The sequence below is a fragment of the Kitasatospora sp. NPDC034533 genome (assembly GCF_055575155.1).
The window spans coordinates 1-56,406 of sequence record NZ_JBVITE010000026.1; the positions used below are offsets into that span (position 1 = coordinate 1).

The 56,406-nt window shown below is 73.1% G+C and carries 47 protein-coding genes, 3 tRNA genes and 1 other RNA gene (1 of these 51 only partly in view); 24 read left to right on the forward strand and 27 right to left on the reverse strand.

What is annotated here, in order from left to right:
• Positions 1 to 261: 261 nt before the first annotated feature.
• Positions 262 to 585: a WhiB family transcriptional regulator gene (locus tag ACZ55U_RS19345; protein ID WP_030240986.1), complete on the reverse strand. Its 324-nt coding sequence runs from the start codon at positions 583 to 585 to the stop codon at positions 262 to 264.
• A gap of 423 nt (positions 586 to 1,008) precedes the next feature.
• Between ACZ55U_RS19345 and ACZ55U_RS19350 the strand changes: the two genes are divergently transcribed.
• Positions 1,009 to 3,411 carry a transglycosylase domain-containing protein gene (locus ACZ55U_RS19350; protein WP_465527351.1) on the forward strand — a complete coding sequence of 801 codons (2,403 nt, stop codon included), beginning with the start codon at positions 1,009 to 1,011 and terminating at the stop codon, positions 3,409 to 3,411.
• Positions 3,412 to 3,513: 102 nt separating this feature from the next.
• Here the strand turns inward: ACZ55U_RS19350 and ACZ55U_RS19355 are convergent, their stop codons facing one another.
• Positions 3,514 to 3,966 (reverse strand): GatB/YqeY domain-containing protein, encoded by a 453-nt coding sequence (locus tag ACZ55U_RS19355; protein WP_465527352.1) that lies wholly within the window; start codon positions 3,964 to 3,966, stop codon positions 3,514 to 3,516.
• A 655-nt stretch (positions 3,967 to 4,621) separates the two neighbouring features.
• Between ACZ55U_RS19355 and ACZ55U_RS19360 the strand changes: the two genes are divergently transcribed.
• From ACZ55U_RS19360 to ACZ55U_RS19375, 4 genes are all read left to right on the forward strand, one after another.
• A complete protein-coding gene (locus ACZ55U_RS19360; protein WP_465527353.1) occupies positions 4,622 to 5,995 on the forward strand; it encodes a helix-turn-helix domain-containing protein in 1,374 nt (457 codons plus the stop codon).
• 73 nt (positions 5,996 to 6,068) lie between these two features.
• Positions 6,069 to 6,770 (forward strand): CGNR zinc finger domain-containing protein, encoded by a 702-nt coding sequence (locus tag ACZ55U_RS19365; RefSeq protein WP_465527354.1) that lies wholly within the window; start codon positions 6,069 to 6,071, stop codon positions 6,768 to 6,770.
• Positions 6,770 to 7,714: a metallophosphoesterase gene (locus ACZ55U_RS19370; protein WP_465527355.1), complete on the forward strand. Its 945-nt coding sequence runs from the start codon at positions 6,770 to 6,772 to the stop codon at positions 7,712 to 7,714. The genes ACZ55U_RS19365 and ACZ55U_RS19370 overlap by 1 nt, the downstream gene beginning before the upstream one ends.
• 100 nt (positions 7,715 to 7,814) lie before the next feature.
• A tRNA-Pro gene (locus tag ACZ55U_RS19375) sits at positions 7,815 to 7,888 on the forward strand.
• A gap of 232 nt (positions 7,889 to 8,120) precedes the next feature.
• Here ACZ55U_RS19375 and ACZ55U_RS19380 read toward each other — a convergent pair.
• A complete protein-coding gene (locus ACZ55U_RS19380) occupies positions 8,121 to 10,856 on the reverse strand; it encodes an AAA family ATPase (protein WP_465527356.1) in 2,736 nt (911 codons plus the stop codon).
• A 246-nt stretch (positions 10,857 to 11,102) separates the two neighbouring features.
• Here ACZ55U_RS19380 and ACZ55U_RS19385 point away from each other — a divergent pair, with 246 nt between their 5' ends.
• The 3 genes from ACZ55U_RS19385 (at position 11,103) to ACZ55U_RS19395 (ending at position 14,338) form a co-directional block, all read left to right on the forward strand.
• Positions 11,103 to 11,480, forward strand: coding sequence for a nuclear transport factor 2 family protein (locus tag ACZ55U_RS19385; RefSeq protein ID WP_465527357.1), 378 nt, complete (start codon positions 11,103 to 11,105; stop codon positions 11,478 to 11,480).
• A 315-nt stretch (positions 11,481 to 11,795) separates the two neighbouring features.
• Positions 11,796 to 13,664, forward strand: a complete 1,869-nt coding sequence (locus tag ACZ55U_RS19390) for a S9 family peptidase (protein ID WP_465527358.1) — start codon at positions 11,796 to 11,798, stop codon at positions 13,662 to 13,664.
• Positions 13,661 to 14,338, forward strand: coding sequence for a hypothetical protein (locus ACZ55U_RS19395; protein ID WP_465527359.1), 678 nt, complete (start codon positions 13,661 to 13,663; stop codon positions 14,336 to 14,338). Before ACZ55U_RS19390 ends, ACZ55U_RS19395 begins: the two co-directional genes overlap by 4 nt.
• Positions 14,339 to 14,360: 22 nt before the next feature.
• On the opposite strand, the gene ACZ55U_RS19400 is transcribed toward ACZ55U_RS19395, so the two are convergent.
• The 10 genes from ACZ55U_RS19400 to ffs form a co-directional block, all read right to left on the reverse strand.
• Positions 14,361 to 15,146, reverse strand: coding sequence for an SURF1 family protein (locus ACZ55U_RS19400; protein WP_465527360.1), 786 nt, complete (start codon positions 15,144 to 15,146; stop codon positions 14,361 to 14,363).
• A 120-nt stretch (positions 15,147 to 15,266) separates the two neighbouring features.
• A complete protein-coding gene (locus ACZ55U_RS19405; RefSeq protein WP_465527361.1) occupies positions 15,267 to 16,535 on the reverse strand; it encodes a hypothetical protein in 1,269 nt (422 codons plus the stop codon).
• Positions 16,528 to 17,073 carry a SigE family RNA polymerase sigma factor gene (locus tag ACZ55U_RS19410; protein WP_350517356.1) on the reverse strand — a complete coding sequence of 182 codons (546 nt, stop codon included), beginning with the start codon at positions 17,071 to 17,073 and terminating at the stop codon, positions 16,528 to 16,530. Before ACZ55U_RS19410 ends, ACZ55U_RS19405 begins: the two co-directional genes overlap by 8 nt.
• Positions 17,074 to 17,341: 268 nt before the next feature.
• Complete coding sequence (locus tag ACZ55U_RS19415) at positions 17,342 to 18,400, reverse strand: aspartate-semialdehyde dehydrogenase (RefSeq protein ID WP_465527362.1); 1,059 nt, start codon at positions 18,398 to 18,400, stop codon at positions 17,342 to 17,344.
• 57 nt (positions 18,401 to 18,457) lie between these two features.
• Positions 18,458 to 19,738, reverse strand: coding sequence for an aspartate kinase (locus tag ACZ55U_RS19420; protein WP_465527363.1), 1,281 nt, complete (start codon positions 19,736 to 19,738; stop codon positions 18,458 to 18,460).
• 412 nt (positions 19,739 to 20,150) lie between these two features.
• The gene (locus ACZ55U_RS19425) at positions 20,151 to 20,864 is read right to left on the reverse strand and encodes a DUF5063 domain-containing protein (protein ID WP_355259442.1); all 714 of its coding nucleotides are present in this window, start codon (positions 20,862 to 20,864) and stop codon (positions 20,151 to 20,153) included.
• Positions 20,857 to 21,456 carry a recombination mediator RecR gene (gene recR, locus ACZ55U_RS19430; protein WP_350575393.1) on the reverse strand — a complete coding sequence of 200 codons (600 nt, stop codon included), beginning with the start codon at positions 21,454 to 21,456 and terminating at the stop codon, positions 20,857 to 20,859. Before recR ends, ACZ55U_RS19425 begins: the two co-directional genes overlap by 8 nt.
• 250 nt (positions 21,457 to 21,706) lie before the next feature.
• Positions 21,707 to 22,045 (reverse strand): YbaB/EbfC family nucleoid-associated protein, encoded by a 339-nt coding sequence (locus tag ACZ55U_RS19435; protein WP_465527364.1) that lies wholly within the window; start codon positions 22,043 to 22,045, stop codon positions 21,707 to 21,709.
• A 158-nt stretch (positions 22,046 to 22,203) separates the two neighbouring features.
• The gene (locus ACZ55U_RS19440) at positions 22,204 to 24,363 is read right to left on the reverse strand and encodes a DNA polymerase III subunit gamma and tau (protein WP_465527365.1); all 2,160 of its coding nucleotides are present in this window, start codon (positions 24,361 to 24,363) and stop codon (positions 22,204 to 22,206) included.
• A gap of 66 nt (positions 24,364 to 24,429) precedes the next feature.
• Positions 24,430 to 24,526: signal recognition particle sRNA small type (ffs, locus tag ACZ55U_RS19445), an RNA gene on the reverse strand.
• A gap of 108 nt (positions 24,527 to 24,634) precedes the next feature.
• Between ffs and ACZ55U_RS19450 the strand changes: the two genes are divergently transcribed.
• The 3 genes from ACZ55U_RS19450 to ACZ55U_RS19460 all read left to right on the forward strand — a co-directional run bounded on the left by ACZ55U_RS19450 (position 24,635) and on the right by ACZ55U_RS19460 (position 25,979).
• A tRNA-Ser gene (locus ACZ55U_RS19450) sits at positions 24,635 to 24,719 on the forward strand.
• A gap of 202 nt (positions 24,720 to 24,921) precedes the next feature.
• The gene (locus tag ACZ55U_RS19455; protein WP_465527366.1) at positions 24,922 to 25,698 is read left to right on the forward strand and encodes a DUF72 domain-containing protein; all 777 of its coding nucleotides are present in this window, start codon (positions 24,922 to 24,924) and stop codon (positions 25,696 to 25,698) included.
• A complete protein-coding gene (locus ACZ55U_RS19460; protein WP_465527367.1) occupies positions 25,695 to 25,979 on the forward strand; it encodes an acylphosphatase in 285 nt (94 codons plus the stop codon). Before ACZ55U_RS19455 ends, ACZ55U_RS19460 begins: the two co-directional genes overlap by 4 nt.
• 118 nt (positions 25,980 to 26,097) lie before the next feature.
• Here ACZ55U_RS19460 and ACZ55U_RS19465 read toward each other — a convergent pair whose 3' ends face one another.
• Positions 26,098 to 27,042 (reverse strand): hypothetical protein, encoded by a 945-nt coding sequence (locus tag ACZ55U_RS19465; RefSeq protein ID WP_465527368.1) that lies wholly within the window; start codon positions 27,040 to 27,042, stop codon positions 26,098 to 26,100.
• Positions 27,039 to 27,557 (reverse strand): SigE family RNA polymerase sigma factor, encoded by a 519-nt coding sequence (locus ACZ55U_RS19470; protein WP_465527369.1) that lies wholly within the window; start codon positions 27,555 to 27,557, stop codon positions 27,039 to 27,041. Before ACZ55U_RS19470 ends, ACZ55U_RS19465 begins: the two co-directional genes overlap by 4 nt.
• Positions 27,558 to 27,791: 234 nt before the next feature.
• Between ACZ55U_RS19470 and hrpA the strand changes: the two genes are divergently transcribed.
• Positions 27,792 to 31,772: an ATP-dependent RNA helicase HrpA gene (hrpA, locus tag ACZ55U_RS19475; RefSeq protein ID WP_465527370.1), complete on the forward strand. Its 3,981-nt coding sequence runs from the start codon at positions 27,792 to 27,794 to the stop codon at positions 31,770 to 31,772.
• 155 nt (positions 31,773 to 31,927) lie between these two features.
• Positions 31,928 to 32,001 (forward strand) — tRNA-Asp (locus ACZ55U_RS19480).
• A gap of 357 nt (positions 32,002 to 32,358) precedes the next feature.
• Here the strand turns inward: ACZ55U_RS19480 and bldC are convergent.
• Together bldC and ACZ55U_RS19490 are read right to left on the reverse strand one after the other, a co-directional pair.
• On the reverse strand, positions 32,359 to 32,565 hold the full coding sequence (bldC, locus tag ACZ55U_RS19485; protein WP_014137253.1) for a developmental transcriptional regulator BldC: 207 nt from the start codon (positions 32,563 to 32,565) through the stop codon (positions 32,359 to 32,361).
• Between the two features lie 488 nt (positions 32,566 to 33,053).
• Positions 33,054 to 33,965, reverse strand: coding sequence for a DUF8083 family protein (locus tag ACZ55U_RS19490; protein WP_465527371.1), 912 nt, complete (start codon positions 33,963 to 33,965; stop codon positions 33,054 to 33,056).
• A gap of 205 nt (positions 33,966 to 34,170) precedes the next feature.
• Between ACZ55U_RS19490 and ACZ55U_RS19495 the strand changes: the two genes are divergently transcribed.
• Positions 34,171 to 35,328, forward strand: a complete 1,158-nt coding sequence (locus ACZ55U_RS19495; RefSeq protein WP_465527372.1) for a Glu/Leu/Phe/Val dehydrogenase dimerization domain-containing protein — start codon at positions 34,171 to 34,173, stop codon at positions 35,326 to 35,328.
• 384 nt (positions 35,329 to 35,712) lie between these two features.
• Positions 35,713 to 35,970 carry a DUF3073 domain-containing protein gene (locus ACZ55U_RS19500; RefSeq protein ID WP_465527373.1) on the forward strand — a complete coding sequence of 86 codons (258 nt, stop codon included), beginning with the start codon at positions 35,713 to 35,715 and terminating at the stop codon, positions 35,968 to 35,970.
• A gap of 185 nt (positions 35,971 to 36,155) precedes the next feature.
• Here ACZ55U_RS19500 and purM read toward each other — a convergent pair whose 3' ends face one another.
• The 3 genes from purM to ACZ55U_RS19515 form a co-directional block, all read right to left on the reverse strand.
• Positions 36,156 to 37,241: a phosphoribosylformylglycinamidine cyclo-ligase gene (gene purM, locus ACZ55U_RS19505; protein ID WP_465527374.1), complete on the reverse strand. Its 1,086-nt coding sequence runs from the start codon at positions 37,239 to 37,241 to the stop codon at positions 36,156 to 36,158.
• Positions 37,242 to 37,319: 78 nt separating this feature from the next.
• Entirely contained in the window at positions 37,320 to 38,903 is a 1,584-nt protein-coding gene (gene purF / locus ACZ55U_RS19510) for an amidophosphoribosyltransferase (RefSeq protein WP_465527375.1), read from the reverse strand.
• A 349-nt stretch (positions 38,904 to 39,252) separates the two neighbouring features.
• Positions 39,253 to 40,098 (reverse strand): diacylglycerol kinase family protein, encoded by an 846-nt coding sequence (locus tag ACZ55U_RS19515; RefSeq protein ID WP_465527376.1) that lies wholly within the window; start codon positions 40,096 to 40,098, stop codon positions 39,253 to 39,255.
• 126 nt (positions 40,099 to 40,224) lie between these two features.
• On the opposite strand from ACZ55U_RS19515, the gene ACZ55U_RS19520 reads away from it, so the two are divergent.
• Together ACZ55U_RS19520 and ACZ55U_RS19525 are read left to right on the forward strand one after the other, a co-directional pair.
• A complete protein-coding gene (locus tag ACZ55U_RS19520; protein ID WP_465527377.1) occupies positions 40,225 to 41,508 on the forward strand; it encodes an adenylosuccinate synthase in 1,284 nt (427 codons plus the stop codon).
• A 130-nt stretch (positions 41,509 to 41,638) separates the two neighbouring features.
• Positions 41,639 to 42,241, forward strand: a complete 603-nt coding sequence (locus ACZ55U_RS19525; RefSeq protein WP_465527378.1) for a GNAT family N-acetyltransferase — start codon at positions 41,639 to 41,641, stop codon at positions 42,239 to 42,241.
• Between the two features lie 24 nt (positions 42,242 to 42,265).
• Here the strand turns inward: ACZ55U_RS19525 and ACZ55U_RS19530 are convergent, their stop codons facing one another.
• Positions 42,266 to 42,421: a hypothetical protein gene (locus tag ACZ55U_RS19530; RefSeq protein WP_465527379.1), complete on the reverse strand. Its 156-nt coding sequence runs from the start codon at positions 42,419 to 42,421 to the stop codon at positions 42,266 to 42,268.
• Between the two features lie 288 nt (positions 42,422 to 42,709).
• On the opposite strand from ACZ55U_RS19530, the gene ACZ55U_RS19535 reads away from it, so the two are divergent.
• The 3 genes from ACZ55U_RS19535 (at position 42,710) to metG (ending at position 45,601) form a co-directional block, all read left to right on the forward strand.
• Positions 42,710 to 43,558, forward strand: coding sequence for a helix-turn-helix domain-containing protein (locus ACZ55U_RS19535; RefSeq protein WP_465527380.1), 849 nt, complete (start codon positions 42,710 to 42,712; stop codon positions 43,556 to 43,558).
• A complete protein-coding gene (locus ACZ55U_RS19540) occupies positions 43,555 to 43,755 on the forward strand; it encodes a DUF397 domain-containing protein (protein WP_380694067.1) in 201 nt (66 codons plus the stop codon). The genes ACZ55U_RS19535 and ACZ55U_RS19540 overlap by 4 nt, the downstream gene beginning before the upstream one ends.
• Before the next feature lie 112 nt (positions 43,756 to 43,867).
• Positions 43,868 to 45,601: a methionine--tRNA ligase gene (gene metG, locus ACZ55U_RS19545; RefSeq protein ID WP_465527381.1), complete on the forward strand. Its 1,734-nt coding sequence runs from the start codon at positions 43,868 to 43,870 to the stop codon at positions 45,599 to 45,601.
• A 53-nt stretch (positions 45,602 to 45,654) separates the two neighbouring features.
• On the opposite strand, the gene ACZ55U_RS19550 is transcribed toward metG, so the two are convergent.
• A complete protein-coding gene (locus tag ACZ55U_RS19550; protein WP_465527382.1) occupies positions 45,655 to 47,766 on the reverse strand; it encodes a serine hydrolase domain-containing protein in 2,112 nt (703 codons plus the stop codon).
• 250 nt (positions 47,767 to 48,016) lie between these two features.
• On the opposite strand from ACZ55U_RS19550, the gene ACZ55U_RS19555 reads away from it, so the two are divergent.
• Positions 48,017 to 49,351, forward strand: a complete 1,335-nt coding sequence (locus ACZ55U_RS19555) for a sensor histidine kinase (RefSeq protein WP_465527383.1) — start codon at positions 48,017 to 48,019, stop codon at positions 49,349 to 49,351.
• Entirely contained in the window at positions 49,315 to 49,965 is a 651-nt protein-coding gene (locus ACZ55U_RS19560) for a LuxR C-terminal-related transcriptional regulator (protein WP_465527384.1), read from the forward strand. The genes ACZ55U_RS19555 and ACZ55U_RS19560 overlap by 37 nt, the downstream gene beginning before the upstream one ends.
• Before the next feature lie 69 nt (positions 49,966 to 50,034).
• On the opposite strand, the gene cutA is transcribed toward ACZ55U_RS19560, so the two are convergent.
• A complete protein-coding gene (gene cutA, locus ACZ55U_RS19565) occupies positions 50,035 to 50,439 on the reverse strand; it encodes a divalent-cation tolerance protein CutA (protein ID WP_465527385.1) in 405 nt (134 codons plus the stop codon).
• A gap of 99 nt (positions 50,440 to 50,538) precedes the next feature.
• Between cutA and ACZ55U_RS19570 the strand changes: the two genes are divergently transcribed.
• On the forward strand, positions 50,539 to 51,378 hold the full coding sequence (locus tag ACZ55U_RS19570; RefSeq protein ID WP_465527386.1) for an alpha/beta fold hydrolase: 840 nt from the start codon (positions 50,539 to 50,541) through the stop codon (positions 51,376 to 51,378).
• Between the two features lie 133 nt (positions 51,379 to 51,511).
• Here ACZ55U_RS19570 and ACZ55U_RS19575 read toward each other — a convergent pair whose 3' ends face one another.
• Both ACZ55U_RS19575 and ACZ55U_RS19580 read right to left on the reverse strand, forming a co-directional pair.
• On the reverse strand, positions 51,512 to 52,423 hold the full coding sequence (locus ACZ55U_RS19575; RefSeq protein WP_465527387.1) for a methyltransferase domain-containing protein: 912 nt from the start codon (positions 52,421 to 52,423) through the stop codon (positions 51,512 to 51,514).
• A gap of 38 nt (positions 52,424 to 52,461) precedes the next feature.
• Positions 52,462 to 53,523: an NAD(P)/FAD-dependent oxidoreductase gene (locus ACZ55U_RS19580; RefSeq protein WP_465527388.1), complete on the reverse strand. Its 1,062-nt coding sequence runs from the start codon at positions 53,521 to 53,523 to the stop codon at positions 52,462 to 52,464.
• A 203-nt stretch (positions 53,524 to 53,726) separates the two neighbouring features.
• On the opposite strand from ACZ55U_RS19580, the gene ACZ55U_RS19585 reads away from it, so the two are divergent.
• Positions 53,727 to 54,782, forward strand: a complete 1,056-nt coding sequence (locus ACZ55U_RS19585) for an aldo/keto reductase (protein ID WP_465527389.1) — start codon at positions 53,727 to 53,729, stop codon at positions 54,780 to 54,782.
• 184 nt (positions 54,783 to 54,966) lie between these two features.
• On the opposite strand, the gene ACZ55U_RS19590 is transcribed toward ACZ55U_RS19585, so the two are convergent.
• The gene (locus ACZ55U_RS19590) at positions 54,967 to 55,536 is read right to left on the reverse strand and encodes a GNAT family N-acetyltransferase (protein ID WP_465527390.1); all 570 of its coding nucleotides are present in this window, start codon (positions 55,534 to 55,536) and stop codon (positions 54,967 to 54,969) included.
• A 61-nt stretch (positions 55,537 to 55,597) separates the two neighbouring features.
• Positions 55,598 to 56,406: the 3' portion of an NAD(P)-dependent oxidoreductase gene (locus tag ACZ55U_RS19595; protein ID WP_465527391.1), read on the reverse strand. It continues 82 nt past the right edge of the window; the window shows 809 of its 891 coding nt (coding positions 83–891); its start codon lies off the right edge, out of view; it ends in the stop codon at positions 55,598 to 55,600.

Below are 56,406 nucleotides of genomic sequence, written 5' to 3' on the forward strand. Positions count from 1 at the left end.
GTTCCAGCACCGCCCATTGGGCGTCCGTCAGATCTCCCCGAGCCATGGAACGTGATCATCTCACGACCTTGATCCACTTCTGAAACAGGCCCTAGTCCGCGTGGTCGCGGCGCGGTCCGCATGGTGTGGCCACGCGAGGTGGTCCACGCGGCGCGGTCCGCATGACGCCAGTCCACGACGGTGTGGCCCGCACGGCGTGATCACGCGGTGCGGCCTTCGCCCGCGGGGCCGACCGGCCCGGACCGCATGGTGCGGCCGGGCTCAGCCCGCCTGCGCGTAGTCCGTCAGTATCACGCCGGTCGCGAGGGACTCCTCGTACTCGGTGCGTGCCGTCTCCAGCAGCCTCCGCCAGGAGATGACCGTCGGGCGACGGCGCAGCAGCGCGCGGCGCTCGCGTTCCGTCATCCCGCCCCACACCCCGAACTCCACCCGGTTGTCCAGCGCGTCCGCGAGGCACTCCGTCCGGACCGGACAGCCGCTGCACACCGCCTTCGCGCGGTTCTGTGCCGCCCCCTGGACGAACAGTTCGTCCGGATCACTCGTGCGACAGGCGGCCTGCGCACTCCAGTCGTCTACCCAGCCCATGCCGGCGCCGTCCTCTCCCGTATCGAGGCTCCCCCACGGCGGCAACGGCATATTCACCGTTGCCAGTTGAGGACGTTACGGAAGAACGACAGCTTGCAACAGCCCCTTCGGGCTCAATCTCGAATGACCCGATCGGACTATGGGTGGCGATCAGCTCACTCGTTGGAGTGATCGCAGGTCGCACCCCTTGCCAGGAGCGGAGCCCCCACTCTCGCCACAGGCGCCGTCACGGAGCGCGACCGGCCACACGGGCACAGCAGGCCACAGCTGCCTCAAAACCCAGTCATCGCAGGGCAATTCGGGCAAGTCTCCTCGCCCACAAGAGTGAATGATGTTGACGCACCGAAGCTGTCGCAAGCTTGTGACAAGCCTAGGCGAACACCTGCCCCGGTGCGTGGGATTCCGCGGCGTAGGGTTCTCCTCATGGCACCGAAGAGCCCCCAGGCATCCCAGCCCCCAGGCAACGCCGGAGCTCCGCGCGGCAGGACCGGCGGATCAGCGTCCGAGCACGCGAGCAACGGCATGAAGTTCCTGGGCGTCAGCGTGCTCTCCGGCGTCCTGCTGGCCGGTCTCGCCCTGCCCGCCGTCGGCGCCATCGGGCTGACCGCCAAGGACACCGCGGACAGCTTCGACAACATCTCCGACGACTTCAAGACGCCGCCGCTCACCCAGGCCACCCAGATCTTCGACGCCAAGGGCGGCCTGATCGCCAAGGTCTACGAGCGCGACCGCACGGTCCTGACCGCCGACCAGATGTCGCCGTTCATGCGGCACGCCCAGGTGGACATCGAGGACGCCCGCTTCTACGAGCACGGCGCCGTCGACCTCAAGGGCATCCTGCGCGCGATCAGCAAGAACGCGGAGAGCGGCACCACCTCGCAGGGCGCCTCCACGCTGACCCAGCAGTACGTCAAGAACGTCAACGTGGAGAAGGCCGGCGACGACCAGGCGGCCGTCCTGGAGGCCCAGCGCAAGACCCTGGGCCGCAAGATTCAGGAGCTGAAGGTCGCCATCAAGCTGGAGGAGGACCTGTCCAAGGACCAGATCCTCACCAACTACCTCAACATCACCTTCTACGGCCACCAGGCCTACGGGGTCGAGGCCGCCTCCCAGCGCTACTTCAGCAAGAGCAACAAGGACCTGACCATCGCCGAGGCCGCCACCCTGGCCGGCATGGTGCAGAACCCGTCGTCCTTCGACCCGGTGCGCTACCCCGACAACACGGTCAAGCGCCGCAACGTCGTGATCGACAAGATGCTGGAGAACAAGCACATCACCGCCGACCAGGCGAAGGAGGCGAAGGCCGCCCCGCTGGGCCTGAAGTACAAGGACCCGCAGAACGGCTGCATCACCGCCCAGGCCGGCATGGGCTTCTTCTGCGACTACGTCCGCCACGTGGTCAAGCAGGACCCGGTGTTCGGCAAGAGCGCCGAGGAGCGCAAGAAGCTCTGGGACACCGGCGGCCTGAACATCTACACCACGCTGGACCCGGACAAGCAGGCCGCGGCCCAGAACGCGGTGACCAAGCTGGTCTACGTCACCGACCCGGTGTCGGCCGCCGCGACCATGATGGAGCCGGGCACCGGCAAGATCCTCGCGATGGCCCAGACCCGCCCGTACGGCCTGGACGGCAACAAGAACCAGACCGTCGTCAACCTCAACGTCGACGCGGCGATGGGCGGCGGCAACGGCTTCCAGCCCGGCTCGACCTTCAAGCCGATCGTGGCCGCCGCCGCGCTGGAGAACGGCATCCCGGCCACCCAGCAGTACAAGTCGGAGAACCGCATCGAGTGGCCGACGATGAAGACCTGCGAGGGCACCTGGAAGAACACGGAGAAGGGCAAGGCCCGGACCGTGCCCAACGAGAGCGCCTCCGAGGTCGGCCCGTACGACCTCAAGACGGCCATGGCGATGTCGGTCAACACCTACTTCGTCGAGATGGAGGCCGAGATGGGCCTCTGCCCGGTGAAGCAGATGGCCAACAAGCTGGGCATCACCGCCAAGGCGAGCGGCAAGCCCCTTGAGGAGGTCCCCTCGATGGGCCTCGGCGTGCAGGAGATGTCCCCGCTGACCATGGCGAACGTCTACGCGACCTTCGCCGCGCGCGGCAAGTACTGCTCCCCGATCGCGATCAACAAGATCACCACGGTGGACGGCAAGGAGGTCCCGGTCCCGCAGTCCGCGTGCAGCCAGGCCTTCTCCGAGAGCACCGCCGACGCCCTGAACACCGTGCTGAGCGGCGTGACCGAGAAGGGCACCGGCAAGGACCTCGGCCTGGACGACGGCCGCCCGATCGCCGGCAAGACCGGTACCTCGGACGAGAAGCGCGCCGCCTGGTTCAGCGGCTACACCCCGCAGCTGGCCACCTCGGTCTGGCTCGGCGGCCCGGCCGGCGGTGTGCCGATGAAGAACATCAAGATCGGCCCGAACTACTTCCCCGAGGTCTTCGGCGCCGGTGGCCCCGGTCCGATCTGGCGCATGGCGATGAACCAGGCGCTGAAGGGCTCCCCGGTGGAGCAGCTGCCCACCGCGAACATCCCGGACATGCAGGCGGCCACCCCGCCGGCGAGCACCAACACGACCCCGGCGTCCGACCAGAACACCCAGCCGGCCGGCAACCCCCCGCCGCCGCAGCAGGGGCAGGGCGCGGGGCAGGGTCAGGGCGGCAACCCCGGCAACGCCGGTGGCCCCGGCGGTCTGCCCGGTGGGCTGCCCACAGGACTGCCCGGCGGGTTCACCCTCCCGCCGATGCCCGGGAACGGGAACGGGAACGGGAACGGGAACGGGAACGGTGGCCGCCACGGAGGCGGCAACGGGAACGGCTGAGCCTGCTCCAGCTGCCGGAAAGGGGCGCCCTCCAGTGCGGAGGGCGCCCCTTCGGCGTGACCGGGCCGGGCCGGGCCGGCGTGTGGGTCAGGCCAGGACGGATCAGGCCAGGGCGGCCTTCACGGCGGCGGCGACCCGGCCGCCCTCGGCCAGACCGTCGACCTTGGGCTTCACCAGCTTCATGACCGCGCCCATCCCCTGCGGACCGCTCGCGCCGCTCTCGGCCACGGCGGCCGCGACGATCGCGGCCAGCTCCTCGTCCGAGAGCTGCTTGGGCAGGTAGGTCGCCAGCAGCTCGCCCTCGGCCCGCTCCCGGGCCGCCTGCTCCGTACGGCCGGCGTTGTCGAAGGCCTCGGCCGCCTCCCGGCGCTTCTTCGCCTCGCGGGCGACCACCTTCAGCACCTCGTCATCGGACAGCTCGCGCTTCTGCTCGCCCGCCACCTCGGCGCTGGTGATGGCGGCCAGCGTGAGCCGGATGGTGGACGAGCGCAGTTCGTCCCGGTCCCTGATGGCAGCCGTGAGGTCCTCGTGCAGCTGCTCCTTGAGCGTTGTCATTTCCTCTTCTTATCCTTCGGCTGTAGGCGGGCTCAACCAGGTTTCCAGCGGGCATCCACCGGGGTTTCCGCAGATGAACGAGTATGCCCCGGCAGCCGGGGACCGGCCTCCGCCGGGCGGCGCGTCGGTGACGGCGGCCCTGGTCAGGTCGGGTCCGGTTCGGTCCGGTTCGGTCCGGTCCGGTTCTCCGTCTGTGAACAGTCGACGCCCCGGCCGGCCGCAGGAGCCCGGCGGCGGGATTCGGCCAGGGTGGCCGACCTTGCCCGCACGATATCGACCGAAACGCCGAGAATCGCCGGACCGGGCACGGGCCTCCGGCACCGGATCGGAAATCAACACATTGCGTCCACTCGGCAGAAATAATTCCCGTAGTACACTCGCTCGCGCATCACTCGACGCACCTCGATGACGCCTCACAGCACCCCGGAAGGCCGCTGCTAACAACGGCGATAAACCGCCGCAACACTCCTGACACTTCGTTCCGCAACCATCTTCCACCACCACCGCCGCCCCACGCCACCGAAGCATCCCGCCCCCGGAACCCCGCGGGCGCCGCACCCGGTCGGCGGCGGTCGCCGTCCGGGTGACCGGCACCGCGAAACGGCACTCCGAATTCACGCTCGTATTCTGCTCACGACGGCAGGAAGCACGGGGAATGGACAGCAATCAGCTCCGCTCGATGTTGGTGAACCGGCGACGGACGATCGGCTGGAGCCAGGAGCAATTAGCCGAGCGCTCCACCGTCAGCGTCCGGACCATTCGAAATCTGGAAACCGGCGCCATCAAGAATCCACGGCGAAGTTCCGTCGAACTCCTGGTGGGGGCCCTGTTCTCCGACGCGATCCACCCGGACGAGTCCTCGTTGTCCCCCGCCGTCACCGCCGGCACCCCGGCCGGGCCACCGCCCGTCCGGCCAGAGCCCACGCCGCCGGCCCGCGTCGTCGAGGTTCCGGAGGACGCCCGGTGGCAGGGGCTGCGCCCCAAGACGGACGTCACCGTCGGCCGCCGGGCCGACCTTCGGCACATCGTCACCACCCTGCGGCCGGGCCGCCCGCTGGTGCTCACCGGGCCGGCCGGGGTCGGCAAGACCCGGTTGGCGCTGGACGCGGCCGCCCATCTGCTGGACGGCCTCCGGGACGGCGTCGCGGTCCTGGAACTCGGCTCGGTCACCCCTGAGGCCGTCGACCCGGCAGCCGCCTCGGCCCAGGCCCGGCAAGCCCTCGCCTCCCTGCTCCGGGGCCTCGACCGCGACGTCCGGGGCCTCGACCGGGGTTCCCGGACCGCCCCCGAGCCGCGCATGCTGCTGGTCGTCGACAACGCCGAGCACGTCATCGACACGGTGGCCGGGCAGGTCCGGGCGCTGCTGGAGCGATACCCGGCGCTCCACATCCTGATCACCTCGCTCCGGGCACCCGCCGGGCTCCCCGCCGACCTGTGGGAGGTGTCGCCGCTGCCGGTCGACCGTCCGGAAGGCCCCCACGGCTGCCCGCCCGCCGCCGAACTGTTCTGCCGCCGGGTGCGCTCGGTCGTCCCGACGCTGGACCTCCGCGACCAGATGCCGCAGGTGGTCGAGCTCTGCCGACGGCTGGGCGGCCTGGCGCTCGCGATCGAGAACGCCGCCGTCCGGATGCGCTCGGTGCCGCTGCACGTCCTGGTCGAGGAGTCCCGGGTGCTGCCGGTCCTGGGCCAGGAGGAGGTGGGCGGGCTCTCCCACCACCGCTCGCTGCACCGCAGCCTCGCCTGGGCGTACGGGCTGCTCGACGAGCGGCAGCGCCGGGGGCTCGCACGGCTCTGCCGGCTCCCGGAGGAGTTCTCCATCGACGACGTCCGGCGGGGGCTGGTCGACGGTGGTCGGGAGGTGGTGGGCGGCGGCCGGGAGCCGGTGGAGGGTGGCCGGGAGCCGTCCCGCGACCTCGACCTCCTGGCCGAGCTGGTCGACTTCTCCGTCGTCCAGGTGGAACGCGGCCACCGGTACGCGTACCGGGTGCCCCGGATGATGCGGGAGTACGTCAACGCCGTTCCGGCCTGAGCCCGGCCGCCGTCGCCCCTCCTCCTTCTCCTCCTCCGTAACCCGACAAGCCGGTTACACCTATCCTGGCCGTATGACCGACGGAGACGACGCGGCCGCCCGGAGCACCGACCAGCCCGGGCTGGTCCTCACCACCCCCGCGGGCAGCCGCTTCCACTTCGATCCCGGCGCCCTCTGCCTGGAACTGCTCACCACCGGCGGCCCGGGCCCGTCCGCCCGGTACGAGGTGCTGCACCGGCCCGCCGACCTCGCCGCCTGGCTCCCCCGGTCCCGACTGCGGCTGCCCGCCGACGCCGTCCGGATCTCCCCCGCCGAGCTCACCGCCGTCCGCGTCCTGCGCGACGCGCTTTGGCGCCTCGCCGCCGCCCGCGCCCACGGCGGCGTGGGCGGGCCCGAGGACCACGCCGTCCTCAACCGGGCCGCCGAACACCCGCCGCTGGTCCCCCGGATCTCCCCGGACGGCACCGCCGCCGCCCCGCTGCCCGCCGACGGCACGCAGCTGGCCTCCACGTTCGCCCGCGACGCCATCGCCCTGCTCACCGGCCCGTACGCGGGCCGGGTCCGGGAGTGCGGCGCGGACGACTGCCGGCTGATCTTCGTCGACACCTCGCGGCCCGGACGGCGGCGCTGGTGCTCGATGGAGCGCTGCGGCAACCGCCACAAGGTCCGCGCGCTGCGTGCCCGCCGCGAGTCCGAGGAGGTGCCCGGCTCCCCCTCCCGCACCGCCGACTCCGGGCGTGCACAAGCTGATCGACCGTCTGAGAGCATGGCCTGATGCGACCGCTGTACTCCGTTCCCCTCGGCATCGCCGCCGCCGGAACCGCCTGCCTCGCCTACTCCGTCGGGTACGAGGTCCGGGCCTTCCGCCTCCGCCGGATCGAGGTGCCCGTCCTTCCGCACGGCGCCCGGCCGATCCGGGTCCTCCAGGTGTCCGACATCCACATGGTGAACGGGCAGGGCAAGAAGCAGCGCTGGCTGAAGAGCCTGGCCGGCCTGCGCCCCGACCTGGTGGTCAACACCGGCGACAACCTCTCCGACCCGCTCGCCGTCCCCGCCACCCTCGACGCGCTCGGGCCGCTGATGGAGTTCCCGGGCGTCTACGTCTTCGGCTCCAACGACTACTACGGCCCGGCCCGCAAGAACCCCGCGCGCTACCTCAAGGCCATGCGCAGCGGCGTCCACGGCATGAACAACCCCGACGGCACCGCGCGCCGCGGCATCACCGGCGCCGTCCACAACCCGTGGGAGAAGCTCCGCGACGGCTTCGACGGGGCCGGCTGGCTCGACCTCACCAACACCCGCGGCCGGCTCACCGTGAACGGGCTCGACCTGGAGTTCACCGGCCTCGACGACCCCCACATCCGCCGCGACCGCTACAGCGAGGTCGCCGGCGGCCCCTCCGCCGACGCCGACCTCTCCCTCGCCGTCGTCCACGCGCCCTACCTGCGCGTCCTCGACGCCTTCACCGCCGACCGCTACCCGCTGATCCTGGCCGGCCACACCCACGGCGGCCAGCTCTGCATCCCCTTCTACGGCGCCCTGGTCACCAACTGCGACATCGACACCCGCCGGGTCAAGGGCCTCTCCACCCACACCGCCGGCGGCCACCGCTCCCACCTCCACGTCTCGGCCGGCTGCGGCACCAACCGCTACACCCCCGTCCGCTTCGCCTGCCCGCCCGAAGCCACCCTCCTCACCCTCACCCCGGCCCCCCGCTGACCCCCGCCGGACGCCCGCCCGAAACCGGATTTCGTGTCTCGGCGAGCGTCCGGTAGAGTTCTACTCGTCGCGAAGGAGACGGAGCGACAAACCGCAAGACCGGGGTGTGGCGCAGCTTGGTAGCGCGCTTCGTTCGGGACGAAGAGGCCGTGGGTTCAAATCCCGCCACCCCGACCCAGTAACACCAGCTCAGGGCCGGTGTCCCGCAAGGGACACCGGCCCTGACTGTTTCTCCCGAAGGCCTCGGGAGGAATTCCGGGAGAATTCCGACCCGGAGTTTCCCGGGGGCCTTCGGTGACCCGTCCTCAGTGGCGTGCCGATCACTTCCCTGGCCGTTCACCGCGCCGCCCGTCGTGCGCCCGCTCCCGCACGCGGGGAGCCCCGGCCCCGTCCCGCGCGTCGGGCCTCAGAGGGTGGTGGGGAGTTCGGTGCGGGAGGTGATGGCGAGCTTGGGGTAGGCCTTGTAGAGGTGGTGGGCGACGGTGCGGGGGCTGAGGAAGAGCTGGGCGGCGATGTCGCGGTTGGTGAGGCCCTGGGCGGCGAGGCGGGCGATCTGGAGTTCCTGAGGGGTGAGGGGGGACGCCGGGGCGCCGGTGGGGGTGCCGGGGGCCGGGGCCGGGGTGCCGGTGGCGGAGAGTTCGGTGCGGGCGCGGGCGGCCCAGGGGTGGGCGGCGAGGCGCTCGAAGGTCTCCAGGGCGGCGCGCAGGTGGGGGCGGGCGTCGGTGCGGCGGCGGGTGCGGCGCAGCCATTCGCCGTAGAGGAGGGCGGTGCGGGCCTGCTCGAAGGGGCGGTGGGCCGTCTCGTGGCGGGCGAGGGCGGCCTGGTACGCGGACTCGGCGAGTTCGTCGGGGCCGAGCAGGGCCTGGCAGCGCAGCCGGAGGGCCTCGGCCCAGGGGCGGTCGGTGGCGGCCGCCCAGCGGGCGAAGCGCTCGTACGGTTCGGCGGCGCGTTCGGGGGTGCCGAGGCGGACGGCGGCCTCGACCAGGTCGGGGACGGCCCGGGTGGCGCTGACGTGGTGCCGGTGCGGGCCGGTGGTGAGGGTGTGCAGCCGGTCGGCGGCGTCGCCGGCGCGGCCGTGGCCGAGGTCGAGCAGGCCGAGCGCCCACTGGGTCCAGGGCAGCCCGGCCGCGGGGGCGGCGGTCTGCGGGCCGGTGGCGGCGAGGGCGGCGGCGGCGAGTTCGGTGCAGCGGTCGGCGCGGCCGTCGAGGGCGGCCAGGCAGGCGAGCAGCGCGGTGAGTTGGCTGACCCACTGGTGCTGACCGGTGTCCCGGGCGAGGCCGAGGGCCTCGGTGGCGGTGACTTCGGCGTCGCGGTGCCGGCCGTGGAAGAGTTCGGCCTCGGCCTGGAAGAAGCGGAGGGTGGGCATCACGCCGACGGTGCCCTTGGCGCGGGCCTCGGCGACCAGTTCGGCGGCGAGTTCGGCGGTCTCCTCGTCGCGTCCGAGGACGAGCGTGGCGCCGCACAGCTGGACGAGGTCGACCGGGCTCTCGGCGCCGGCCCGGCGGGCGGCCTCGGCCACCTCGTGGACGGGCGGGAGCGGCGCGGCGGGCCGGCCGAGCGCGGGCAGGACGGCCGCGGGCAGGTGGCGGGCGAGCGGGGCGAGGGGGTCGTCGTCGGCCAGCGGCAGGGCCGCCAGGCGGTCCAGGACGGCGGCCACCGGCTCCTCCCCGACGTACCAGGCGGCGTGGAAGGCCTGGAACAGCATCCGGGCGGCGTAGCGCGGGTCGATGTCGGCACCGGCGGCGTCGAGCAGCAGCCGGTGGGCGGTCGGGTGCGCGCCGCGCCAGAAGTGCGCGGCGGCCCGGACCTGGTCGAGCAGGGCCTGCGCCAGGACGTCGCCGGTCCGGGCGGCGGCCTCCTCGGCGAGCGCCTCGGCCCGCTCCAACTCGCCTTCTTCGATGGCTGATTCGGCGGCCAGGACGAGTCGGCGGGTGGCGCCGTCGCGGTCCGGGGTGAGCCGGGCGGCGCGCTCGTACGCGGCGGCTCCGCCGTGGCCGCCGCGGCGCTCGGCGCGGACGGCGGCGCGTTCCAGCGCGTCGGCGAGGCCGGCGTCGGGGCCGGTGGCGGCCAGGGCGAGGTGCCAGGTGCGGCGGTCGCCGTCCGGCAGCGCCCCGGCGACGGCCCGGTGCACCGCCAGTTTCTGGTGGTGGGGCGCCCGTTGGAGGACCGCCGAGCGCAACAGCGGGTGCCGGAAGGCGATCCGGCGGTCGGGTGCGACCGTCACCAGGCCGGATTCCTCGGCGGGAGCGAGGTGTTCGGCGGTGACGCCGAGGGCGGCAGCGGCCGGCAGGACGACGTCGAGCGACCCGCTCTCCTCGGCGGCGGCGACCAGCAGCAGCGTCTGGGTGGCCGCGGGCAGGCCGGTGACCTGGCCGTGGAAGGCGATCAGCAGCCGGCTGGTGAGCGGCAGCCCGCCGGTGGCACCCGGCTGCGGCCCGGCCACGACCGGGAGTTCGGTGAGCGCCAGCGGGTTGCCGGCCGCCTCGGCGAGCAGCCGGTCGCGGACGGCCGGGGGCAGGTCCGGGCCGACCCGTCGGACCAGCAGCCGGGTGGCGTCGGCCTCGGCCAGGCCGGTCACCTCCCGTTCGGGCAGGCCCAGCCGCCGCTCCGCCGGGGCACCGGCTCCGCCTCCGGTACGGGCGGCGAGCAGCAGGGCCACCCCCTCGGCCTGGAACCGCCGGGCGGCCAGCAGCAGGGCGTCCAGCGAGGCCCGGTCCAGCCACTGCACGTCGTCCAGGACGCACAACAGCGGTTGGTCGGAGGCGAGTTCGGCGAGCAGTCCGAGGGTGGCGAGCCCGACCAGCAGGCGGTCGGCGGGTCGCTCGGGGAACTCGCCGTCCTCCGCCAGCCCGAACGCCGCCTCCAGCGCCCGCCGTTGCGGCCCGGGCAGGGCGTCCAGCCGGTCCAGGCCGGGCGTGAGCAGCAGGCTCAGCCCCGCGTACGGCAGTTCGGCCTCGTACTCGACGCCGGCCGCCCGGATCACCCGGAACGCCGCCCCCGCCCGTACGACGGCGTCGTCCAGCAGGGCGGTCTTGCCGATGCCGGCCTCGCCCCTGAGCAGCAGGGCCCCGCTGCGGCCGGCCCGTGCGCCGTCCAACAGTCCGTCCACGGCGGCCTGTTCGCTTTCCCTCCCGTACAGCATGCCCCCGACCCTACCGATCCGCCCCGCGCGCCGGCCGGGGGCCGGGGCACCGCGCGCCGGTGTTCCCCGGCCGAAGCCACGTACCCCGGCCGAAGCCACGTCCCCGGTACCGAGCTGCGCACCCCGGTACCGAGCTACGTACCCCGGTACCGATACGTGACGGATTCGCCGCCGCCCGCCCGTCCCTACCGTGGTGAGCACCGGGAGCGACCCGGACGACCACCCAGCGGAACACCGGAGATGACGATGACCGAGATCACCACCGCCGCCCTCCAGCAGCTCGCCGAGCGCTACCTCGCGGTGTGGAACGAGACCGACCCGGCGGCCCGCCGCAAGCTCATCGACGAGGCGTGGGCCGAGGACGGCCGCTACACCGACCCGCTGGCCGCCGTGGCCGGCCGGGACGCGATCGACGCGCTGATCGGCGCCGCCCAGGCCCAGTTCCCGGGGCTGGAGTTCACCCTCGGCCCGGTGGACGCCCACCACGACATCGCCCGCTTCACCTGGAACCTCGGCCCGGCCGGCGAGGAGCCGGTGGTGATCGGCTTCGACGTGCTGACGGCCACCCCGGACGGCCTGATCGGCGCGGTGTACGGCTTCCTCGACCGCGTGCCGGGCGCCTGAGGGGCCGCACACCGGCCACAGGGCGCCCGGAGACCGCGTGCCGGGCGCCCGAGGGCAGCGGCGTGGCCCGCCGGGCACCCCGAGGGCAGCGGCGCCGGGTGCCCGGGGGCCGGAGCCCGGGCACCCGGCCGAGCGTTCCTGGACGCCCCGGCCGGTGCCCCGGCCCGCGCCGCCGATCCCGCCCCGCCCGGCGTCCCCCGGCCGCCACGCCGACGCCCCCGACCGCCCCCCGAACGGACCCCCGGCGCCCCGGTGGCCCGGCCGAGCCCCACCCGCCCGTTCCCTTCCCTCCCCCCGATCGGGTTGGATGGTCGGATGAGTGAGGAGAAGAGCGCCGTACCGGCGTGGGAGCAGCGGTTCCGGGCAGCACGGGTGTCCCTGCCCGACTGGGCCGAGGACGCCCCCCACCGGGCGCTGTACGTGTCCAACGCCACCGGCACCTACGAGGTCTACGCCTGGGACCGCGCCACCGGCGCCCACCGCCAGGTCACCGACCGCCCTAACGGCACCACCGACGCCGAGCTGTCCCCCGACGGCGAATGGGTCTGGTGGTTCGACGACAACGACGGCGACGAGTTCGGCGTCTGGCGCCGCCAGCCGTTCGCGGGCGGCCCGGACGAGGAAGCCGTGCCCGGCCTCGCCCCCTCCTACTCGGCCGGTCTGGCCCTCGGCCGCGACGGCACCGTGGTCGTCGGCCGCTCCACCGACGAGGACGGCACCACCCTGCACCTGCGCCGCCCCGGCAGCGCCGAACCGGTCGAGATCTACCGGCACGCGGAGTACGGCGGCGTCGGCGACCTCAGCCACGACAGCACGCTGCTCGCCATCGACCACACCGAGCACGGCGACGCGATGCACTCCGCGATCCGGGTCGTCCGCCTCACCGGGACCGGCGGCGTCGAGACCGTCGCCGAACTGGACGAGGTGACCGGCCGGGACGAGCCGCGCGGCGTCGCCTGCCTGGGCTTCGCACCGGTCGAGGGCGACACCCGCCTGCTGGTCGCCCACCAGCGCACCGGCCGCTGGGAGCCGATGATCTGGGACGTCGCCACCGGCACCGAGACCGCCCTCCCGCTGCGCGACGAGCAGGGCCGCGAGCTGCCCGGCGACGTCTCCGCCCAGTGGCGGCCGGGTGCCGCGGAACTGCTGGTGGAACACGAGTACGAGGCGCGCAGCGAGCTGTTCTCGTACACGCTCGCCGACGGCCGGCTGACCAGGCTGGACACCCCGCGCGGCACCGTCGGCGGCGCCACCGCCCGCCCGGACGGCACCGTCGAGTACCTGTGGTCCTCCGCCGCCGAGCCCTCCGCCGTCCGCTCCACCGCCGGGACGGTGGTGCTGCGGGCGCCCGGTTCGGTGCCGCCCCGTTCGGTGCCGGTCGAGGACGTCTGGGTGGACGGCCCCGGCGGCCGGGTGCACGCGCTGGTGCAGCGGCCGACGACGCCCGCCCGGGGCCCGTACCCGACGGTGTTCGAGATCCACGGCGGCCCGACCCACCACGACAGCGACGCCTTCGCCGCCGGTCCGGCCGCCTGGCTGGACCACGGCTTCGCGGTGGTCCGGGTCAACTACCGCGGCTCGACCGGCTACGGCCAGGCCTGGACGGACGCGCTGCACGAGCGGGTCGGCCTGATCGAGCTGGAGGACATCGCGGCGGTCCGCGAGTGGGCGGTCGCCAGCGGCCTCGCCGACCCGGCGCGGCTGGTGCTCACCGGCGGCAGCTGGGGCGGCTACCTGACCCTGCTCGGCCTCGGCGTCCAGCCCGGGAACTGGGCCCTCGGCGTCGCCGCCGTCCCGGTCGCGGACTACCACACCGCGTACGCCGACGAGATGGAGGCGCTCAAGTCGCTGGACCGCACGCTGTTCGGCGGCACCCCGGAGGAGGTCCCGGAGCGCTTCACCGCCTCCTCGCCGCTGACCTACGTCGAGCAGGTCCGGGTGCCGGTGTACATCAGCGCCGGCGTCAACGACCCGCGCTGCCCGATCCGGCAGATCGAGAACTACGTCGAGCGGCTGAAGGAGCTCGGCAAGCCCCACGAGGTGTACCGGTACGACGCCGGGCACGGCTCGCTGGTGGTGGAGGAGCGGATCAAGCAGCTCCGGCTGGAGATCGACTTCGTCCGGCGGCACCTGCCCGCGGCGTCGGCGGAGGCCGGCGCGAGCGGCGCCGGGGGCACGGAGTGAGACGTCTGCCGGCGTTCGCGGGGGTGGCGGTGGCCGGAGCCCTGGTGCTCACCGGCTGCTCGGGATCGCAGCAGAACGGCGCCGCCTGCCCGCCCCCGGTGGGCCCGGCGGCGCCGAGCCCCTCGGCCGCGGTGCCCACCGGCTCCGCGGTTCCGGCCGTACCCGCCACACCCGCGGCTCCCGCCGCCGGTGCCGCCTCGCTCGCCACCCCGCTCGCCACCGCGACCAAGGCGAGCGCGGTGGGCGCCGGTACGGCCGTCCGGCTCGCGGCGTACCAGCCGGACGGCGCGGGAGGGACCGCGGTAAGCGCCTCGGACGGGACCGTGGGCGGGACCGTGGTAAGCGCCTCGGACAGCACCTCGGACGGGACCGTGGAACTCGCCAAGGGCTCGAAGGGGTCCAGCGGCTCCTCGGGCTCGAAGGGGTCGAAGGGGTCCAAGACCGGTCGCACCGTGCACCACCACATCGACCACTACGACTCCGACGGCACCTCCGGCGGCAACGGCAAGGGCCACTGCCACAGCGACCCGACGCCGCTGCCCACCGACTCGTCCTCGCCGACTCAGCTCCCGTTCCCGGCACCGACACCGACACCGACACCGACGCCCACTGCGCCCCTGCCGCCGGCCAAGTCGGCTCCGGCACCGGCCCTGCCGACCCCGCCGAAGCGCTGAGGAAGGACCGGAGAGCGGTCGGTCACTCCAGGACCGGGTCCAGCCCGAGGGCCCGGTCCTGCTCCGCCTCCGCCTCGCGGCGGACCAGCCGGAACCACATGAAGACCACGAAGCCGCCGAAGACGAACCACTCCAGGGTGTAGCCCAGGTTCTGGAACGCCCGCAGGGTGAGCCCGTCCCCGCCCTGCGGCTGCACGGTCGGGACGGGGGTCAGCCCGGCGGGCGCGTCGTCGGCGGCCACCCAGCCGTCGTACCAGCCGTCGTACTCCAGCACGTTCAGCAGCGACGCCCGGTTGATCATGCCCAGCTGCCCGGCGGGCAGGCCGCCCGCCACCGCGCCGTTGCTGCCCGCGCCCTCGTTGGCCTGGAGGCGCCCGGTCACCGTCACCTGCCCGCTCGGCGGCGCCCCGGCGGCGCCCGCGCCCGGCTCCCCGGGCGCCCAGCCGCGCACCACGGCGACGGCGTGCCCGTCGGCGGTGCGCAGCGGGGTGAGCACGTAGTAGCCCTGCCTGCCGTCCAGCACGCGGTTGGGGACGAGCAGCTGGTGCTCGGTGTCGTAGCTGCCGGTCACCGTCACGGCCTTGCCGACGGTCTCCGTGTTCACCTGCGGGGTCGCCTGGTTGAGCAGGGCGTCGATCGGCCGGGCGTCCCCCGCGGCGGTGACGGACTGCTTGGTCTCCTGGTGCGTGGACACCCGGTCCTCGAAGCGGCCGAGCTGCCAGGAGCCCAGCCACAGGCAGACCGCCACGGCCGCCACGGCCAGGACGGTGCCGCCGAGCCAGCGGGGAGTCAGGAGGAACCGGTACACACCCCCACGGTAACCACTCCTCACACCCGTCCGGCCCCCGGGCCCCGCGCCACGACCCCGGTCTCAGTGCCCGCGGCGGTCACCCGAGGCGGGCGCCCGAGGTGGTCAGCCCCGGAGGGGTCACCCCGCCGTCGGCGAGCCCGACGGCTGCGGCGCCGCCCCGTCCAGGCCCTGGACCCCGCCCCGGTAGACCGTGCCGCTGCACGGCACCGGCAGCGTCGCCGTGGCGACCGCCGGGCTGCCCGGGGCGGGGGTGTGGGCGAGGGTGGCGGTCGCCGGCGCGGTGGGCGGGTTGCCGCTCGGGGAGGCGGTCGGGCTGGAGTCCGTGCTGGGGCCCGCCGACGGTGACGAGGAGGCCTGCGGGTTGGAGCTGGGCACGCCGCTGGAGCCGGACGCCGGGGCGCCGGACCCGGTGGTGGGGACGTCCGAGCGCAGACGCGCCTGGTTGACGCCGTTGGACGGGCCGGCCACGGTGCCGGAGCCGGTACAGGCCTGGTCGGGGACCCAGGCGAACGGCACCCGGTACCCGGCCCTCGGCGCGAGCACCGGCGGCTCCGCGTCCACCGCGGGCAGGCCGACGGCCGGATCGCCCGGGGCGTGGTCGGCGGTGCGGACGCGGCCTCGGTCGCCGCCGCTGACGGCGGTGACCTCCACCGAGCCGGGACCGCCGAGCCGGCAGCTGCGCCCGGAGACGTTGTAGACGGTGAAGGAGCCGTAGATCCGCCCGGCGCCGTCGGCCGTGCCGACCTGCGCGGCGCCCTCCCCGAGGTCCGCCCTGGCGCACAGCGGGACGATTCCGCCGCCGGCGCCGGAGCTGCCGGTGGACGTGGTGCCGCCGCCGGGTGCGGCCGTCGCCACGCCGCCGGGGGCGTGTGAGGCGGCGGCCGGCACCGGCGGCGTGGCCCCGCCGGTGCCGCTCGGGCCGGTGTGCGAGGCCGTACCGGCGCCGTCGGTGCCGGCGGCGCCGCTGGGTGAGGTGGCGGCCGGGCCCTTGACGTCGGCCGAGCCGGGACCGCCGGAGAGCCCGAGGTGCTCCCCCTCGCGCAGGACGGGCAGGCCGATCGCGACGACGAAGGCGAGTGCGGCCGCACCGGTCCAGGCTCCCCGCCTCGCGGCCCGTCGGCGGGGCACCGCCCGCCGGATGCGCGGCAGCCCGCCCGCCGAGGGCTGGATCCCGGAGACGGCACCGTGCATCAGCTCCCGCAGCGCCCGTTCCTCGGCGGACAGCGCCGAGAGGTCCGACAGGTCCGGGACCTCCGAGGGATCCGGCGCCCGACCGGCGCCGCGGCCCGCCCCGGCCGCCGCCCCCTGCGCCCCGGCCGCCGACCCCGCCGACCCCGCCGCCGACCCCGCCGCGGGCCGCCGCCGACCGCCGTCAGCCTCAGCCATGTCCGGCCTCCATCTGGACGCGCAGGGCGGCGAGTCCGCGCGAGCCGTAGGCCTTCACCGAGCCGAGCGAGATGCCCAGGGTCTCGGCGACCTGCGCCTCCGTCATGTCCACGAAGTAACGCAGCACCAGAACCTCCCGCTGACGGCGTTGCAGACCCCGAAGAGCGGCCTTCAACTGGTCGCGCTCCAAGGCATCGTAGGCACCTTCTTCTGCACTGGCCATGTCAGGCATGGGCTTCGGCAGCAGCCGCAGTCCGAGGATGCGGCGGCGCAGCGTGGAGCGGGACAGGTTGACGACCGTCTGCCGCAGGTAGGCGAGGGTCTTCTCGGGCTCGCGCACCCGTCGCCGGGCGGCGTGCACCCGGATGAACGCCTCCTGGACGACGTCCTCGCAGGTGGAGAGGTCGTCCAGGAGCAGCGCGGCAAGCCGCAGCAGCGAGCGGTAGTGCGCCTGGTAGGTCTCGGTGAGCAGGTCCTCGCTGGTACCCGCGTCGGTACCGGCGCCGGAGTCCGCCGCACCGGGTGCGGCCGCCGTCATCAGGTCTTCTTCCGGCCTACTCACAGGCCACGGGGCGCGCGACGGGAAGGCCATCGCGGCTCTCGCCGGAATGCCCGTCCTTGCCCCCACCATCACGTTCGCCACGCACGTTGGACACTCGATCCCCTGTCATGGTTGCCCGGCCCGGGGCCCATTCTTCCGCATCGGTGGAAGAGGCCTCCAGGGGATTCCCCCGGGATTCCGGACGGATTGTGTCGAGGAGCGGACACAGGTATGGACACGGGTGCGGACCCGGGCCCGCTCCCGGCTACTGCCCCGTCAGCTCCGCGGCCACCAGTTCCGCGAGCTGCACCAGGTTGAGCGCCGCCCCCTTGCGCAGGTTGTCCCCGCACAGGAAGAGGTCCAGCGCCTCCGGCTCGTCCATCGCCCGCCGGACCCGCCCGACCCAGACCGGGTCCGTCCCGACCACGTCGTTCGGCGTCGGGAACTCGCCCGCCGACGGGTCGTCGTAGAGGACCACGCCGGGCGCGTCCCGCAGGATCTCCTGGGCGTGCTCCCGGGTGACCTCGCGCTCGAACCGCGCGTGCACGGCCAGCGCGTGGGTGCGGACGACCGGGATGTGGACGCAGGTCGCCGAGACCTTCAGCGCGGGCAGGCCGAGGACCTTGCGGGACTCGTCGCGGATGCCCGCCTCCTCGGCGGACCAGCCGCCCTCGCGCAGCCCGCCGGTCCAGGGCACCGCGTTGAGGGCGAGCGGGGCGGCGAACGGCCCCTGGTCGGCGATCAGCGCGCGCAGGTCGCCGGTCTGCCGGCCGACCTGGGCACCCGCCACCAGCTCGGTCTGCGCGCGCAGCGCCGCCTCGCCGGCCCGGCCCTCGCCGTCGGCGGCCTGGTAGGAGGCGACCACGAGCTGGGCCAGCCCGTACTCGGCGTGCAGCGCGCCGACCGCCGCGATCATCGCGAGGGTGGTGCCGGCCGGGCTGGCGACGATGCCGCGCGGGCGGATCCGCAGCGCGGCCGCGTTGACCTCCGGGACGACCAGCGGCACGTCGTCGGCGGTGCGGAAGGCGGCCGAGTCGTCGATCACCACGACGCCCTTGGCCACCGCGATCGGCGCCCACTGGGCGGAGACCCGGTCGGGCACGGCGAACACCGCGACGTCGATCCCCGCGAAGGCCTCCTCGGACAGCGGGACGACCTCGGCGGCCTCCCCGCGCACCACCGCCTCACGGCCGGCCGAGCGAGGGGAGGCGACGAGCCGGATCTCGCCCCAGACGTCCTGGCGGAGGGAGAGCAGGCCGAGCAGCACCTCGCCGACCGCGCCGGTGGCGCCGACGACGGCGAGGTTCGGACGCCGGGCCGTCACCCGGCGTCCCGGCCCGGTGCCCGGGTCATCGCCCGGCGCCTCCGTTCCGCCTCCGGGTCATCGCCCGGTGCCGCCGTAGACGACGGCCTCGTCGCTCTCGCTGTCCAGGCCGAAGGCGCTGTGCACGGCCCGGACGGCCTCCGGCACGTCGTCGGCGCGGGTGACCACCGAGATGCGGATCTCGGAGGTGGAGATCAGCTCGATGTTGACGCCCGCGGCGGACAGCGCCTCGAAGAAGGTCGCGGTGACGCCGGGGTTGGAGCGCATGCCGGCGCCGACCAGCGAGATCTTGCCGATCGCGTCGTCGTAGCGCAGCGACTCGTAGCCGATGCCCTCCTTGACCCGGCCGAGCGCGTCGATGGCCTTCTGGCCCTCGGTCTTGGGCAGGGTGAAGGAGATGTCGGTCAGGCCGGTCGACGCGGCGGAGACGTTCTGCACCACCATGTCGATGTTGACCTCGGCGTCGGCGATGGCACGGAAGATGCGCGCCGCCTCGCCCGGCTTGTCGGGCACGCCGACGACCGTGACCTTGGCCTCGGAGGTGTCGTGGGCGACTCCGGAGATGATGGCCTGCTCCATCTCGCCCCCTTCGGGCTTGTTCGGGTTGTCGTTGCTGACGATCGTCCCGGGAAGACCCGAGAAGGACGAGCGTACGTGAATCGGGATGTTGTAGCGCCGGGCGTACTCCACACAGCGGTCGAGCAGCACCTTGGAGCCGGACGAGGCCAGCTCCAGCATGTCCTCGTAGGCGATCCAGTCGATCTTGCGCGCCTTCTTCACCACGCGTGGGTCGGCGGTGAACACGCCGTCCACGTCGGTGTAGATCTCGCAGACCTCGGCCTTGAGGGCGGCGGCGAGCGCGACGGCGGTGGTGTCCGAGCCGCCCCGGCCCAGCGTGGTGATGTCCTTGCTGGTCTGGGAGACGCCCTGGAAACCGGCCACGATCGCGATGTTGCCCTGGTCCAGGGCGGTGCGGATGCGGCCGGGCGTGACGTCGATGATGCGTGCCTTGTTGTGGACGGAGTCGGTGATGACCCCGGCCTGGCTGCCTGTGAAGGACTGCGCCTCGTGCCCCAGGGATTTGATCGCCATGGCCAGCAGCGCCATGGAGATGCGCTCTCCAGCGGTCAGCAGCATGTCGAACTCACGGCCGGCAGGCAGCGGTGACACCTGCTCCGCGAGTTCGATGAGCTCGTCCGTCGTGTCGCCCATCGCGGACACCACGACGACGACCTCATGGCCGGCCTTCTTGGCGTCAACGATTCGGCGGGCCACGCGCTTGATGCCTTCGGCATCCGCAACGGATGAGCCGCCGTACTTCTGCACGACAAGGCCCACGTGCGCTCCTCGACTCGAAGTCTTTTTCCGGGGGCTGACGGCCCCCGTACCCCCCTGGGGAGAGGGGGGTGCGGTCGTCGTCAGTCTACCGAGCAAGGGTGCTCCGACCGGCGCTTTCCATATGGTGAGACGGTAGTTTCAGCACGTGGGCGGCGGTGCGAGGGGCTCCACCGGCAGGTCTGCGGGCGATTCGGTGCCGCTCCGGAGAATCGGCGGATCGCGGGGTGGCGATCCGGCCGGATTTACTTTTCCGGCCGACCCGCTGAGGCATTCGTCACAATGCGCGGGCGCATTCGCGGAATGCCGGCCACCGCTCTGCGGGTGCCGCCTCGTGTCCGCGGGTGCCGCCTCGTGTCCGCCCTTGCCCGCCCCTTGGTGGCTTATCGACTCAATGGCTCATCGGCTCATCGGCTCATCGGCCGAGGCCGAGTTCCGCCGCCATCAGGTCGCCCGCCTGCTGCTCCAGCTGCTCGTCGGTGAGCCCGTCGTCGTCGGTGTCCGCGCCGTCCGGCACCGCGCCGATCGGGCTGTCCAGCCGGACGTGGGCGATCAGCGACTGGAGGGCCCGCAGCACCGCCGTGCAGGTCGTGCCCCAGTTGGAGAGGTACGAGAACTGCCACCACCACAGCGCCTCGCTGACCCGGCCCTCGCGGTAGTGGGTCAGGCCGTGCTGGAGCTCGCTGACCACACCGGCCAGGTCGTCCGAGATACGGAAGGCGTTGGGCTTCTCCGGCGGACCGTACGGGTCGAAGACCTCGTGGTAGACGTCGATCGGCGCGAGCAGCTCGGCGAGGCGCTCGCGCAGCTGCTCGCCGTCCGGCTCCGGGCCCGCGTCGGGCTCGAAGCGGTCCTCGGGGACGACGTCCTCGATCGCGCCCAGCCGGCCGCCGGCCAGCAGCAGCTGCGAGACCTCCAGGAGCAGCAGCGAGACCGCGCTGCCCGGCTCGTCCCCCTTGGCGACCTCGGTGACGGCGAGCACGAAGCTCTCCACCGAGTCGGCGATCTGCACGGCGAAGTCGTCCGGCTCCGAACCGTGGCCGTGGGTGTGCGGGGCGTGGGCCCCCGGTTCCCCGTGGGACTGCTGGTGGGGGGTGTGGGGCTGCTGGTTGATCGTCCGGTCAGACATCGAGCAGTCGTCTCCCTTCGAAGGCGCGGCCGAGGGTGACCTCGTCCGCGTACTCCAGATCCCCGCCGACGGGCAGGCCGCTCGCCAGACGGGTCACCTTCAGGCCCATCGGCTTGCAGAGCCGGGCCAGGTAGGTGGCGGTCGCCTCCCCCTCCAGGTTGGGGTCGGTGGCCAGGATCAGCTCGGTGACCGTGCCGTCCGCGAGGCGCGACAGCAGCTCGCGGATGCGCAGGTCGTCCGGGCCGACGCCCTCGATGGGGCTGATCGCGCCGCCCAGCACGTGGTAGCGGCCGCGGAACTCACGGGTGCGCTCGATGGCGACGACGTCCTTGGGCTCCTCGACCACGCAGATGACGGCGAGGTCGCGGCGCGGGTCCAGGCAGACCCGGCACTGCTCGGCCTCCGCGACGTTGCCGCAGACCACGCAGAAGCGGACCTTGTCCTTGACCTCCAGCAGCGCGTGGGCGAGCCGCCGGACGTCGGTCGGGTCGGCCTGCAGCACGTGGAAGGCGATCCGCTGCGCGCTCTTGGGCCCGACGCCGGGCAGTCTGCCCAGTTCGTCGATCAGGTCCTGAACCACGCCCTCGTACAACGTCGCGCCTTCCCTCGGATGGTCGGTGGTGCTCCGGTGCCATCATCCAACGAATCGGGCGTCGGACACAGCGCCCGACGCCCGACTCCCATATAAATCACATGGGTCCATTGTCTGAACTTCAGACCCTCTGGCCCCAAGAATCCGAGGTCAGAGCAGCATCAGAACACCTGAGCATCGGACCATCGGAACGGCAGAACAAACGGCAGAACATCGGAACGGCAGAGCGTCAGGACGGCGGGCCGGGCCGTCAGAACGGCAGGCCTGGGATGCCGCCGCCCAGGCCCTGGGTCAGCGGGCCCATGCGCTCGGCCTGCATCTTCTGCGCGGCCTGGTTGGCGTCGCGGACGGCTGCCAGGACCAGGTCGGCCAGGGTCTCGGTGTCCTCCGGGTCCACGGCCGCCGGGGCGATGGTCAGCGCCACCAGCTCACCGGCTCCGGTCACCGTCGCCTCGACCAGGCCGCCGCCCGCCGTACCGTTCACCTTCGTCTCGGCCAGCTCCTGCTGGGCCTTCGCGAGATCCTGCTGCATCTTCTGCGCCTGCTTCAGCAGCTGCTGCATGTTGGGCTGGCCACCACCGGGGAACACGGCTGTCTCCTTGCTGTCACGGCTGTCTTGCGGTGCTTCGTGCGTCATCGCCGAGCCTACGTGCTGCGTGCCGCACGGGCCCCGGATCGGGGCCCGCATCAGGGGCGGCTCAGGGGCGGCTCAGGGGCCGTGGCCCGGCTTCGGGTCCGCGGCCCGGCTCAGGAGCCCTGGTGGTGGATCTCCTCCAGCACCGTCGCCCCCAGCTCGCGGATGATCAGCTCCTGGCCGGAGAACACGTCCTCCTTGAGGTCCGGGTCGTCCGCCTCCGGGATGTCGTCCTCCGGGGCCACCGACCGCACCGGCGGGCGCGGTGCGGCCGCCACGGGCGGCGGGGCCTGCGCCGGCGCGGGCTGCGCGGGCGGAGCCTGGACGGGCGTCGGCGCGGCCTGGACCGGCGCGGCCTGCACGGGCGCCGGGGCGGGCGCGGGCATCGACGGCGCGACGGCCGCCGGACGCGCCGGGGCTCCCCAGCCGCCACCGCCCTGGGCACCACCGGACAGCGCACCACCGGACGGCGCGCCGCCGCCCGGGCCCCCGGCACCGCCGGACGGGTCGATGATGCACTCGACCCGCCAGTCCACGCCCAGGGCGTCGGCCAGCGCCGAGCGCAGCACCTCGTCGCTGTTGCTGCTGACGAAGCTGTCCCGGGCACCGGCGTTGATGAAGGACACCTGGAGCACGCTGCCGTCGAAACCGGCCACCTGGCCGTTCTGGCTGAGCAGGATCCAGGTGAAGCGGCGGCGGTTCTTCACCGCCTCCAGGATCTGCGGCCACAGCTGCCGGACCTGCGCGGCGCCCTGCTGCGCGGCAGCCGACGGCTGCCCGCCGGGGGCCGCCGCCTGGGCGGGAGCGGGTACGGGGGCGGCCGGAGCCGGGGCGGGGGCCGGAGCGGCCTGCGGCGGCGCGGCGGGCGCGGGGGCACCACCGGCGGGGGCGCCGGCGGGCGGGAAGCTGCGCGGGATCGGCCAGGCGCCCGGCGCCGGCCCGGCGGGCGCGGCAGCGGGCGGCGGAGCCTGCACGGGTGCGGGCTGCGCCGGCATGGGCTGCACCGGCGGCGCCACGGGGGCGGGGGTGGGTGCCGTCGGCGCCTCTGCCATCGGGGCCGGAGCCGCCATCGGCGCCGCCATTGGGGCTGCCATCGGCGCGGCGAACCCGCCCGCCGTCGCCCGCCGCTCCAGCTTGTCCAGCCGGGCCTGCAACGACAGCTCGTCGCTGTACGCACCCGGCAGCATCACCCGGGCGCAGATCAGCTCCAGCTGGAGCCGGGGCGCCGAGTTGCCGCGCATCTCCGTCAGCCCCGTGTTGACGATGTCGGCGGCCCGGCTCAGCTCCGCCGCGCCGAACGCGTCCGCCTGCGCCTGCATCACCGCGACCCGGTCGGCCGGGGCGTCGATCAGCCCCTTCTCCCCCGCGTCCGGCACGGTGGCCAGGATCACCAGGTCGCGCAGCCGCTCCAGCAGGTCGGTGACGAAGCGGCGCGGGTCGTGCCCGCCCTCGACCACCCGGTCGATCACCTGGAACACCGTCGCCCCGTCGTGCGCGGCGAAGGCGTCCACCACCTCGTCCAGCAGCGCGGAGTCCGTGTACCCGAGCAGCGCCGTGGCCATCTGGTACGTGACGCCGTCCTCGCCGGCCCCGGCCAGCAGCTGGTCCATGACCGACATCGAGTCACGCACCGACCCGGCGCCGGCCCGGACCACCAGCGGGAACACGGAGTCCTCGACCCGGATGCCCTCCCGGCCGCACACCTCCGCCAGGTAGTCGCGCAGCGTGCCGGGCGGGACCAGCCGGAACGGGTAGTGGTGCGTCCGGGACCGGATCGTCCCGATCACCTTCTCCGGCTCGGTGGTCGCGAAGATGAACTTCAGGTGCTCCGGCGGCTCCTCGACCACCTTGAGCAGCGCGTTGAAGCCGGCCGAGGTCACCATGTGCGCCTCGTCCAGGATGAAGATCTTGTACCGGCTGTGCACCGGCGCGAAGAACGCCCGCTCGCGCAGCTCCCGCGCGTCGTCCACGCCACCGTGCGAGGCGGCGTCGATCTCGATCACGTCGATCGACCCGGGCCCACCGGTCGCGAGGTCCCGGCAGGACTGGCACTCTCCGCAGGGCGTCGGCGTCGGCCCCTGCTCACAGTTGAGGCAACGGGCCAGGATGCGCGCGCTCGTCGTCTTGCCACAGCCACGCGGCCCGCTGAACAGGTACGCGTGGTTGACCCTGTTGTTGCGCAGGGCCTGCTGGAGCGGGGCGGTCACGTGCTCCTGCCCGATGACCTCCGCGAAGGTCTCGGGGCGGTAGCGGCGGTACAGGGCTAGGGACACACCACCGACGATATCGGGACGGACCGACAAACGCGTCGCCCCTCACTCCCCGGCGGCCCCCGGGAACGCAAAGACCCCCCGTGCACCCGCCAGAGCCCTCCTACCCTTGCTGCCTTCCGGCCCTGGGGGGGTTCAGAGAGATGACGCCACACGAGGGGCTGACCCCCACACTACCGGATCCCCGCCCCGACGATCCACAGGCAACCCCCGCCCTCCCACCTGCGAGACAGGTGGTCGCGACCACCCCAAAACATGTACTAAGCTCTCCCTCGGAGGATTCGCCTAGAGGCCTAGGGCGCACGCTTGGAAAGCGTGTTGGGGGCAACCCCTCACGAGTTCGAATCTCGTATCCTCCGCCTTCACGAAGGCCCGGACCGCTTCACTGCGGCCCGGGCCTTCGTCGTTCCCTCGTTCTTGGAACTCTGATTCGCCCACGTGCCGGCCCGGTGGGGAGCCGCCTCGCGTGCGGTTGGCCCTTCCACGGCACCTGCGCCCACGGCGACGACCCTGTCCCAAGGCCCCGGCCAGTGGGCGCGCTCTCCGTGCTTCCATGGATGTGTGGTCCTTTATGTCGGCACCTCGGGCTGGCAGTACGACGACTGGCGTGACGTCCTGTACCCGCCGGGGACGCCGCGGCGGCTCTGGCTGGAGGAGTACGCCCAGCTGTTCTCCACGGTGGAGAACAACAACGCCTTCTACCGCCTGCCCCCGGCGGAGACCTTCGCCGCCTGGCGGGAGCGGACCCCGGAGGGGTTCGTGATGGCGGTCAAGGCGAGCCGTTACCTCACGCACATCAAGCGCCTGCACGACCCCCGGGAACCGGTGCAGCGGCTGTTGTCGGCCGCCGAGGGGCTGGGCTCGCGGCTCGGACCGGTTCTGCTCCAGCTCCCACCCACACTGCGGGCGGACGTCGACCTCCTCGACGACTGCCTTGGCTGCTTCCCGGCCGGAGTGAGGGTGGCCGTCGAACCGCGCCACGACTCGTGGTGGGTGCCGGAGATCCGGGCGGTGCTCGAACGGCGCGACGCCACCCTCTGCTGGGCGGACCGGCGGGGACGCCCGGTCACACCGCTGTGGCGGACGGCCGGCTGGGGCTACCTTCGCTTCCACGCCGGCCTGGCGCAGCCGCCACCCCGGTACGGCCGGCAGTCACTGGCCACCTGGGTGGCGAGGGTCGCCGAGGCCTGGCCGGATCAGGCCGACGTGTACGCGTACTTCAACAATGACCTCGGCTGTGCGGCTCCCTTCGACGCCATCGCCTTCGCCCGCGCGGCCGCCAGGGTCGGCCGGACGGTGAGCCGCACGCCGCAGGACCTGACGGCGAGGCAGGCATGATCCGCAATCGGCTGATCGTCTCCGGTGAGGTCCAGGGCGTGTACTTCCGTGACACCTGCCGGAGCACTGCGCGGGAGCACGGCGTGGCCGGCTGGGTGCGCAATCTTCCCGACGGAACGGTCGAGGCCGTGTTCGAGGGCGAGGCCACATCCGTCGAACAGCTGGTCGCGTGGGCACACCACGGCCCGTACGCGGCCGTGGTGGACCGGGTCCGCGTCCACGAGGAGGAGCCCGAGGGTCTCGTGGGCTTCGAGATCCGCCCGACCCCCTGGACCGGATAGGCGCCGCCTCGAAGCCATTCCGGCCCGCTGATCGGTCGGCGCGGCCGGTCGGTCCGAAGTTGACGCCTCGTCAGACCTGGAGCTGCCGCGCCGCGCGGCAACGGCACGTGGCGGCGGGTCAGTTGGTGCGGATCCATTGGTCGGTGGTGCGCTGGACCGAACCGTCCGCCGCGTAGGTGGTGTAGCTCCTGACCGCGGAGCCCGGCTTCGCCAGGACGCCGTACCAGTGGAGTGTGGAGTCCCCGACCGCGATCGGCACCGCCTCGGTGGAGCCGCCGGTCTCCCAGGTGATCCCGATCTTCGCCACCTCGGGCCTGACCGCTCCGATCACCACGGGCGGGAGGCCGGACTTCGCGCCGTGCTTGAGGCCCAGTGCCGCGGCCACGCCGCCGACGCCGCCGTACGGCCCGCCCGGCTCGTTGACCACGTACAGGGCGTCGTCCGCCTGCCGCTCGCCGTCCACGGTGTAGTAGACGTTCGCGAGGTCGTAGTGCCCGACCCAGTTGCCGTCGCCGTCCCGTGGGATCAGCGATCCCGGGTTCGGGTTGGCGGGGAGCCGCTCCGCGCGCATCAGCTGGTCCTGCTTGAGGGCGTCCTGCTCGGTGGCCGGGGACGGCCATTCGGCGACCCAGGCCTGCCAGGTGCGGCCGTTCAGGCTGCCCTCGCCGATCTTGGCGCGGATCGGGGTGAACGGGTCCCGCGCGGCCCCGGGCACGGTGCCCGGGGCGGGCTGCGCGGGCGAGGCCGGCCCGGCGGTGGCGGCGGCCGAGGGCGCCGGAGTCGAAGGCGCCGCCACGGCCACGGTCGGGACGGTCCGCCGACCGCCCCCGCCGAGCGCCGCCGTGCCGCCGGCGACTCCGACGACCAGCGCCGCCGCCACCCCGCCGGTCAGCAGCCGCCGGCGCCGCAGCCGGCGCCGCCCCCCGGCCACCAGCCGCTCGTACGGCACCTCCCCGGCCTCGACGCTGTCGGCCAGGTCGCTCAGCCCCCACGAGGCCGCGGCCTCCGCCCGCGCCCCGCTCCCGCTCCCGCGCTCGTTCCCGGGCATGGACTCCGTGCTCATCTGCTACCTCCGATGCTGGCCAGTTCGTTGAGTGAGGAGGCCGCCCGCAGCTTGGCCAGGCCCTTGGCCGCCTGGCTCTTCACCGTGCCGACCGAGCAGCCCATGGCTGCCGCCGTCTGGGACTCGCTGAGGTCCTCCCAGTACCGCAGCACCACGGCCTCGCGCTGGCGCGGCGGCAGGGCGGCGAGCGCGGCGAGCAGCACGGCCCGGTCGTCCGGGTCGGGTCCGCCGGGCGCGGGCCGGTCGGGGAGGGCGTCGACCAGGTGCTCGGTCAATCTGCGCCGGAACCGCCGGGCGTGCTCGTTGATGAGTATCCGGCGCACGTAGGCGTTCGGGTCGTCCGCGGCGCGGACCTTGTTCCAGTGGACGTAGGCCCGCTCCAGCGCCTGCTGGACCAGGTCCTCGGCGCCGTGGCGGTCCCCCGCCAGCAGGTACGCCGTCCGCAGCAGCCGTGACCACGCGCTGCCGGTGAACGTCCGGAACTCCTCGTCCCGAACGGTCTTGTGGGCTCCCATGAGCACCTCCTCGCACCTCCAGAGCCCGCAGCCCCGGCCGACCGTTGCCCGCCGTCCGCGACCGCCGTCCGCGACCGGCACCCCGACCGGCGCTCTCGGGCGGGCACTCCCGACCGAGCACTCCCGGCCGGCACTCGCGAGCGGGCATTCGCGATCGGCCGCCGACGGCTGTGACACTGGAGGGGCTCGAAAACCGAGGTGCGCTCCGCCGTGCCTCCTTGCGAACCTAGAGGGATGCCCGCAGTGAGTTCTCCCGCAGTCCAGTCCGCCGCCGCACCCGCCGAGGGCCCCGGAATCGGTGAGCTGGCCGCCCGCCTGCCCGAACTGACCCTGCGCGACCAGGTGCGGATCGGGCGCCGGCTGGAGGGGGCCCGCCGGGTCCGCAAGGCCGAGGCGCGGCAGAAGATCGCGGCCGAGATCGCCGCCGACATCGACCGCGCCGAGCTGGTGGTCGAGCGGCGCCGGCAGGCCGTCCCGAGGATCGGCTATCCCGCCGAGCTCCCGGTCAGCCAGAAGAAGGACGAGATCCTGGCCGCGATCCGGGACCACCAGGTGGTGATCGTCGCGGGTGAGACCGGCTCCGGCAAGACGACCCAGATCCCGAAGATCTGCCTGGAGCTGGGCCGCGGCGTGCGCGGCCTGGTCGGCCACACCCAGCCGCGCCGGATCGCCGCCCGGACGGTGGCCGAGCGGGTCGCGGAGGAGCTGGACAGCCCGCTGGGCGAGGCGGTCGGCTGGAAGGTCCGGTTCACCGACCAGGTCGGCCAGGACACCCTGGTCAAGCTGATGACGGACGGCATCCTGCTGGCCGAGATCCAGACCGACCGCGACCTGCACCAGTACGACACCCTGATCATCGACGAGGCGCACGAGCGCAGCCTCAACATCGACTTCATCCTCGGCTACGTCAAGCAGCTGCTCCCCCGCCGCCCGGACCTCAAGGTCGTGATCACCTCCGCGACCATCGACCCGGAGCGCTTCGCCCGGCACTTCGGCGACGCCCCGATCATCGAGGTGTCCGGCCGCACCTACCCGGTCGAGGTCCGCTACCGCCCGATCGTCGACGAGGCCGACGACGAACAGGACGAGGCCGACCGCGACCGGGATCAGATCCAGGCGATCTGCGACGCCGCCGAGGAGCTCCAGGCCGAGGGCCCGGGCGACATCCTGGTCTTCCTCTCCGGCGAGCGCGAGATCCGCGACACCGCCGACGCCCTCGGCCGGCTGAAGCTGAAGAACACCGAGATCCTGCCGCTGTACGCCCGGCTCAGCTCGGCCGAGCAGCACAAGGTCTTCCAGCGCTCGCGCAGCCGCCGGATCGTGCTGGCCACCAACGTGGCCGAGACCTCGCTGACCGTCCCCGGCATCAAGTACGTGATCGACCCGGGCACCGCCCGGATCTCCCGCTACAGCCACCGCACCAAGGTGCAGCGGCTGCCGATCGAGGCGATCAGCCAGGCCAGCGCCAACCAGCGCAAGGGCCGCTGCGGCCGCACCTCGGACGGCATCTGCATCCGGCTCTACTCGGAGGAGGACTTCCTCTCCCGCCCCGAGTTCACCGACGCCGAGATCCTGCGCACCAACCTGGCCTCGGTGATCCTCCAGATGACCGCGGCCGGCCTCGGCGACATCGCCGCCTTCCCGTTCCTGGACCCGCCGGACTCGCGCAACATCAAGGACGGCATCCACCTGCTGCACGAGCTGGGCGCGCTCGACCCGGACGAGAAGGACCCGCGCAAGCGCCTCACCCCGCTCGGCCGCAAGCTCGCCCAGCTGCCGGTGGACCCGCGGATGGCCCGCATGGTGCTGGAGGCGGACCGCAACGGCTGCGTCCGCGACGTCATGGTGATCGCCGCCGCGCTCTCCATCCAGGACCCGCGCGAGCGCCCGGCCGAGAAGCGCCAGGCCGCCGACGAGCGGCACAAGCGGTTCAACTCGGAGACCTCCGACTTCCTCTCCTACCTGGCCATGTGGCGCTACGTCCGGGAGCAGCAGCGGGAGCTCTCCTCCTCGGCCTTCCGCCGGATGTGCAAGGCCGAGTTCCTCAACTACCTGCGGATACGGGAGTGGCAGGACATCTACGTCCAGCTGCGCACCGTCGCCAAGCAGCTCGGCGTCACGATCGAGGAGCCGCACCCGGACGCCGAGCCGGACGCCGACCGGATCCACCAGTCGCTGCTGTCCGGCCTGCTCTCCCACATCGGCCTGTACGACGTGGAGAAGCGCGAGTACGGCGGCGCGCGCGGTGCCCGCTTCGCGGTCTTCCCGGGCTCCGGCCTGTTCAAGAAGCCGCCGCGCTGGGTGATGTCGGCCGAGCTGGTGGAGACCTCCCGGCTGTGGGCCCGGATCAACGCGAAGATCGAGCCCGAGTGGGTCGAGCCGCTGGCCGGCCACCTGATCAAGCGCAGCTACAGCGAGCCGCACTGGGAGAAGAAGGCCGGCGCGGTGCTGGCCTACGAGAAGGTGACCCTCTACGGGATGCCGATCGTCGCCCAGCGGAAGATCAACTACGGGAAGATCGACCCGGAGCTCTGCCGCGAGCTGTTCATCCGCAACGCGCTGGTCGAGGGCGACTGGGAGACCCACCACCGGTTCTTCGCCGAGAACCGCAAGCTGCTCGGCGAGGTCGAGGAGCTGGAGAACCGGGCCCGCCGCCGGGACATCCTGGTGGACGACCAGACCCTGTTCGACTTCTACGACGCCCGGCTGCCGGAGGACGTGGTCTCCACCCGGCACTTCGACTCCTGGTGGAAGAAGGCCCGGCACGAGCAGCCGGACCTGCTGAACTTCGAGAAGTCGATGCTGATCAACGACGCCGCGGACGGCGTCACCGAGGCCGACTACCCGGACCACTGGCAGCAGGGCAAGCTCCGCTTCAAGCTGACGTACCAGTTCGAGCCGGGCAGCGACGCGGACGGCGTGACCGTGCACATCCCGCTGCCGGTGCTCAACCAGGTCACCTCGGAGGGCTTCGACTGGCAGATCCCCGGTCTGCGGGAGGAGCTGGTCACCGCGTACATCAAGTCGCTGCCGAAGGCGATCCGGCGCAACTTCGTCCCGGCGCCGGACTTCGCCAGGGCGGCGCTGCGCGCGGTGAAGGACCGCCAGGAGCCGCTGCTCCCGGCCCTGGAGCACGCCCTGAAGCGCCTGACGGCCGTCACCGTGCCGCCGGAGGCCTGGGACGACGAGCGGATCCCGGAGCACCTCAAGGTGACCTTCCGGGTGGTGGACGGACGCCGCAAGCTCGCCGAGTCCAAGGACCTGGAGGAGCTGCGGCTGAAGCTCAAGCCCAAGCTCAAGGAGACGCTCTCCTCGGCCGCCTCCGGCCGCGGCATCGAGCAGAGCGGGCTGACCGCCTGGCCGGCCTCGCTGCCGGTGCTCCAGCGCACCTTCGAGCAGCGCTCGCGCGGCCACTCGATGCGGGCCTACCCGGCGCTGGTGGACGAGGGCCAGTCGGTCGGCGTGAAGCTCTTCGACACCCCGGAGGCCCAGGCGCAGTCGATGTGGGAGGGGACCAGGCGGCTGCTGATGCTGACCACCAACTCCCCGGCCAAGTCGATCCAGGGCCGGCTGGGCAACCAGGCGAAGCTGGCGCTCTCGCACAGCCCGCACGGCTCGATCGGCGCCCTGTTCGAGGACGTCGTGGCCGCCGCGACGGACCGGCTGATGACCCTGGCCGGCGGCCCGGCCTGGGACGAGGCGGCCTTCGGCAAGCTGCACGACAAGGTCCGCGCGGACCTGTACGACCTGTCCGCGGACACCACGTTGAAGACGGCCACCGCGCTGATCGCCTTCCACAAGGCCTCGACCCGGCTGAAGACGGTGAGCAGCCCGGTGCTGCTGAACGCGGTGAACGACGTCCGGCTGCACCTGGCCTCGCTGGTGCACCCGGGCTTCGTGACGGCCACCGGCTGGCAGCGGCTGCCGGACCTCAAGCGCTACCTGCTGGCGGTGGACCGCCGGCTGGAGGCGCTGCCCAACCACCCCCAGCGGGACGCCCAGCAGCTGCTGAAGGTGCAGCAGGTGCAGCAGGCGTACGGGGAGCTGCTGGCGGCGGTGCCGGCCGGGCACCAGCCGTCCGCCGAGGTGCGGGCGATCCGCTGGATGATCGAGGAGCTGCGGGTCAGCTTCTTCGCCCAGTCGCTGGGCACGCCGAGCCCGGTCTCGGAGAAGCGGATCATGAAGGCGATGGAGGCGGCGCGGGCGACCCTGTGACCGGCGCGGGCGGCCCGCCCGGCCCGGGCGGGCGCCGGGCGGGGCCGTGAGCTGCGGTGGGCCTTCAGGAGCCAGTTCGACCTGGGGGCCCACCATGGGCTACGATCTGTCTTGTTCGCAGCGCGGCAAGCGAGTGAACGAGATCAGGAAAACCTGGTCCCGTGGAGCAGTTGGTTAGCTCGCCACCCTGTCAAGGTGGAGGTCGCGGGTTCAAGTCCCGTCGGGATCGCCGCAGTGCGAGAGGCCCGGAACCGTCAGGTTCCGGGCCTCTCGCTTTTGACCGCCAGGCGCTTTTACTCCGACTAGGTCTAGACCACAAGTGACGGAGAGCGTGACAGTCGTCACGCATCACTCCTCGAACAGGGCCCTTCGGAACCCCCGCCGGAACCTCGTTAATTTAATATGTAAAATTGTACAGTATTCACTGTAAATCCCCCCCACCTCACGCGCATCAAATCGTTATCCGGAGTTCAACATTCCGACTCGTTGGCCGCCATCGAACACCTTCGCGCGGACACGACAAAGGGGCCGCTTACCGGACCCGGCGGAGTCCGGTAAGCGGCCCCTTTAAAGAGCCTTTGGCCTATCAGGCCTCAGTGCGCTGAGCGGGAATCCCGGCCAGCAGAGCGCGCACCTCCGCCTCACGGTAACGGCGGTGACCGCCGAGCGTGCGGATCGACGTCAGCTTGCCCGCCTTGGCCCAGCGGGTGACCGTCTTCGGGTCAACGCGGAACATGGTGGCAACCTCTGCCGGCGTCAGCAGCGGCTCGGCGTCAGGGGTACGAGCGGTCATGAGCGGCCTCCTCGGGAGAACCGAACCAGGGCGGTTCTATCCTTCAAATTCTGCACCTTGGCCCGCGATGCCCGAAATGGCATAGACGGGCCGAGTCGGTTATAGGACGAACGGCTTGTCCTGGTGTCTACAACTACACCATCCGTCCAGCCCTATCGACCAAACCGCCAAAATTGACCCCTCACGGGTTCAAGGCCGACGGATGGCGATGGACCACCCCATAACGGACAGTCACGCAAGGGTGACATCCGGTTACGAAGGGATCAGACCCTCCGTTTCCCCCCAAAGCACGCATCGACTCCAGAACCACCCAAAAGTGGGCACCCGCACGCGAAGTTGGGCCGGTTGTCCCATTTTTGCACATAGGGGTAAGTTCGCGTCAACGGTGAGTAGTGTCACGTTCGACAGGTATTGACCCGAACCAGGACCTTGGTCATCAGGGCTCCGGTCCCTAAGTCCTCTGACAGTCATACACGCGCGGTCGGACGTCAGTTCGCGTGCCGCAGGGCCAGCACCCGGTTCCACCGCACCGTCAGTTCCCCGTACGCGCGCAGCGCCCCGGCGGTGTCCCCCGCCCGCAGGGCGCGCAGCCCCTCCTCCAGCTCCCCCGCCGAACGGTCCGCCAACAGCCGTTCGGGACCCAGCAGATGCACCAGCCCCCCGTAGTCCAGTTCCACCAGCGAGCGCGGGTGGAACTCCTCCAGCCAGCGCCCGATCCGCTCCGCCCCCCGCACCAACTCCCCCTCCGGCACCGCCTCGCGGAGCGCCCGCAGGGCCCGCGCCACCCGTCGGCGGGCCTGCGCCATCGGCACCAGGTAGAACAGCGCCGCCGGCCGGCCCCGCTCCCCCGCCACCCCTTCCGCGCCGTCCGCCGCCTCCGCGCCCTCCGGCACGAAGCAGCGGTCCTCGTCCCCGAACGGCAGGAACCAGCGCACCGGCACCTCCCACCGGCTGGTCAGGATCCACGGCCGGGCGTCCGGGTGGTCGGCCCGCCAGCGCTCCCGGTCCGCCTCGGCGGCCGCCCGGGCCACCGGCGGCAGCGCGGTGTCCAGCAGCGCCACCGGCGCCCCGGCCCGCAGCTCCTCCAGGGCCTGCCAACTGCGCAGCCTGGTCGCCCACGGGCAGACGTACAGTACGCCGTCCACCACCCGCAGGTACGCCCGGCCGCTCTCCTTCTCGGGCAGCGGCCTGGGCGTGCGGGCGGCCAGTTCGGCGAGCGCCTCGCGCTGCTCGGCGAGCGCCGCCGCCACCGGCTGGGCCGGCTCCGCGGCGTCCGGCCCGTGCTCCGCCGCCCAGGCCTGCCAGCGCGACCGCTCGGGCTCCGGATAGGCGGACAGCGGCTCGTAGACCCGCAGGTGGGCGGCGTAGGGCGGTTGTACGGAAGTGCGTACGACGGTCACGTCCTGCATGGTCGCACGCGCCGCCCGGTGCCGGGAGGGCGCGCTCCGAACCGTTCGCGACCGCGGCCGCGCCGCTCCCCGTCTCACTCCTCGGACGTCCGGGCCCGGCTGGGGCAAGGCCGCCGACCGGCGGCCCGCGCGCGACTAGTCTTCGCCCTAGGCGCCCGCACCACAGCAGCGGGCCTTCGATACTGGAGTCACCACAGTGACCGACGTACAGTCCTCCGCCACGCACCCCGCATCCGGCGTGCTCAGCAGGATCTTCCGTACCGAACAGGACGGCGCCCCCGGCGACGGCCACGAGCAGGTCGTCCTCTGCCACGACCGCGGCTCGGGCCTCAAGGCGATCATCGCCATCCACTCGACCGCGCTGGGCCCGGCCCTCGGCGGCACCCGCTTCTTCCCGTACGCCTCCGAGGAGGCGGCCCTGGAGGACGCGCTGAACCTGTCCCGCGGGATGTCCTACAAGAACGCGCTGGCCGGGCTGGACCTCGGCGGCGGCAAGGCCGTCATCATCGGCGACCCGAACAAGGACAAGAACGAGGCGATGCTCCGGGCCTACGGCCGCTTCGTCGAGTCCCTGCGCGGCCGCTACATCACCGCCTGCGACGTGGGCACCTACGTCCAGGACATGGACGTCATCGCCCGGGAGACCGAGTTCGTCACCGGCCGCTCGCCCGAGCACGGCGGCGCCGGCGACTCCTCCATCCTGACCGCCTTCGGCGTCTTCCAGGGCATGCGCGCCACCGCCCAGGCCCGCTGGGGCCAGCCGACCCTGCGCGGCAAGCGGGTCGGCGTCGCGGGCGTCGGCAAGGTCGGCCACTACCTGGTCGGCCACCTGGTCGCGGACGGCGCCACGGTCGTCGTCACCGACCCCTTCGAGGCGGCCGTCAACCGGGTGCGCGCGGCCCACCCGGAGGTGGAGGTGGTGGCCGACACCACCGCCCTGCTCCAGGCCAAGCTGGACGTCTACGCCCCGTGCGCCCTCGGCGGCGCGCTGACCGACCCCGTCGTCGCCGCGCTGGGCGAGTTCGGCACCTCGATCGTCTGCGGCGCGGCCAACAACCAGCTGGCCCACCCGGGCGTCGAGAAGGACCTGGCCGACCGCGGCATCCTCTACGCGCCGGACTACCTGGTGAACTCCGGCGGCGTCATCCAGGTCGCCGACGAGATCGACGGCTTCAACTTCGAGCGGGCCAAGAACAAGGCGACGAAGATCTTCGACACCACCCTGGAGATCTTCACCCGGGCCGCCGCCGACGGCGTCCCGCCGGCGGTCGCCGCCGACCGCCTGGCCGAGAAGCGCATGCGCGAGATCAGCGCCCTGCGCACGGTGCTGCTGCCCACCGCCCGCCGCGCCTGATCCGGCCCGCGAACGGACCCGTGGTGCGCGGGGGGACTCCACCGAGGCCCCCCGCGCATCACGATGTGGAACCGGATTCTCACTTCTCCGCCCGAACGGGTGATCCGAGGACCCCCTAGGGGGGATAATCGATCCCGGAACGACGGAGCCAAGCCACCACCGAACAGCGCGCAAACCGCCGCAAAACCTCCGCTGACCTGGGAAGACCCGGTCGCGGACGCGGTCGGTGCGCGCCACGTCACACCGACGACGTACCGTCCGGCGGCGGAAACAGGTACCGTTAATGCTCCAGGGGACGGCTTCTCCACTTCGGGCAGGCCGATCCCGAACATGAACACGTGTCAGACTCGGGGCCGTGAGCCCCGCCGTTGAGGGGGTCGACCCATGGGGCGCGGCCGGGCCAAGGCCAAGCAGACGAAGGTCGCCCGCCAGCTGAAGTACAACAGCGGCGGCTTCGACGCTAACCGTCTGTCCAACGAGCTGGGCGTATCGCCGTCCACCGCCTCGATCGAGCCGGAGCCGATCGAGGAAGAGGACGACGACGACCCGTACGCGGAGTACGCAGCCCGCTACGGCGGCCTCGATGACGAGGACGACAACGAGCCGGGCCCCGGGTCCTCGCAGGCCTCCCGCCGCTCGTAACCGAGCAGTCCCGCCGGACCGGTCCGGGCGCCCAGAGCGCCGGGCCGGTCTTCGGCGTTCCCTCGGCCCGGTCCGTGGCCGTCCAGGGCCGCCCGGCCACCTGACGCGGCCCCACCGGCCGCCGCGGTGGCGCGAGAGGGCCCCTCCGGTGCTCCGGAGGGGCCCTCTCGTCGTACCCGGGCCGATCAGCTCGCCCGGAAGCCCTCGTAGGCGTTGTAGAGGGCCGCGCCGCCCTCGTGCTCGTCGGTGCGCTCGACGATGTCACCGAGCAGCCAGGACTCCACGCCGCGGTCCTCCAGGATCGACAGCACGACGTCCACCGAGTGCGGCGGGACGACCGCGACCATGCCGACGCCCATGTTCAGCGTCTTCTCGATCTCCAGGGTGGCCACCTTGCCGACCTCGGCCACGGTCTGGAAGACCGGCAGCGGGGTCCAGGTGCCGCGGTCCAGGCGGGCGTGCAGGCCGTCCGGGATGACCCGGGCCAGGTTGGCCGCCAGGCCGCCGCCGGTGACGTGCGAGAAGGCGTGCACCTCGGTGGCGCGGGTGAGCGCCAGGCAGTCCAGCGAGTAGATCCGGGTCGGCTCCAGCAGTTCCTCGCCGAGGGTGCGGCCGAACTCCTCGACCTTGCGGTCCAGGCTCCAGCCGGCCTCGTTCAGCAGCACGTGGCGGACCAGGGAGTAGCCGTTGGAGTGCAGGCCGGAGGCGGCCATCGCGATCACCACGTCGCCGGCCCGGACGCGCTCCGCGCCGAGCAGCGCGTCGGCCTCCACCACACCGGTGCCGGCGCCCGCGACGTCGTACTCGTCCGGGCCCAGCAGGCCCGGGTGCTCGGCGGTCTCGCCGCCGACCAGGGCGCAGCCGGCCAGGGCGCAGCCCTCGGCGATGCCCTTGACGATCGAGGCGACCCGCTCCGGGACGACCTTGCCGACGCAGATGTAGTCGGTCATGAACAGCGGCTCGGCGCCGCACACCACCAGGTCGTCGACGACCATGCCGACCAGGTCGTGGCCGATGGTGTCGTGCTTGTCCATGGCGGCGGCGATGGCCACCTTGGTCCCCACGCCATCGGTGGCCGAGGCCAGCAGCGGCCGCTCGTAGTTCTTGAAGGCGGACGCGTCGAAGAGGCCGGCGAAGCCGCCGAGACCGCCGACCACCTCGGGGCGGCTCGCCTTCTTCACCCACTGCTTCATGAGCTCGACGGCGCGGTCGCCCGCCTCGATGTCGACACCGGCGGCGGCGTAGGTGGCGCCGTTCTGGTTGGAGGTCACTGCGTGCGGCCCTTTCGGGTCAGGTGGGGGGTTGGAACAGCGGTGGGGTCCCGGTTCGCGGGACCCCACCGTGGGTTCTTACGGGCGGCGCAGCGCGTCGGCCGCGCCCGCCCCGCCGAGCAGCGACTGGACGCCGTCCAGGTCGCTGCCGCTGGTCGGCTTGCCGCGGACGGCCGGCTGCTGCTGGCCGCCCTTGATCTCGGCCTCCAGCAGGAGCTTGCCGAGCAGCGCCGGGTCCGGCAGCTCCATCGGGTACTCGCCGTCGAAGCAGGCCCGGCAGAGCTTGTCCTTGGGCTGCTTGGTGGCCTCGATCATGCCGTCGATCGAGATGTAGGCGAGGGAGTCGGCGCCGAGGGTGCGGCCGATCTCCTCGATGGTCATGCCGTTGGCGATCAGCTCCGCGCGGGTGGCGAAGTCGATGCCGAAGAAGCAGGGCCACTTCACCGGCGGCGAGGAGATCCGGATGTGGACCTCGGCGGCGCCCGCCTCGCGCAGCATCTTCACCAGCGCGCGCTGGGTGTTGCCGCGGACGATCGAGTCGTCCACGACCACCAGGCGCTTGCCGGCGATGACCTCGCGCAGCGGGTTGAGCTTGAGCCGGATGCCGAGCTGGCGGATCGTCTGGCTGGGCTGGATGAAGGTGCGGCCCACGTAGGCGTTCTTCACCAGGCCGGAGCCGTAGGGGATGCCGCTGGCCTCGGCGTAGCCGATCGCGGCGGGGGTGCCGGACTCGGGCGTGGCTATCACCAGGTCGGCCTCGACGGGGGCCTCCTTCGCCAGGCGGCGGCCCATCTCCACGCGGGAGAGGTGCACGTTGCGGCCGGCGATGGCGGTGTCGGGGCGGGCCAGGTAGACGTACTCGAACACGCAGCCCTTGGGCTTGGCCTCGGCGAACCGGGAGCTGCGCATGCCGTTCTCGTCGATGGCGATGAGCTCGCCGGGCTCGACCTCGCGGATGAAGGAGGCGCCGCAGATGTCCAGCGCCGCCGTCTCGGAGGCGACCACCCAGCCGCGCTCCAGCCGGCCGAGCACCAGCGGGCGGATGCCCTGGGGGTCGCGGGCGGCGTAGAGGGTGTGCTCGTCCATGAAGACGAGCGAGAAGGCGCCCTTGACCGCGGGCAGCACGACCTTGGCCGTCTCCTCGATGGAGAGGTCCGGGTGGCCGGCCAGCAGGGCCGTCACCAGGTCGGTGTCGTTGGTCGCGGCGGTCCGCCCGGAGCGCGAGACGTGCTCCTCGCCGGGCAGTTCGGCGACCATGGCCGCCAGTTCGGCGGTGTTCACCAGGTTTCCGTTGTGCCCGAGGGCCAGCGAACCGTGCACGGTCGCCCGGAAGGTCGGCTGGGCGTTCTCCCAGACCGAGGAACCGGTGGTCGAGTAGCGGGCGTGTCCGACGGCGATATGCCCGTGCAACGACCCCAGCGAGGCCTCGTCGAAGACCTGGGAGACGAGTCCCATGTCCTTGAAGACGAGAATCTGGGAGCCGTTGCTCACTGCGATGCCCGCGGATTCCTGACCGCGGTGCTGCAGGGCGTAAAGGCCGAAGAACGTGAGCTTGGCGACCTCCTCGCCGGGAGCCCAGACACCGAAGACGCCGCAAGCGTCCTGGGGGCCTTTCTCGCCGGGAAGAAGATCGTGGTTGAGTCTTCCGTCACCACGTGGCACGCCTTCGAGTCTAGGGCAGCTGACCAGGGCTTCCGGAACCCGGGACTGCCGCTTCGTCCGGTGACGGCGGGTTAACGCGCGTAGACAAAACCCCTTACGGGGCGGGGATTTCGGGTGGGGGAGATTCCCGCGGGTGGCGGTTGGCCTTGTGGTTCGCGCCCGTTGGGGAGTCGGGTGCGCACGGCGGCGGTCGCCCGGGCCGGGCGGAACGTGAGCCTGCTCACCCGGGGTTCTTCCGCCCGCCGGCCGCCCGTCGCCCGGCCGTCGCCCGCCGGTTCCGGCCCGACCGCCACAGCCCGACCGCCACAGCCGACCGACGCCGCCCGGACGGCCCGTGGGGCCCCGGACCTCAGGCCGCGGGCAGCAGCAGTCCCCAGGCGGCCGGGTGCACCGTCCAGGTCCGGGCGCGGACCGGGCCGACGGGGTGGCCGTCGGCCTCGTAGCCGAAGCCGCGGCCGACCACCGAGACGCTCGCCGCCCGGGCCCGCACCCTGGCTCCGGAGGCGTCGACCACCACCTCCAGCTCGCCCGAGCCGTGCGAGGCGCCGGACGGGAGCGTGACCTGGACCAGCCGGACCGGCCGGTGGACGTCGGCGAGCAGCCGGCCGTCGGCCTCGACCCGCACCCGGGAGCCGTGGTCGGAGCCGTCCGACGTGAGTGCGTTCGCCTGCTCGGCCGCAGCCAGTTTCGCCCATAGCGAACGCCAGCCACCCGCTCGGCCCACCGGCCGACGGGTGCTCCCCCCGGTGATCCGCACCCCTCCCAGCGCCACCCCGCCGCCGTCGTCGACCAGCAGGTCCAGCCGGCGCGGCGCGCCCGACAGCACCGCCCGCGCGGCCCGGACCGGTTCCTCCGGCACGCCGAGCGCGCGGGCCGCCAGCAGTTCCTGCGAGCGACCGACCGGAACCATCCCCACCGGTTCGGTGCCCAGCTCACGCTGGCGATGCAGCGCCTGGAGCACCCGCTGGAGCGCGAGATCGGAACCGATCACGACCGGTCGCCTCCGGCCCCGGTGCGAAAGCACCCGGTCGAGCTCGGAAGGGCTCTCCGGAAAGACCACCTTGACGTCCGCGCCCCCGCAGAGCACGTCCTTCGCGATCCGCACCGACTCGCCGTCGGTCTGCCGGGCCACCGGGTCGAGGAGCAGCAGGAGCGGCTCCGGGCCGCCGGTAGCAGGCGTGGACAGGGACGACACGACCGGTCCTTCCTCAGGTAATCTCTCGGTGCAAGAGCCCCTTGCGCCATTGCGCCAGGGGCTTCGTCTATCTCGGGGCAGACTGCGGCCTACGCAGGATGCCCCAACCGGAAGGGGTGTACGCCTGTGCCGGCACTCGTGCTCGTTGGCGCTCAGTGGGGAGACGAGGGCAAGGGGAAGGCCACCGACCTCCTCGGTGGCTCCGTCGACTACGTGGTCCGCTACCAGGGCGGCAACAACGCCGGTCACACGGTGGTCATCGGCGACCAGAAGTACGCCCTGCACCTGCTCCCTTCCGGAATCCTCAGCCCGAACGTGACGCCGGTGATCGGCAACGGCGTCGTGATCGACCCGGCCGTGCTGCTCTCCGAGCTGGCCGGCCTGAACGACCGCGGCATCGACACCTCGAAGCTGCTGATCTCGGGCAACGCCCACCTGATCACCCCGTACCACCGGACCCTGGACAAGGTCACCGAGCGCTTCCTCGGCAAGCGCCGGATCGGCACCACCGGCCGCGGCATCGGCCCGACCTACGCGGACAAGATCAACCGCGTCGGCATCCGGGTCCAGGACCTGTTCGACGAGTCGATCCTGCGCCAGAAGATCGAGGCGGCGCTGCACGACAAGAACCAGATCCTGGTCAAGCTCTACAACCGCCGCACCATCCCGGCCGACCTGGTGGTCGAGGAGTACCTGGGCTACGCGAAGCAGATCAAGCCGTTCCTCGCCGACACCACCCTCGTCCTGGACGAGGCGCTGAAGGCGGACAAGGTCGTGCTGCTGGAGGGCGGCCAGGGCACCCTGCTCGACGTCGACCACGGCACGTACCCCTTCGTGACCTCGTCGAACCCGACCGCGGGCGGCGCCTGCACCGGCGCCGGCATCGGCCCGACCAAGATCGACCGGGTCATCGGCATCCTCAAGGCCTACACCACCCGCGTCGGCTCCGGCCCGTTCCCGACCGAGCTGCTGGACGAGGACGGCGAGGCGCTGCGCCGGATCGGCGGCGAGCGCGGTGTCACCACCGGCCGTGACCGCCGCTGCGGCTGGTTCGACGCCGTCATCGCGCGCTACGCGACCCGGGTCAACGGCCTCACCGACTTCTTCCTCACCAAGCTCGACGTGCTGACCGGCTGGGAGCGGATCCCGGTCTGCGTCGCGTACGAGATCGACGGCAAGCGGGTCGAGGAACTCCCCTACAACCAGTCGGACTTCCACCACGCCAAGCCGGTCTACGAGACGCTGCCGGGCTGGAGCGAGGACATCAGCAAGGCGAAGACCTTCGCCGAGCTGCCGAAGAACGCCCAGGCGTACGTGAAGGCGCTGGAGGAGATGTCGGGCGCGCCGATCTCGGCCATCGGCGTCGGCCCGGGCCGCGACGAGACGATCCAGATCAACTCGTTCCTCTGAGCCGGAGCCCCAGCGCTTCGAGGGCCCCGCGGGATCCGTCCCGCGGGGCCCTTCGCGTTCCCCGTTCGGAAGTTTTGCACTAGTGCAGATATCGATTGCATCTAGTGCGAAGTGGGGATACGTTCGGATCATGACCGCGAAGCTCCCCTCCCCCGTCACCCTCCCCGGCCGCCACATCCGCCTGGAGCCGCTGGAGCGCCGCCACCTCGCCGACCTCTGGGCCACCGTCGGCTCCGAGCCCGAGGTCTGGCGCTGGACCATGCACCTGCCGCCCGCCTCGGAGCAGGAGTTCGGCGCGATCCTCGACGCCCGCGTCGCGGAGGAGGCCGCCGGCGGATCGGTGAACTTCGCCGCCGTCGACCTCGGCAGCGGCCGGGCCGTCGGGGTTACCGGCTACCACGACTTCAGCGCCCGGGACGAGTTCCTGGAGATCGGCGGCACCTGGTACGCCCGCTCGGTCTGGCGCACGGCCGTCAACACCGAGGCCAAGCTGCTGCTGCTCACCCACGCCTTCGAGGACCTCGGCATGGGCCGCGTCTTCTGGAAGACCGACGCCCGCAACGAGCGCTCCCGCACCGCCATCCAGCGCCTGGGCGCCCAGTACGAGGGCACCCACCGCCGCCACCGCCTGCGCCCCGACGGCACCTGGCGCGACAGCGCCTACTTCTCGATGCTCGCCGACGAGTGGCCGGCCGCCAAGTCCCGCCTGACGGAACGGCTCACCCGGGGCTGAGGCGGGGGCGGACGCCGGGCGGGGCTACGTACGCTCGCCCGGGGCCGGACGGCCGGTGGCGAACTCGGGTTTGGCGGGGCGGGGTTCACAGGCCTGGATGTTCACCAGCCAGACCAGCCAGCCGACGAAGAGGACGGCGAGCAGGAGCGCCGAGAGCACGGCGACGAGGAGGGTGTTCACCGGGACGCGGGAACGCGGTGGCGGGGGAGGCGGAGAGGCGTGGGGAGGGGCATGGCTGTCTCCGGTCGGTGATTTCGGGTGTCACGACCATGCGTCTGACGACTGTTTAGACAACAACATGTCAGCGAGTGACACGGACGACCATAGGGTCAAGGTGCCAGAGTTGCTACCGAGCAGGAAGACGTTCACTCCATCGTGGGGTATCCCCGGTTTGGGTAGCTAGGGCCGGGTGTGCGCGGCACACTTCACCGGAAGCATCGACGCAGCCGCGACCCGGAGAAGAGAGTCATGCCACCCCGCTTGTCGCCGACCGTGCGCCAGCAGCGCCTCGGGATCGAGTTGCGCAGGATGCGCGAACGAGTGGGCGTCACGCCCAAGAGCCTGGCCGCCACCATCGGCACCGACCTGCCCAAGATCTCCCAGATGGAGAACGGCAAGTCGGGCATCAGCGCCGAGCGGCTCCGGATCTGGGCCCGCACCTGCGACTGCGAGGAAGGCCCGTACCTGGACGCGCTGCTGGCGATGACGCAGGACCGGCGCAAGTACTGGTGGGACGGCTTCCGCGGCCGGCTGCCGAACGCGATCATCGACATCGCGGAGATGGAACACCACGCGTCCTCCCTGTCCATCCTCAACAGCACCTTCATCCCCGGCCTGCTCCAGACCCCGGAGTACGCCGCCGCGGTCTTCGAACGGCTCCCCCCGCAGTACCGGCAGGAGGCGGACGTCCGGAAGGCGTTCCGGATCCGGCGCCAGCAGATCTTCGTCGACCAGCCGAAGCCGTACAGCGCGTTCCTCCACGAGTCGGCGCTGCGCATGCAGTTCGGCGGTCCGGACGTGCTGCGCGACCAGCTGCGGAGCCTGCTGGAGAACTCCGAGCGGCCCGGGGTGGAGATCCGGGTGATCCCGTTCAGCGTGCCCACCTACACCGGCTCCGGGGAGAGCCTCTACCTCGCCCGCGGACCGGTCCCGGAGCTCGACACCGTCCAGATCGACCTCTCCCACGGACCGAAGTTCGTACACACCCAGGCCGAACTGGCCTCCTACCGCCGGATCAAGGAGGAGACCGCGAGGATCGCACTCGGGACGGACGAGTCCAGGGACTTCATCCGCGCCCTGCTGAAAGACTTCGCATGAGTACCTGGCGCAAGGCGACGGCCAGCGGGGAGAGCACCGACTGCGTCGAAGTCCGGGCGGCGGGCGAGCTGGTGGAGATCCGCGAGTCGGACCGGCCCGAGGTCGTCGTGCGCACCACGCCGCGCAAGTGGGCCGCCTTCGTCCGCGGGGTGAAGTCCGGGGAGTTCGACGGCTACGGCGACTTCACCCGGCCCTGACGTCCGGCCCCACCCTTCCCACGGCGCTAGGCTGGCAGCCCACAGTGACCCCTGCGCCTGGCACGGCCCTCCGGGTGGGGTGCGCGTGCGGGAGAAATCGGAGCATCCGAGGATGGCTCGGCACCTGATCACCAGCGCCCTTCCGTACATCAACGGGATCAAGCACCTGGGCAACATGGTCGGGTCGATGCTCCCGGCGGACGTCTACGCCCGCTACCTGCGCCGCCGCGGCCACGAGGTGCTCTTCGTCTGCGCCACCGACGAGCACGGCACCCCCGCCGAACTGGCCGCCCAGGAGGCCGGGTTGCCGGTCGCCGAGTTCTGCGCCCGGGCACACGCGGCACAGAAGGCGGTGTACGACGGCTTCGGGCTCTCCTTCGACCACTTCGGCCGCAGCTCCTCCCCGCAGAACCGGGAGATCACCCAGGAGATCGCCCGAGAGCTCCAGCGCAACGGCTTCATCGAGGAGCGCGCCGTCCGCCAGGTGTACTCCAACGCCGACGGCCGCTTCCTGCCGGACCGCTACATCGTCGGCACCTGCCCGCACTGCGGCTACGACAAGGCGCGCGGCGACCAGTGCGAGAACTGCACCCGGGTGCTGGACCCGACCGACCTGCTGGAGCCGCGCTCGGCCATCAGCGGCAGCTCCGACCTGGAGGTCCGGGAGACCAGGCACCTGTTCCTGCTCCAGTCGAGGCTCACCGAGGAGGTCGAGGGCTGGATCGCCGCCCACGGCGACGACTGGCCGGTGCTGGCCTCCTCGATCGCCCGCAAGTGGCTCACCGAGGGCCTCCAGGACCGCTCGATCACCCGCGACCTGGAGTGGGGCGTCCCGGTGCCGGCCGACGTGTGGCCCGAACTGGCCGCCGAGGGAAAGGTGTTCTACGTCTGGTTCGACGCCCCGATCGAGTACATCGGCGCCACCAAGGAGTGGGCGGACGCGGCTCCGGCCGGGCAGCCGAGAGACTGGGCGTCCTGGTGGTACGACGTCGACGAGAGCGTCCGGTACACCGAGTTCATGGCCAAGGACAACGTCCCGTTCCACACCGTGATGTTCCCGGCCACCCTGCTCGGCTCGCGCCGCCCGTGGAAGAAGGTCGACTACGTCAAGGCCTTCAACTGGCTGACGTACTACGGCGGGAAGTTCTCCACCAGCCAGCGGCGCGGTGTCTTCACCGACGTCGCACTGGAGCTGCTGCCCGCCGACTACTGGCGCTACTTCCTGATGGCGCACGCCCCCGAGTCGGACGACTCCAGCTTCACCTGGGACCTGTTCGCCTCGGTGGTCAACAAGGACCTCGCCGACACCCTCGGCAACTTCGTCAACCGGGTGCTCTCCTTCAGCCGCAAGCGCTTCGGCGACGAGGTCCCGGGCGGCCACCCGGTGGGCGAGCCCGAGCGGCGCCTCGGCGAGCAGGTCGCGGGCCTCCTCTCCGAGTACGAGGCCCAGTTGGACGCCCTCAGCTTCCGCAAGGCGGCGCAGGCGCTGCGCACGCTGTGGAGCGCCGGCAACGCGTACCTCGACGAGAAGGCGCCCTGGCTCCAGGTGAAGACCGACCCGGACGCGGCGGCGCTGACCCTGCGCACGGCGATGAACCTGATCCGGCTGTACGCGGTGGTCTCCGAGCCGTTCATCCCGACCGCGGCGGCGGCGATGCGCGCGGCCTTCGCGCTGCCTGCGGACGCGCCGGGGGCCACCCTCGACTGGGTCGGCCCGGAACGGGCGCGGGCGCTGGACCTGGTGCCGGCCGGGACGGCGTTCACGGTGCCGCCGGTGCTGTTCGCGAAGATCACGGACGAGGACCTGGCGGCCTGGACGGAGCGTTTCGGCGGCTCGGCGGACTGAGCGGCCGGTGGGGCTGGGGTTCACCCCCGGCCCCACCGCCGTCGTGCCGCCGCTCAGCCGATCAGGTCCAGCGCGCCCGCCCCGGCGAGGTCGTAGCCCCCGGCGAGGACCAGCAGGAGCAGCACCGCCAGCGTCAGCCCGGTGTAGTGCAGCCGCCCGAACAGCGTCCACCAGCGTCCGCGCCAGGCCAGCGCGGTGCAGACCACCAGCGCCGGGGCGAGCACCAGGGCCGCCACGACCAGCGCCGGGACCGCCGTCAGCAACGGGGAGTCGCCCAGGAACAGCGTCTGGTTGAGCGCGGCGGCGTCCGCCGTCAGCGCGGCGAAGCAGCCGGCGGCGGCGATCAGCAGCGCCCCGGTGGCCCAGCCCAGCAGCCGGACGGCGGGCCGGCCCAGCAGCCGGGCGGCGGGCCGGCCGGGACGGCCCCGGCGGCGCACCAGGCGGACGGCCGCGGTCAGCGGCCAGCCGAGCAGGGTCAGGGCCAGCACGGCGAGGCTTCCGGCGGCGACGAGCCGGTGCGGGCCGGGGGCCTGGTACCAGGAGAGCCGCTGGTAGGCGACGGTCGGATCGCCGTCGCCGAGCAGCGTGAGGGTGCCGTCGGCGCCCTTCCGGAAGGCGATCCGCGCCGTTCCCCCGACCTGCCGGAACAGCCCGGGTTCGAGCTGCTCCCAGTGCGTCTCGGCCGCCTCCGGGTCGCGGGTGACGGGGCCGGTGACGGTGAGCCGGCCGTGCGCGGCGGTGACGTGCAGGGAGGCCATCAGGGCGGCGGCCTTGGTGAGGTCGGTGTGGCTGGTGCGGGTGGAGCGGTAGTCGCCGGTGTAGAGGTCCAGGCCGCCGGTGATCGGGGCGGCCGGGGCAGCCGGGGCAGCCGCCGGGAGGAACCGGTCGAGGAAGGCGTCGAGCACCTGCTGGGTGGCCCAGCCGCCGGAGGCGTCGGTGCCGTCGCCGTTGAGGGTCACGTAGAGGCCGATGCCGCGCTGGGGCAGCAGGGCCAGGTTGCTGTGGAAGCCGGGCACGTCGCCGTCCTTGACCAGCAGCTGCTCGGTGCCGTGGGCGCGCTGCTCCAGCAGGTAGGCCATGCCGGGCAGGCGGGGGTCGGGGCCGTAGTGGCGGGCGAGCAGCCGGGCGGCGGACGCCGGGTCGAGGAGCTGCCGGCCGTCCGGGGTGCGGCCCTGGCCGAGCAGGGCGGACAGCAGCCGGGCCATGTCCCCGGCGGTGGTGACGGCGGCGGCGCCGGTGGGGGTCCACGGGCCGTAGAGGCCCCTGGTCTCGGTCTGACCGCCGCCATCCGGGCGGTAGCCGTGGGCGAGGTCGGCGTCGACCGGGGCGGGGTGGGGCTGACTGAAGGTGGTGCGGTCCATTCCGAGGGGCCGCAGGACGTGCTCGGCGACGTACCGGTCGAAGGGCTGCCCGGAGACCACCTCGACCAGGTAACCGGCCAGCGCCACACCGTAGTTGTCGTACGCGGCGGCGGTGCCGGGGGCGCGGACCCGGTCCGGCTGGTGGGCGGCGAGCGAGGCCCCGAGGGCGTCGATGCCGCGGGGCTCGGACCGGGCGAGGCCCAGGAAGCTGTCGTCGAAGCCGGCCGTGTGGGTGAGCAGGTTCTCGACGGTGACCGGGCGGCCCGGGTAGCTGTCCCGGACCTTGAAGGCGGTCAGGTAGTGGTTGACGTCCGTGCCCAGGTCCAGCTTTCCCGCGCCGACCTGCTGGAGGACGGCGACCGCGGTGAACACCTTGGCGTCGGAGCCCATGAAGAAGGCGGTCCCCGCCGGATCGACGGGCTTGTTCGTCCGCACGTCGGAGACGCCGTAGCCGCCGGAGAAGACCTCCCGGCCGCCGGCCACCACCGTCACGGCGGCACCGGGGATCCGGTGTTCGGCGAGCAGCTTCGGCACCAGCTCGTCGAACAGCCCCCGGACCGCCCCCGGGTCGGGCGGGGCGGCCGGCGTACCGCTCCCGGAGGCCTGCGCGGCACGCCCGGAGGCCGGTTCGGCGGCACGCCCGGAGGCCGGTTCGGCGGCATGTCCAGGGACCGGTTCGGCGGCACGCCCGGAGGCCGGTTCGGCGCCGTGCGCCGGGGTGAGGCCGTAGAGGAGGAGGCCGATCGCGGCCACCGCCAGGATCAGGCGGACCAGCGGACGGCGGGCGGCGAAACGCCTGGGCATGGCGAACTCCCGTGATCATCGCGGTGGTTGGGATGGATCCGGCGCTCCGCTCACGGCCGCTTCCGGACACCTCGAACGCTAGGCCGGGAGCGGTGGGCCGGGGCAGGGCCCCTGGACGTCGATCGGGGGGTGTACCCAGGTACCGCACAGAGGGGTCCAGGGCCCAGTGAGCGGGGCACCGGAGTACGGCAGTCTGGGGGCACAGGGGTGGAGACGACGGCCGCGAGGCCGACCACGAAGGGGGCGCACAGTGACAACGGGACGCGTTGACAAGGGAGTCCGGGGCGCCGCGGGCACCCCGCCCGACCGGCTGCGCCGCGCCGCCCGGGACCTGCTGCGGACCGTGGCGCTGGCCGGGTTCGCGGTGCCGCAGTTCCTGGTGCTCTGCGCCGCCAGCACGACCGCCGCCCTGCTGGGCCTGGGCCTCGGTGTCCCGTTGGTGGCGCCGACCGCCTTCGCCCTCCGGGCGCTGGCCAACCGCCGCCGCACGCTGGCCGCCCGCTGGTCCGGCGTCACGATCCGCGAGCCGTACCGGCCGAAGCCGGCCACCGAGCCGGGCCTCAAGGGCCTCTGGCCGCGCTGCCAGGCCCTGCTGGGGGACCCGGCCACCTGGCGGGACCTGCTGTGGCTGGTGGTCGACCCGCTGATCGGCTTCACCGTGGCGCTGTTCCCCGCGGCCCTGGTCGCCTTCGGCCTCTTCGGCCTGCTCCAGCCCTGGCTGTGGGAGCCGATCGCCTCGGCCGGCGGCAACACCTGGTACTGGTGGGTGCACGTGACGGACCCGGGCAGCGCCCGGCTCGCCGTCCTGCTCGCCGTACCGACCCTGCTGGCCGGCCTGGCGATCGCCCCCGGCGCGCTGCGCTTCCACACCGCGTTGGCCGACGTGCTGCTCGGCCCGACCGCCCGCGCCGAGGCGCTGGCCGCCCGGCGCAAGGTCGTCCACCTGACCGAGACCCGGCGCGACGCGATCACCACCCAGGCCGCCGAACTGCGCCGGATCGAACGGGACCTGCACGACGGGGCGCAGGCCCGGCTGGTGGCCATGGGGATGAACCTGGGCGTCGCCGAGCGGCTGGTCGAGCGGGACCCGCAGGCCGCCAAGCGGCTGCTGGCCGAGACCCGGCAGGCCTCCGCCACCGCCCTCGACGAGCTGCGGGACCTGGTCCGCGGCATCCACCCGCCGGTCCTCGCCGACCGCGGACTGGCCGACGCCGTCCGGGCGCTGGCCATGGACAGCCCGCTGAACGCGACGGTCACCGCCGACCTGCCCGGCCGTCCCGAGGCGCCGGTCGAGTCCGCCCTCTACTTCGCCGTCTCCGAGGCCCTGACCAACGCCGCCAAGCACGCGGGGGCCGACCGGGTCGACGTCCAACTCTGGTACGCGGACGGGATGCTGAAAGCGCAGGTCAGCGATGACGGCAGGGGCGGCGCCGATCCCTCGCGCGGCACCGGACTGCGCGGGCTGGAACGGCGGCTTGCTACCTTCGACGGCGTCCTGGCCGTCCGCAGCCCGCTCGGCGGCCCCACGACCCTGACGATGGAGCTGCCGTGCGAGTTGTCCTCGCCGAGGACCTCTTCCTCCTGAGGGACGGGCTGGTCCGGATGCTGGAGGCCTACGACTTCGAGGTCGTGGCCGCGGTGGACACCGGACCGGCCCTCCTGGACGCCCTGCTCACCGAGCGCCCGGACGTGGCCGTCGTCGACGTGCGGTTGCCCCCGACCTTCACCGACGAGGGCCTCCAGGCGGCGCTGGCGGCTCGCAAGCGGATACCCGGGCTGCCGGTGCTGGTGCTCTCCCAGTACGTCGAGCAGCTCTACGCCAAGGAGTTGCTCGCCGACGGCAGCGGTGCGATCGGCTACCTGCTGAAGGACCGGGTCTTCGACCCCGACGAGTTCACCGAGACGGTCCGGCGGGTGGCGGCCGGCGGCACCGCGCTGGACCCGAAGGTGATCGCCATGCTGGTCGGCAACACCGAGCGCAACAAGCCGCTGGACCGGCTGACGCCGCGCGAGCGCGAGGTGCTGGAGCTGATGGCCGAGGGCCGCTCCAACGCGGCGATCGCCGAGCGGATGGTGATCACCGAGCGGGCGGTGAAGAAGCACACTGCCAACATCTTCCTCAAGCTCGACCTGCCGCCCTCGGAGGAGGACCACCGGCGGGTGCTGGCGGTGCTGGCCTTCCTGGAGGTCGCGCCTTGAGCTGCTGAGCCCGCCTTGAGCTGCTGAGCCCGCCTTGAGCCACTGAGCCCGCTTCGAGTCCGCCCGGCGCTACCGCGCCGCGTTCCGCTCGTGGCCGGCGGCCTCGGCGGTCTCGGTCGTCTCGGTCGTCTCGGTGGTCTCGGTCGTCTCGGCGGTCTCGGCGGCCACCCAGGCCAGGTAGTCCGGGCTGCCTCCCGTCACCGGCACGGTGATCACCTCGGGCGTCTCGTAGGAGTGCCGCTCCGCCACGAACGCGCCCAGCCGGCCGGCCAGTTCGGCGCGGGTCTTGAGGTCGATCCGCCACTCCTCGGCGTCCTGCACCCCGCCGTCCCACCAGTACACCGACCGCACCGGGTACACCTGGGCGCAGGCCGCCAGCCGCTCCCGCACCACGGCGGACGCCAGGGCCCGGGCCCGCTCCTCGCTCTCGTGGGTGGTGGTCACCACGACGAAACGCCGCTCGCTCGCTGTCATGCCACGACGGTACCCGGAGCCGGGCGGGGGACCGGCCCTGGCGACGGCCCGGTCCGTATTCCCGTTGCCCGGCGCGCCCGGAGTTGCCACGATCGGGCGATGACGACCTTCACCGGCCACGACGGCACCCGGCTCGGCTACCGCGTCCTCGGCGAGGGGGCCCCGCTGATCGTCCTCGCCGGCGGCGCGATGCGCGACGCCGAGTACCTCGGTGACCTCGGCGGCCTCTCGGCGCAGCACACCCTGTACGTCCTCGACCTGCGCGGAACGGGCCGGTCGGGGCGTCCGGCCGATCCGGCGAGCTACCGGGTGGACCGGCAGGTGGCGGACGTCGAGGCGTTCCGGGCGCACCTCGGGCTGGACCGGGTGGACGTCCTCGCCCACTCCGCGGGCTGCTCGCTCGCGGTCCTGTACGCCCTGCGGCACCCCGGGAGCACCGGGCGGCTGGTGCTGGTCACGCCCAGCCTGAGGATGTTCGGCGCCACCACCACCGAGGAGCACTTCCGCGAGGCGGCCGAGGCCCGCGGCTGCGGCGCGGAGGAGTGGTACCCGGCCGCCCTGGCCGCCGTCCGCACCGCCGTCGCCGGCGGCGCCGCCGACCCCGACGCCCTGGCGCCGCTCTTCCACGGCGACTGGAACGACGCCGCCCGGGCCCACGAGGCCACCCGCGACGCCCAGAGCCACCCGGAGGCCGCCGCCGCGTACCACGACGGCGGCTACGAGCCCGCCGCCGTCCGCGCCGCCGTCGCCGAACTCCGTTCCACAGCACTGCTGTTGGCCGGCGAGTACGACCCCAGCCCGCGCCCCGGGGCGGTCCGCGCCACGGCAGCGCTGTTCCGCCGCGCCCATGCCGCCGTCCAGCCCGCCGCCGGCCACTACCCGTGGCTGGACGACCCGGCCGCCTTCCGCCGGGTGGTGGCCGGCTTCCTCGCTTCCTGACCGGGCGGCGGCGGGCCGGGGCGGAGCGTCCTGGCCAGTCCCGGCGGGCCGGGGCCCGGCGTCCGGGCCAGTCCCGGCGGGCCGGGGCCCGGCGTCCGGGCCAGTCCCGGCGGGCCGGGGCCCGGCGTCCGGGTCAGTCCCGGCGGGCCGTGTGGACGGTCATCGCGGAGAGGTAGAAGGCGTCCGGGCGGTGCAGGATGCCGGTGGGGGCCTCCTCGTCGAGCAGGGCCTCCAGCGCGGCCCGGTCCTGTTCGTCGAGCTGCTCGGCGAGCTGGTCGCGCAGACGGGTCAGCTGGGTGTGCAGGTAGCCCCGGATGGGTCCGGCCAGCGGAGCGGGGTGGTCGACCAGGAAGGTGCGGGTGCCGGTGGGGGTCAGTCCGGCCCGCCCGAGCATGGCCGGCCAGTCCTCGATCTCCCGGGTGCTGCCCGGCAGTTCGGCCCGCATGGCGCTGAAGCCGTCCTCGTGGGCGGCGTCCATCCGGGCCTGGAGCCCGGGCCGGCCGAGGCCGAAGTCGCGCGGCAGGTAGCGGGCCGGCAGGCCGCGTTCGGCGACCGCGAGCAGTCCGCCGGGGCGCAGCGCTCCGGCGAGCGAGGTGAGCGCGGCCTGCTGGTCGCCCAGGTGGTGGATGGCGTTGCCGGACCAGATCAGGTCGGCCTCGCCGAGCTTGTCGAACTCGGCGGGCAGGTCGGCCTGTTGGGTGCCGAGCCGGCCGCCCGAGCGGGTCCGGGCACGCTCCAGCAGGGCGGCCGACTGGTCGACGGCCACCACCTCGGCCGCCGGGAAGACCTCCGCCAGCAGTCCGGCGATCACACCGGGTCCGCTGCCGACGTCCAGGACCCGCCGCACCTCGCCCTCCCGGTGGAGGCCGGCCAGCCAGCGGGCGGCCTCGGTGATGGCGCCGGCCCGCAGGTCCGCCTCCAGCTCCAGGTAGGCGGCGAGGGCGTCCCAGTCGAGGTCGGCGGCGGGAACGTGCCCGTGGCCGTGGCCGTGGCTGTGGTCGTGGGAGTGGGAGTGGGAGTGATTGTGGTGCTGGTTCGCTGACATCCGGATTCTCCGATCGTGGGTTGACGAAAGCTTCCCGTTCAGGCGGGCAGGGCCGCGCCGGACGCGCGGTACCGCTCGACCGCCCGGTCGATCTCCTCCGCCACGAGGTCGTGGTCGAGCGCGATGGCCGCCACCGAGCCCATCCCGGCGGCGGTGACCACCTGGGCGCGCGGGTCGGCGACGTTGCCGACCGCCCAGACGCCCGGGAGGCTGGTGCGGCCGGTCCGGTCGGTGGTGACCCAGCCGTTGTCGTCACGCTCGCAGTCGAGGCCGAAGAGCAGGGCGTCCCGGGGCACCGGCCGCGGGAGGACGAACACCGCCTCGCGCGGCACCACCTGCCCGTTCGCGAGCTCGACGCCGCACAGCCGCCCGTCCTCCGACACCAGACGGACGATCCGGCCCTCGACCACCCGGACGTGCCGGGCGGCGAGCCGCTCCCGCTCGGCGTCGGTCAGCGCGAGGGCGTGCGCGAGCAGCACCACGTCCGCCGACCACTTCCGCAGCAGCAACGCCTGGTCGACCGACCCCGGCGCGGTGCCGAGCACGCCGAGCGGCCGGTCGCGGACCTCCCAGCCGTGGCAGTACGGGCAGTGCAGCACGTCCTTGCCCCACCGCTCGGCCAGGCCGGGCAGTTCCGGGAGCCCGTCGCGCAGCCCGGTGGCCACGACCACCCGGCGGGCGTGCAGCACCGGGCCGCCGGCCAGGTGGACCACGAAGCCCGCGGCGGGCCGGTCGGCGCTCCCTGTGCTCCCTGTGACCCCTGCGCGCAGTGCACTCTCGACGCTCTCGGCGCTCCCAGCGCTCCCAGCGGCCTCGATGTGCTCGACCCGGGCGTCGATCAGGTCCACCCCGTACCGGGTGACCTCCTCCCGCCCGACCGCCAGCAGGGCGGCCGGGGGCATGCCGTCCCGGCTCAGGTAGCCGTGCATGTGGGCGGCGGGCGCGTTGCGCGGCTCGCCCGCGTCCACCACCGCGACCCGGCGCCGGGCCCGGCCCAGCACCAGCGCGGCGTTCAGCCCCGCCGCTCCGGCGCCGACCACCACCGCGTCGTAGCGCTCGCCGCCCCTGCTCCCGGCCGTCGTCCGTACCGTCTCGCCCATGGCGCTCACCTCCACCGCCAGGCTGCGGCCGCCCTCACCGGATCGGCAAGCTTTGTTGCCGTCCCAGCAAACCACCCGGCAGCTCTCCCCGGCACGGGGAGCCGGCTCCACCGACCACGGCGAGCGACACCCCTTGCCTTGGAGCGCACTCCAACTCCTAGTCTCTGATCCGCCACTGACCCACCACCAGGGGGAGAAGCACCATGCGCTACCGCGTCCTCGGCGGCACCGGCATCGAGGTGAGCACCTACTGCCTCGGCACGATGATGTTCGGCGCCATCGGCAACCCCGACCACGACGACTGCGCCCGGATCATCGGCACCGCGATCGACCGGGGCGTCAACTTCATCGACACCGCCGACATCTACTCGGCCGGTGAGTCCGAGGAGATCGTCGGCAAGGCGCTGGCCGCGCGCGGCGACCGCGACGACATCGTGCTCGCCACCAAGGCGCACTTCCCGATGGGCGAGGGCCGCAACCGGGGCGGCAACGGACGGCGCTGGCTCGTCCGGGAGGTCGAGGAGAGCCTGCGCCGGCTGCGCACCGACCGGATCGACCTCTACCAGATCCACCGGCCGGACCACACCACGGACATCGAGGAGACCCTCGCCGTCCTCGGCGACCTCGTCCGGGCCGGCAAGATCCTCGCCTTCGGCTGCTCCACCTTCCCCGCCGACCAGATCGTGGACGCCCACCACGTCGCCGAGCGCCGCGCGCTGCCGCGCTTCCGCACCGAGCAGCCGCCGTACTCGCTGCTCGCCCGGGGCGTGGAGCGGGACGTGCTGCCGGTCGTCCAGCGGCTCGGCATGGGCGCGCTGACCTGGGGCCCGCTGGCCGGCGGCTTCCTGACCGGCCGCTACCGCAAGGGCGTGCCGGTCGACCTCGGCCGGGGGCGGGCCGCCCTCAACCCGGGCCGCTTCGACCCGGAACTGCCCACCACGGCCGCCAAGCTGGAGGCCGTCGAGGCGCTCACCGCCCTCGCCGAGGAACTCGGCCGCACCCTCCCCGAGCTGGCCACCGCCTTCCCCCTGGCCCACCCGGCCGTCACCTCGGTGATCATCGGCCCGCGCACCATGGCACAGCTCGAATCCGCCCTCAAGGCAGCCGACCTGGCCCTGGACGACGCCACCCTCGACCGCATCGACGAGATCGTCCCGCCCGGCACCGACCTCTACCGGGCCGACGGCGCCTGGCAGCCCCCGGCCCTCACCACCCCCGCCCTCCGCCGCCGGCCGGAGGAGGACCGCTCCGCGGCCTGAGCCCGGGGCGTCGGCCACCTTTGAGCGGCGTGGCTCGGTGCTTCGCGGCGCGGTACTTCGCGGCGCGGGACGCGGGACACGCGCGGGACGCGGGACACGGACGACGTCGTCGGCCTGGAGCAAGGGGTCGAGGTCGTCGCGGTGTGGTCCCCCCGCCCGGCCGGTGCGGCCGGGCGGGGCCGGATCACCCCCTGGGGGCGGCGAAGCAGTGGACGGTGACGGTGCGGCCGGAGGCCCACCGCTGGTCGTCACTGCCGAGGTGGGTCCAGCCGAGCCGGCGGTAGAGGGCCAGGGCGGCGGTGTCGGTGGCCAGGACGTCCAGCACGGGATGCAGTCCGAGCGCCCGCGCGTGCGCCACGGCGCAGGACATCAGTCGGGCGCCGATGAGCCGACCGCGCGCCGTCGGGGCGACGTAGAAGCGGGCGATGACGGCGGTGAGTTCCGGGGGGCCGCCGGTGCGGTGGCTCCACAGGCCGGGGGCGAGATCGCCCGGGGCGCGGCGGGTGAGGCCGACGTGCCCGGCGAGCCGCCCGTCCGACTCGGCGATCCAGGCGGCGAGCAGGCCGTCCGGGGTGAGCCAGGCGGCGGGGTGGTCGGGCCACTCGGCGGGGTAGCCGTCGGCGGCGTGGACGTCGCCCAACACCCGGACGCAGTCGGCGAGGTCGTCGGCGCGGCGCGGTCGGACCACCACCTCCGCCCCGGCCTGCCGTGAGTCGGACGCGACGACGGTGGCGCGTTCTTCGAGGTCTGCCATGCCGGTACGTTACCGGCCCGCCCCCGCCGTCGCAGCAGGTCGGCGGCTTGCCCGCCCGCCCTCAGCGCCGCAGCAGGTCGACGACCCCGGACAGGTCCTCCGCGCCGCTGCCGATCTCCAGCCGACGCGCCATCAACCGGAAGTATGGCTCCAGCAGTTCGGCACTCACCCGCTGCTCCTCGGCGGTGCGCCGCAGCGTTTCCTGGCCGGCCACCTGCATCGCCAGGTTCGACACCACCCCCTTGGTGTAGTCGCCGGCCTCCAGCTGCGCCGCCGTGCCCGCCACCGAGCCGGACATCGCGGTCAGCCAGCTCTCCAGCAGCGGCGCCAGCCGGCTCGGTGCCACGGACTCGTCGCGGAACAGCGCGAAGGCGTGGGCGGCCCCGGCGAACATCCCGTACATCGCGCTGAGCAGCGCCACGTCGTGCAGCGCCGCGTGCCCGGCGTCCGCGCCCACGTACCGGGTGCCGGCCGGGACGGCGAGGGTGCCCTCGTGCTCCTCGAACAGTTCGGCCGAGCCGCTGTAGAACACGTACGCCCCGGCCTCCGGGACGCCGATCATCGGCGGGACGGCCATGATCCCGCCGTCCAGGTAGCGGGCGCCGCGCTCCTCGGCCCGGGCGGCACGGACCCGGGCCTGGCCGGGGGTGCTGGTGACCAGGTTGACGAGGTCCTTGCCGGCCAGGTCGACGCCGTCCAGCGCCTCCTCCACGGAGGCGTCGTCGAGCAGGCAGACGACGACCAGCCGGTTCGCCGCGACGGCGTCCGCGGCGGTGGCGGCGACGGCGGCGCCACGGGCGGCGAGGCCGTCGGCGCGGGCGGCGGTGCGGTTCCAGACGGTCAGCGGGTGCCCGGCGGCGAGCCAGGCGT

Bases quoted from the DNA above. Each gene is read 5' to 3' on its own strand.
- ACZ55U_RS19345 (WP_030240986.1), bottom strand. From the start codon at position 585: ATGGGCTGGGTAGACGACTGGAGTGCGCAGGCCGCCTGTCGCACGAGT.
- ACZ55U_RS19350 (WP_465527351.1), top strand. From the start codon at position 1,009: ATGGCACCGAAGAGCCCCCAGGCATCCCAGCCCCCAGGCAACGCCGGA.
- ACZ55U_RS19355 (WP_465527352.1), bottom strand. From the start codon at position 3,966: ATGACAACGCTCAAGGAGCAGCTGCACGAGGACCTCACGGCTGCCATC.
- ACZ55U_RS19360 (WP_465527353.1), top strand. From the start codon at position 4,622: ATGGACAGCAATCAGCTCCGCTCGATGTTGGTGAACCGGCGACGGACG.
- ACZ55U_RS19365 (WP_465527354.1), top strand. From the start codon at position 6,069: ATGACCGACGGAGACGACGCGGCCGCCCGGAGCACCGACCAGCCCGGG.
- ACZ55U_RS19370 (WP_465527355.1), top strand. From the start codon at position 6,770: ATGCGACCGCTGTACTCCGTTCCCCTCGGCATCGCCGCCGCCGGAACC.
- ACZ55U_RS19380 (WP_465527356.1), bottom strand. From the start codon at position 10,856: ATGCTGTACGGGAGGGAAAGCGAACAGGCCGCCGTGGACGGACTGTTG.
- ACZ55U_RS19385 (WP_465527357.1), top strand. From the start codon at position 11,103: ATGACCGAGATCACCACCGCCGCCCTCCAGCAGCTCGCCGAGCGCTAC.
- ACZ55U_RS19390 (WP_465527358.1), top strand. From the start codon at position 11,796: ATGAGTGAGGAGAAGAGCGCCGTACCGGCGTGGGAGCAGCGGTTCCGG.
- ACZ55U_RS19405 (WP_465527361.1), bottom strand. From the start codon at position 16,535: ATGGCTGAGGCTGACGGCGGTCGGCGGCGGCCCGCGGCGGGGTCGGCG.
- ACZ55U_RS19410 (WP_350517356.1), bottom strand. From the start codon at position 17,073: ATGACGGCGGCCGCACCCGGTGCGGCGGACTCCGGCGCCGGTACCGAC.
- ACZ55U_RS19425 (WP_355259442.1), bottom strand. From the start codon at position 20,864: ATGTCTGACCGGACGATCAACCAGCAGCCCCACACCCCCCACCAGCAG.
- ACZ55U_RS19460 (WP_465527367.1), top strand. From the start codon at position 25,695: ATGATCCGCAATCGGCTGATCGTCTCCGGTGAGGTCCAGGGCGTGTAC.
- ACZ55U_RS19465 (WP_465527368.1), bottom strand. From the start codon at position 27,042: ATGAGCACGGAGTCCATGCCCGGGAACGAGCGCGGGAGCGGGAGCGGG.
- ACZ55U_RS19470 (WP_465527369.1), bottom strand. From the start codon at position 27,557: ATGGGAGCCCACAAGACCGTTCGGGACGAGGAGTTCCGGACGTTCACC.
- hrpA (WP_465527370.1), top strand. From the start codon at position 27,792: ATGCCCGCAGTGAGTTCTCCCGCAGTCCAGTCCGCCGCCGCACCCGCC.
- bldC (WP_014137253.1), bottom strand. From the start codon at position 32,565: ATGACCGCTCGTACCCCTGACGCCGAGCCGCTGCTGACGCCGGCAGAG.
- ACZ55U_RS19500 (WP_465527373.1), top strand. From the start codon at position 35,713: ATGGGGCGCGGCCGGGCCAAGGCCAAGCAGACGAAGGTCGCCCGCCAG.
- ACZ55U_RS19525 (WP_465527378.1), top strand. From the start codon at position 41,639: ATGACCGCGAAGCTCCCCTCCCCCGTCACCCTCCCCGGCCGCCACATC.
- ACZ55U_RS19535 (WP_465527380.1), top strand. From the start codon at position 42,710: ATGCCACCCCGCTTGTCGCCGACCGTGCGCCAGCAGCGCCTCGGGATC.
- ACZ55U_RS19540 (WP_380694067.1), top strand. From the start codon at position 43,555: ATGAGTACCTGGCGCAAGGCGACGGCCAGCGGGGAGAGCACCGACTGC.
- metG (WP_465527381.1), top strand. From the start codon at position 43,868: ATGGCTCGGCACCTGATCACCAGCGCCCTTCCGTACATCAACGGGATC.
- ACZ55U_RS19550 (WP_465527382.1), bottom strand. From the start codon at position 47,766: ATGCCCAGGCGTTTCGCCGCCCGCCGTCCGCTGGTCCGCCTGATCCTG.
- cutA (WP_465527385.1), bottom strand. From the start codon at position 50,439: ATGACAGCGAGCGAGCGGCGTTTCGTCGTGGTGACCACCACCCACGAG.
- ACZ55U_RS19570 (WP_465527386.1), top strand. From the start codon at position 50,539: ATGACGACCTTCACCGGCCACGACGGCACCCGGCTCGGCTACCGCGTC.
- ACZ55U_RS19575 (WP_465527387.1), bottom strand. From the start codon at position 52,423: ATGTCAGCGAACCAGCACCACAATCACTCCCACTCCCACTCCCACGAC.
- ACZ55U_RS19580 (WP_465527388.1), bottom strand. From the start codon at position 53,523: ATGGGCGAGACGGTACGGACGACGGCCGGGAGCAGGGGCGGCGAGCGC.
- ACZ55U_RS19585 (WP_465527389.1), top strand. From the start codon at position 53,727: ATGCGCTACCGCGTCCTCGGCGGCACCGGCATCGAGGTGAGCACCTAC.
- ACZ55U_RS19590 (WP_465527390.1), bottom strand. From the start codon at position 55,536: ATGGCAGACCTCGAAGAACGCGCCACCGTCGTCGCGTCCGACTCACGG.